Source organism: Acinetobacter sp. YH12151, assembly GCF_013418355.1.
Lineage (GTDB): Bacteria > Pseudomonadota > Gammaproteobacteria > Pseudomonadales > Moraxellaceae > Acinetobacter > Acinetobacter pseudolwoffii.
In genome coordinates this window covers 1-57671 of record NZ_VPCG01000010.1, presented here as the reverse complement: position 1 = coordinate 57671, position 57671 = coordinate 1, and the positions used below count along the sequence as shown (strand labels likewise).

Genomic DNA, 57671 nt, shown 5'->3' with positions numbered 1-57671 from the left:
GCAGCCTGAACAGCGATATCCATGTTCTTGTGCAAAATACCGATACCACCGTTTTGCGCCATTGCAATTGCCATACGGGACTCAGTCACCGTATCCATCGCTGCAGACACAAGAGGAATATTCAGGTTAATGCCACGGGTCAGGCGTGTCTTTAGAGAGACATCTTTTGGGAGAACAGTAGAATAGGCAGGGAGTAATAGGACATCATCGAAGGTTAACGCGTCTTGAACGATGGTCAACATAACAGTCTCACTGGTAATTTCCGTGCACTATTATAAACAAATATCGACTTAAATTTCATTGCAATTGCAAAATTATTTTTGCATTAAAATAGTTTTGAGGGCTGGATTTTTTCCAGTGAATCAATTTGAGAACTACGACATCAGAAAAGAACTGACCACAGTAGCCTGATGCTTGAACTCAATCCCGATACTTTGAAAAGCTAAAAAGCAGAGCCTAAACTCTGCTTTGGGTCGATTTAGCTGACGTATTCAAAACTGTCATCATTGTCAGCTTCATCATTTTCAATCTGAATAAAAGGCAACATATTATGTGCCAAACGGGCTTTATTGCATTGATCATCGGCGATCTGTACTTCTTTGCAGGATGAACTGCGCAGCTCATACATACCGCAACTGACCTGCTGGCCGATGGTGCCATCCAGTGCAATACAGCGTGGATTTTTTTGATTGGTTCCAGCCATACATGAATAAACTGCTGTTACAGGTTCCGTATAATGCTCAGGCATATGAATCCCTTCTGCCCAGTAAAACGAAACCCTGAAATAGGCGCAGCACGCCCCGCAGCTTAAACATGCATCTGGTGTTGGAACTTGAGATAACATTTCTTATAAGTTCTCATGATCAAAAAAAAGTTTTTTGGAGAAGAAATATAAAAAATGTTGTTTTTCTACACAAGAAAAATTTTATTTTTCTGTGAACTATTCAGGACAGGTAAAAACAGTTTCGTCCATCAGGTCGGTGCCACATTGCAGCGTTTCAATCCAGTCCAGAAACTGGGTGATCTGCTCTTTACCCATAAAAGGCGTGCCATGCTGCGGCACAATCATCTCGATATCCATGCCCCGCACCATGTTCACCCAAAGACGAATCACCTTGTTATTGCACATATAACGCTGATGAAAGCTTTTCATTTTTGGGATATGCGCAGCAAAGTTTTCCAATGGTTTGGCAGCATCATCGACCATCGATGCACCCATATCTCCCGAAAACAGGATCTTGGCAATCGGATCATAAAACTGGAAATTGCCGACTGAATGCAGAAAATGCGCTGGTACCGCCACAATATTGGCATTACCCAGAGGAATGATCTGACCATGATCCGGGAGCTCGACCAGCCGATCTAGCCAGTTGCCTTTCATCCGGTCACTCATAAAAGCCGAGTTTAAATGTGGCAAGAAACGCGCCCAGAGCTTGGAAGCCACCACTTTGGCATCGGTATATACCAGCCAGCGTGGCATCGAAGTAATGATGTCAGGATCCTGATGCGAAGCCATGACATAATCCAGATTGGTCAACCGGGTGTATTTATTCAGTTCCATGGTTAGCGGAACATAGGTGAGATCACCACCCGGATCGAGTACCGCCGCCCGCTCGTTATCAATGATTAAAAACTGGTTTGCCTGAACGCCTTCACCTTTGACCAGACTGGTAAAACTGATGCATTTATGTGTCCCGTCATCAAACAGGACCTGCGATGTGGTGCGTTCAAAAACCATGTATATATTCCCCGATTTAAATTTAAAAGTGCTGTTTTATACCCATATAACATATAAGTATTTAGTTGAACTTACAATCAATAAAACTGGCCATATCACACTACTTATCAAAGTTTTAAGCTTATTTTAGGCATAAAAAATCCTGAGTTTTTAGCTCAGGATTCATGCAATTATTACTGTATTTTTAAAATAAATAATATTGAAGCAGAGTGGCGACACCAATCACCAGGAAAATGGCCGCGCCAATTTTATGAATCAGGCTGATCGGCAGCCTGTTCGCCAGTTTATCTCCTAGAAATACCGCAGGTGCATTGGCCAGCATCATCCCCAAAGTGGTACCGAGCATCACCCAGAATATACTATCGAAACGTGCTGCCAGCGCGACTGTGGCAATCTGGGTTTTATCGCCAATTTCTGCCAGAAAGAACAAAATGAAGGTCGCAGCAAATACCCCGAATTTTTGCCATTTATTGATACTGGCATTTTCATCTCCGAGTTCATCCGGAATCAGCATCCAGGCCGCCATCGCAATAAAACCAATCGACACAATCCACAGCAACACTTCCGGCCCAATCACCGTGGTGATCCATTGTCCCAATACCGCAGAAAGGCCATGGTTAATCAGCGTCGCCAATAAAATAGCAACTAAAATAGGAACGGGTTTGCGAAAACGTGCGGCAAGCAGCAAAGCCAGCAGTTGGGTTTTGTCACCCATTTCAGCCAGTGCCACGATTGCGGTCGACAGTAAGAATTCATACATGAGGTCTTTCTCTGGCTAGCATCCAATACCAATGACTCACCGCTCCTGCTAGCCAAAATCTGCAGAGTGGTAAATCAAAGGTCTTGCCAACAAAAGAAAGCTTCGAGAAGCTCATTTGGTTCTTTGCTATGATGACCATGTCCGGTTCAGGACAAATATGTTGACCATCACCCTTCTGCTTTGCGCAAAAGGCGGCTACTCCCCAATGAAGTGCGCCAAGTATAGAATCAAATCCATTATTTTTCAATGTGGCAAAAATAAACCCCGCCGAAGCAAGGTTTATGATTGAAATGATCTGATCAGATTAGATCAATAAAGTACGAATATCTTTAAGCAGCTGGGTCAGCTTGTTGGTGAAACGCGCAGCATCTGCACCATTAATCACACGGTGATCGTATGACAAAGACAACGGTAGCATCAAGCGTGGATCAAAACCTTCACCATTCCAGACCGGTTGCATGGTGGCAGGTGAAATTCCCAGAATTGCCACTTGCGGCCAGTTCACCAGCGGCGTAAATGCAGTACCACCAATTGAGCCCAGGCTGGTAATGGTAAAGTTCGCCCCTTGCAGATCTTTTGGCGACAATTTCTTGTCACGCGCTTTTTGACCCAAGCTTCCCAGCTCAGTGGCAATCTGTTTAATCGACTTCTGATCGGGATGACGCAATACCGGAACCGTTAAACCATCTGGCGTTGCCACCGCGATCCCCATATGGATCTCGTTACGTAGCAGGACTGACTTGCCATCATCGGCCAAGTGACCAGCAAACTCGCGCTCTTCTTTTAACAAGTGCGCAACTGCTTTGATGATGAAGGCCATAATGGTCAGGCTCAGGCCTTCTTTCTTGAAGTTGCCTTTCAGCTCATTACGCCACGCTTCCAGTTCAGTAATATCGGCTGCATCAAACTGGGTCACTTGCGGAATGAAATTATTCAGCGACAACTGCGGAATAGACACTTGTTGCAAACGCGTTAAGGCTTTCTCTTCCACACCACCAAAAGCACTAAAGTCTGGCAATTTTGGTAGACCTGCGGCTTGAACAGCAGCGGCTACAGGAGCAGCCTGCGGCGCAGTCAGGCGCGCTTTGACATAAGCCTTCAGATCTTCTTTCATCACCCGGGCATTGGAACCTGAAGCCTGAACTTCTGACAATACTACGCCCAGTTCACGCGCCAGTTTACGTACAGCAGGGCCGGCATAGACTTTCGAGTTGGCGACATTCTGCTCTTTCGTCAGCTTGTCGGCATTGTCAGAGGTCGCCACCGCTGGAGTAGAAGATGCCGCAGGTGCTGCTTTGGTGGTCTCTACTGGTGCAACAGCTGCTTTCGGTGCTTCCGCTTTAGCCGCAACAGGTGCAGCCTCTGCTTGCGCTTCAGCTTGAATTGTCATCAGTGCAATGCCTTCAGAGACATTTTGTCCCAGCTCAACATGAATCGCCTTGATCACCCCAGCAGTTGTGCTTGGCACTTCAACCGTGGCTTTGTCTGATTCCACCACAATGATGCTCTGGTCTTTTTCAACCGTATCACCGACAGAAACCAGAATTTCAGCCACAGCTGCTTTGTCTACCCCGAGGTCAGGCACCATCACTTCAACCTCACCCGCAGGTGCTGCTGCAGCTTGAGCCACTGGCTCCGCTTTAGCATCTTGAACTGGCGCAGCTTCAGCTTTTGGCGCTTCTGCTGCAACAGTCGGGGTCGATCCTGAAGTTTTCACTTTTAGAATCACCACACCTTCTTTAATCGTGTCGCCTTCTTTAATGTCGATGGATTCCACCGTACCTGCAACCGTACTTGGCACTTCAACAGTCGCCTTGTCCGATTCCACCACCACGATGCTTTGATCCACCTCGATTTCATCACCGACAGAGACCAGAATTTCACCGACAGTGGCTTTCTCTACACCAATATCGGGGACTTGAACATCGACCACTTGTGAACTTGCTTGAGCCTCAGGCGCAGCAGAAACTTTTGGCTGATGTGATGCCAGTTCTTGCATGATTTCCTGATCAGGCAAAGACGTAGGTGTATTTTCTGAGGTTTTTTGTGAGGCATCTGCTTGCTGTGGCTCGACCACATCCGTACTGCCATCTTCAGCTTGCAGTTCAATCAGTACCGCGCCTTCAGTCACTTCATCACCCTGACTGACCAGAATGCTTTTCACCACCCCTGCTGAAGTGCTGGGCACTTCAACAGAGGCTTTATCGGATTCAAGCAACACGATGCTGTCATCAATCGCAATCGTATCACCGACTTTGACCAGAATTTCGGCCACGGTTGCCTGATCTACACCAATATCGGGAGTCGTAATTTGCATGCTTAGTTCTCCTCTTTGTAGTCAGCAACAGCATGTACAGATGGGGTGTCTTGCGGTGCCCAAGCCACCGGACGATCGGTATCCAGCTCAAACGTCGAGATCGCGTCTTTCACCAGGCGCGGATCAACTTCACCTTCATCTGCCAGTTTTTTCAGAGTTGCCACCACAATATGGGCAGCATCGACACCGAAGTAGCTACGTAAATTACCACGTGTATCTGAACGGCCATAACCATCGGTACCGAGTGCCACAAATGGGCGGCCATCTGGAAGATAGGCACGAATCTGTTCGCTATAGGCACGCATATGATCAGTTGCAGACACCACAATACCTTCGGTACCGCGTAGCTGTTTCGATATCCATGCTTCTTTCACATCCTCAGCAAGTGGATGCAGGCGGTTGTATTCTTCACATGCCATACCATCACGTGCCAGTTCATTGAAGCTGGTGACACTGTAGACATTTGAGTGAATTTGATATTCCTCACGCAGAATCTTCGCCGCCTTGATCACTTCACGCAGGATCACACCCGAGCCCAGTAACTGAACCGTGGCTTTTTCATCTTCTTCCAGTAAGTACATACCACGCTTGATGCCTTCTTCAACACCTTTTGGCATTTCCGGATGCTCGTAGTTTTCGTTCATCACGGTCAGGTAATAGAACACACGTTCCTGATTCACATACATACGTTGTAAACCGTCATGCACGATCACTGCCAGTTCATAACCAAAACATGGGTCATAAGAGACACAGTTTGGAATGGTATTGGCCAGAATATGGGAATGACCATCCTGATGCTGCAAGCCTTCGCCGTTTAGTGTAGTACGACCTGCAGTTGCACCGAGCAAGAAACCTTGTGCCTGTGCATCACCGGCTGCCCATGCAATATCACCGATACGCTGGAAACCGAACATCGAGTAGTACATGTACATCGGGATCATTGGCAGGTTATTGGTTGAATAACTGGTGCCTAACGCGGCCCAGGCACTCATGGCGCCGGCTTCGTTAATTCCTTCTTGCAACATGTGTCCGTCTTTGGCTTCACGATAATGCATCAACTGTTCTTGGTCTTCAGGCGTATATTTCTGACCATGCGCAGCATAGATACCGAGCTGGCGGAACATGCCCTCCAAACCAAAAGTACGTGCTTCATCTGGCACAATCGGAACAACACGGTCTTTAATTGCTTTCTCTTTAAGAAGCGCAGAGATTAAACGTACCATCACCATCGTGGTCGATTGTTCTTTACCATTTGAACCGGCCAAGACCGAATCAAATACTGAAAGTCCAGGAATCGCCAGCTGTTCGCTTTCCTTACGACGTGCCGGCAGATAACCACCCAATGCTTCACGACGCGCCTTCATATATTTGATTTCAGGCGAATTTTCACTTGGACGGTAGAATGGTACTTCTTCCAGCTGTTCATCGGTGAACGGAAGATTGAAACGGTCACGCACGTATTTCAAAGAATTGATTTGCATCTTCTTGATTTGGTGAGTTTTGTTGACTGCTTCGATTTCCTCGGACAAACCATAACCTTTGACGGTTTTCGCCAGAATCACGGTCGGCTGACCTTTGGCCGTACATGCTTCGGCATAAGCCGCAAAGACTTTGTACGGGTCGTGGCCACCGCGGTTCAGATTATCAATATCTTCGTCGCTTAAATCCTTGACCAGCTCTTTGGCTTCTGGGTATTTACCGAAGAACTTTTCACGTGCGTAAGCACCACCTTTGACCTGGTAACGCTGGAAATCGCCATCGACGGCTTCTTCCATCACTGCTTTCAGTGCACCGGATTTATCTTTATCCAGTAGTGGATCCCAATGACGGCCCCACACCACTTTAATCACACGCCAGCCTGCGCCGCGGAATAGTGACTCAAGTTCCTGAATGATCTTGCCATTACCACGTACCGGACCATCCAGACGTTGCAAGTTACAGTTCACCACCCAGATCAGGTTATCGAGCTTTTCGCGACCTGCCAGAGAAATTGCACCCAGGCTTTCCGGCTCGTCCATCTCGCCATCACCCAAATACGCCCAAACCTTACGATCTTCTTCTTTGATCAGGCCACGGTTCATCAGGTACTTTTGAATATGTGCCTGATAAATCGACATGATTGGGCCCAGACCCATCGATACGGTTGGGAACTGCCAGTAGTCCGGCATCAAATAAGGATGCGGATAAGATGGCAGACCTTTACCGCCTACTTCACGACGGAAATTATTCAGATGCTCTTCAGTCAAACGTCCTTCTAAAAATGAACGCGCATAGATACCAGGTGCACAGTGACCCTGGTAATAGATCATGTCGCCGCCGAAGCTGTCGCTATTGGCGCGGAAGAAGTGGTTAAAGCCCACATCATAAAGGGTTGCGGAAGAAGCAAAACTCGCCAGGTGACCACCGAGATCATCACCGGTTTTATTCGCGCGTAATACCATTGCCAAGGCATTCCAGCGAACCAGCGCACGAATCCGGCGTTCCATATCCTGGTCGCCCGGCATTGCCGGTTGTTCTTCAACGGAAATCGTATTTAAGTAGGGAGTATTTAAACGCTGAATAGGAACATGCTTTGCAATTGCGCGTTGATAAAGTTTTTCTAATAAAAATGCTGCACGCTCGGTACCCATGTGTTGCAAAACAGAGTCAAATGCATCTTGCCATTCTTGGGTTTCTTGCGCGTCTGTATCGCCATAAAACGCCATAATCTACAGTTCCTAAAAGCCTAATTTAATGTCTTATATGTACCATATTTGAGACCTCAGCAGGTATGGCTCTGGCTGAATGCGATTTGGCAGTACTATTTAGGAACTAAATGATTGGTGACGTTTAATTACACAACATAACAAAAAATAGTCAATATAGGAGATTTATTATACATTCATTATAATAGTTGGTGATAATATCAGACTTAAAAGCGATTATCTGAAGAACCCTTCAATGTGGGTTGAAGAGCCTTAGCTTAATCGCTTTGAAATGCTTATTGGAGAGATGCTTATGTATAAAGAGCCTAATAGAAATTCAGGTCTATACTTAAGGTAACATAGCCAAATAAGTAGATGGGTTTTTACGTTGACCGTCTTTTACTACTTCATAATGCAAGTGTGGACCGGTACAGCGGCCAGTACAGCCAACGTTGGCAATATGATCACCTGCCTGTACCTGCTCTCCCACACGTGCAATAAGACGTGAAGCATGAGCATAACGTGTTAAATAGCCATTGCCATGATTGATTTCAACATATTGACCATAACCCGTACCCCAACCTGATTTGGTTACAATACCTGGGCCTGTGGCATAAATTGGTGTACCACTTGGCGCTGCAAGATCAAGACCTGAGTGATTTTCAGCACGGCCACCCATGGTACGACCACCGTAATTTGAACTTACGCGAGAATTGGGTAAGGGATGAGCGATCAGCCAGGAATAAGCACTATTTGCAGCAGCTCGATTAGATGAGGTATTTGCATACTTCTGTGCCAGCGTGCGATTGTTAAGCTCAACTGGCTTTTCACGTAGCTGGACATTCAATTTGGTTTGCGCCGGAATATCGATATCATCTGGATGAGTATATGCACCCTGTGCCAGAGTACGCGTCAATTGCTCGATACGATCTGTTGAACCATTTTCTTGATTTAGATTGACTAAATCTGCAAAGGCTACCGAAGCAGCTGAAACTGATAAAGAAAATGCCAACAAAATACGTCGCATATGCATAAAAAACCTCTCTAAACTGCTTTAATCGAGTTCCTTGAAGATCTCTATCCTTGATATCCACTAAAAGAAGCGCATAAGATTAAGACATAAACATGTAGGAATTATGTATGTCAGAACCTGTCAACGTTTTTCAACAAACCAGAAAACAGATAAAAACAGGAAACTTTTCGTTTCTCTCATCACAAGTTGCTGCCTGGCAGAAACTTACGAAACTCGTACAACCGCTATTGCCCCAACCGGAACGCTGGCAAGTTGTGTGCTATCAAAATGGTGTGTTAACGATTACCGGTGAAAACCAGGCCATGATCAGTCAATTGGCCTATCTTCAAAAGCAATACATTTCACAACTCTCTCAAATAAATGAATTAACAGATCTTACAAAACTTCAAGTTTGCTTGCGGAATCCTTCACAAACGCAACCTGTTGCAGCAACACCTGAAAGAGCCTTAAATGCAGAAACACAGGAATTACTTCGTGGTGCAGCTGACTTTATAAGCGACTCTAAGCTTAGCCAAGCTTTGCTACGTTTGGCAAGCAATAAAAAGTAACATAGCAATCAAATGTAATAAATTAGAAAAGCAGTATTATGCGACACATGTCACACTATTGACGCAATAACTAAAACATAAAGACACAAACACAATGACTTATGTCACATTCACATACATGATTGGACAATTGGCCTCGTCATCAAATGTTACAATTTCATAGCAGCTTGGATCACTTTTCACATTGCGCAACAGCTGATTATTTAAAGCGTGTCCAGATTTATAACCATCAAATTTGGCAATGATCTGATGTCCAAGCAGATACAAATCCCCGACTGCATCCAAAATTTTATGGCGTACAAATTCATCAGAGAATCTTAGACCCTCTTCATTCACCACTCCGGTTTCATCCACACCAATGGCATTCTCCAAACTGGCTCCCAGTGCCAGATTATTGGCTTTGAGATAATCCAGATCTTTCATAAAACCAAAGGTACGCGCTTCACTAACTTCATAAACAAAAGTTTCAGTCGAGAAATCGATACTGGCGGACTGATGTTCTTTTTTAAAAGCAGGATGATCAAAATCAATGGTGAAATTCAGCTGGAAGCCATGGTGCGGACTAAAAATGGCACGCTTATCATCAATCAGTGCTTCAACCGGTTTAATAATCTTGACGAATTTTTTCGCAGCATCCAGTTCTTGCAGACCACCTTGCATGAGCAGATAGATAAACGGGCCTGCACTGCCATCCATAATCGGCACTTCAGAGGCAGAGACTTCGATAATCAGGTTATCAATTCCTAAACCGGCAATCGCACTCATGACATGTTCAATCGTACCGACTTTGGCATTTTCCTGAACCAGATTCGAGCACATGAAAGCTTCCTGAATCAGCATCGCATCGGCAGGAATGTCGACCGGCGGATTCAGGTCAATACGACGAAACACAATTCCCCCATCGGCATGGTGCGGCACAAAGTTAATCATGACTTTTTGCCCACTGTGAAGACCGATTCCGCTCGCTTTCACGATACGTTTCAGGGTACGTTGTTTCAACATGCTTCTTTCATCTGTTCATCAATAAAACCGCTATACGTTAGCATATTTGGCCATTGAGAAAAAACAAAAAGGTGGCTTAAAAGCCACCTTTCCTGTGTAATCATGGTAAACACATGATGTTACATGTTATTTACGCTGTTGATTCTTAAGATAATCCTGAATACTCATTGGTGTTGGACGCGGGCTTGAAACTGATGCTGAAACATTCGCTGGCGTAGCGGTTTCATGCTGTTGGCGCTGAATCGCTGGTACATCATCATCTTCTACCACAGCCTGTGAAGCTGCTGCTGGGCGCGTTGCCTGTACATTGGTACGTTTGGTCGGTTCAACCGAATCCGCTGCATGACGGGTTAAACCCGTTGCAATCACGGTCACACTGATTTCATCACGTGCATCCGGATCAAATACCGTACCGTAGAACACCTGACCTTCATCCAAATCGACAATCTGGTTAACAACATCGGTGATTTCTTCAATTTCACCAAAAGTGACATCATCGCCACCCGTTACGTTAATCAGAATACCTTTGGCATTCATGATGGTTACGTTATCGAGTAATGGGCTACGAATAGCCTGTTCAGCAGCCTGACGGGCACGGTTTTCACCACGGCCTAAACCAACACCCATCATGGCATAACCACGAGTACTCATCGCTGTTTTCAAATCGGCGAAGTCAAGGTTGATATGACCCGGACGTACCACCAGATCAAAAATACTGCGTACCGCATTCAGTAGCACATCATCCGCTTTTTTATAGGCATCTTTCATTGAAATATCACGGAAGACTTTCAATAAACGCTGATTTGGAATGATGATCAATGAGTCGACATGCTGCTCAAGCGCTTCAATGCCTTTTTCCGCAGATTGTAAACGGCGCTTGCCCTCAAAGTTGAATGGCGTCGTCACCACACCAACCGTCAGGATACCCATTTCTTTGGCAATTTCAGCAACCACTGGCGCAGCACCCGTTCCGGTACCACCGCCCATACCCGCAGTGACAAAGACCATATCGGTCCCTTCAAGCTGCTGGCGGATCAGTTCACGGCTTTCTTCTGCTGCAGTCTGACCCACTTGCGGATTGGCACCTGCACCCAGACCACGGGTACTTTGCTCACCCAGCTGAATTTTAAATTCGGCTTCCATGCGATCGAGTGCCTGCTTGTCCGTATTGGCACAAACAAACTTTACGCCCTGGATATCGGACTGCAACATGTGTTGTACAGCATTACCACCCGCACCGCCTACACCAAACACAGTGAAACGGGCTTGACCATTGCTATCGCTATGATCGTCTTCGAAAAATTCAAATGAGGCCATGACCTATAAAATTCCTAATTCATAATTGGCAGTCACTAAGCCCGTACACTGCCTTAATCTTAATAAAATTGTTTTTAAGAATGCTGCTCATGCGTTAACTTGTCAAGTACAAGCCCGATTAACTACATCTTCTCAACAATATTCACAATAAAAATCGACTTAAAAGATTGATTTCAAGGTGTCATTAAAGCCAGACCAAGCCCGCTTGACGCGCTGAGTTAACGATAATCGCTCTACATCATCCTGTTCTACAATCGTGTCTTGAGTATCACTCTGACTAAACATCAGCAAACCCGCGACCGTACTATATTGCGAACGGCGTAGCGCCGCCTGATGCTGTTCATCGGCATACACCTGCGTTGGTGGATTACCCAAATGAGCTGACACACCCAAGGTACGGCGTACAAAACTCACCATACCTTCAATATGACTGGCATCACCGGTCAGGACCACACCATGATACAAGCCCTGGATCGCGCCATTTTTCACCAGTTCATCACGCACCAATCCAAGAATCTCGTCATAACGCGCCATGATAATTTCGGTCAGCTCAATCCGGCTGATGGTTTGTGGCCCATCAATCCCCTGGAACTGAATCATATGGTCAGGCTTAACCACTTTCAGGTCTACGCAGCCATACAGCAGTTTCAGGCGTTCAGCTTCTTCGGTCGTGGTCTGTAACACCGCCGCAATATCACGGGTCACATGCTCGCCACCACGCTGGAAGGTATGGGTTAAGGCCAGACGACCATCCACATATACCGCCACATTGGTGGTGCCGGCACCGATATCGACCAGACAGACGCCATATTCTTTTTCATCTTTGAGCAGGCTGGCTTCGGCAGTGGCCAGGCTCGACACCACCATTTTTTCCACGCCAATATTGGCACCTTTCAGGGCACGGTCAATATTCTGCATGGTACTGATTGGCAGCATCATCAGATGATAATGCCCGGTCATGCTATGTGCCGACATACGAATCGGGTTTAGCACCCATTCCGGTGAATCATCCAGCTCAAAACCCAGAGGCACAGCACTGACCAGATAATGATCTGAAGTCAAATGACTGGCTTTGGCCAATTCCAGTGCACGCACCACTTCACTGGTGGTAATCGCATGTTCGCTATTGTCAATCGAGGTACGACCTGAAGCATAAAAGCTTTTTAATTCGGCACTTGGAATAGAAACCCAGGCAGAATGTACACGACATTCCGCCATATCTTCTGCTTCTTGAACGGCATTTTTAATTGCAGTAATAACTTTATCGAGACTGACAATTTTCCCTTTACTCATGCCTCGGTTACGAGCGGTGGCCATACCAATCACTTGGATATTGTCTGGCGCGTGTACCTTGCCAATCAAAACTGAAACTTTGTGTGTCCCAATGTCAATCGCCACAACCGAGGGAACAGCTTCACTCATTATTCACTACTACCATTACGTGTTTGTTAGATTTATGGCTTTAAATGCCTCTATTTTTTAAAGCCGATCATTATGGCTTTACTGTTACCTTATTCTCAACGCCCGTGTCATCAATGGTTACAATAAAATGTCCATTTACAATTTTAGGCGGAATTGAATTTTTCCACTGTATCGACAATCCATTGCGATAACGCAGGTCGATGGCCGAAATTTTAGACCAGACCGGCTTTAAGTCGCTTTGAGACAGATGGCTCAAGCGCTGTAATTTGCTCATGGTCTGATCTTTATCAACAATTATTCTTAAACCCGAATCAAACTGCATAAACCAGGTCATTCGCTCGGTGAGATAGAGTTCTTTTAGACGAATGCCGTGTGGCAAAAATAACTGATTAATTTCATTATAACGACGCATCATGGTTTCTGCATGGCTCGCTGGCCCATGTAGTAACGGTAATGCCTCATAATTCTTGGGTGTGACTTCGGTGAAAATGACACCACTGTCACTCAATAAACGTCCTGTGCCCCAACGTGCAATCGCATGATGTGGCATGATCCGTACCCGAATGCCATTTGGCCAGGCTCGGGAAACCACCACCCGATCCACCCAGGACAGCTCCAAGGTACGATCTCGGATCGCTTCCAGATCCGAAGTAAAATAGTTTTCGGTCACAACCGGTGACACATATTGCATGACCTGACGCTGTTCAGCAGCCGAGCGGGTACCTAACACGCCCAGCTCTGCCACTTCGGTATTGGTCATGACTTTATATAAGCCCAATATTCCAAAGGCCAGCACCAGCACTGCAATACACAACAATAACCAGCCACCAAAATTGGACAGCTTTTCTTTGCGTGTCGGCGGCTTGTCGTGAATTGAGGTAATCGCAGCACGTTTACGGCGCATGGAAACAGGAAGTTGAGCCATATTTAGTGTGCCGACCCGGTCAGGGTCTGTTCCAGAATCGCAACACACAGGTCATCAAAACTATAACCGACTGCAGCTGCCGCTTTTGGCACCAAAGAATGACTGGTCATGCCCGGTACGGTATTCACTTCCAGCAGCCAGAAGTTGCCCTGTTCATCCTGCATGGCATCAATCCGGCCCCAACCGCTGGCACCGACTGCCTGAAATGCACGCAGACTCAGGGCTTTTAACTGTTGCTCTTCAGCTTCGGTCAAACCACATGGAATGCCATATTGCACATCATTACGGTTATATTTGGCTTCATAATCATAGAAAGCAACATCTTGAGGTGGTTCAAGACGAATCACAGGCAGCGCCTGACCATTTAAAACCACAATGGTGAATTCACGGCCGGTAATCCATTGTTCTGCCATCACCACGGCATCATGTTCAGTTGCCTTGGCAATTGCTTCTGCAAAGTCTTCAATTTTTTCAACCTTGCTCATGCCGATACTGGAACCTTCATGTACCGGTTTGATAATCAAAGGCAGGCCTAAAGAATTGACGATATCAGCTGCATCGGAATCTTTGGTAACAATACGATAAGGCGCTGTCGGCAATTCCGAACCCTGCCAGACCTGCTTGGTCTTGACCTTGTCCATGCCGATTGCAGAGCCTTGTACCCCCGTACCGGTATAGGGCACATTTAGCCATTCCAGTACACCCTGAATCTGACCGTCTTCACCACCACGACCATGCAATACAATGAAAGCACGGTCATAATTTACCAGTTCTGTGACACTACGTTGCTGCGGGTCAAAAGCTTCCGCATTGACCCCTGAACGCACTAATGCCTCAAGTACCGCCGTACCACTGTCTAGAGAAACCTCACGCTCTGCAGATTTACCACCAAGCAACACGGCAACTTTTCCGAATTTTGAAGCATTTGACACGTTTATATCCTTAAACTTTTTTCAATCTGGTCAATTCAATTCAGTCATGCAAGATGACTATTTTATATATAAGTGATTTTGCGCAAGTTCGACTGAGATTGCTCCAACATTACCTGCGCCTTGGGTTAATAACAAGTCATTTGCTTGCAATACTTTTCTCATGATCTGATTCAGATTACCGTCCACCGCATCGACCAGAATTGGCTCAACTTCGCCACGTAAACGAATGCTGCGGGCTAAAGTACGGCTGTCCGCCCCTACAATCGGTTTTTCACCGGCAGGATAAACATCCAATAACAATAACTGGTCTACAGTAGAAAGTACTTCCACAAAATCATCAAAACAGTCACGGGTACGGCTATAACGGTGTGGCTGGAACATCATCACCAGGCGACGATCCGGATGACTCTGACGCGCGGCTTTAATGGTGGCTTCGACTTCTTTTGGATGATGACCATAGTCATCCACCAGTTTCACGTCACCACCCTCAATCGCAAACTCACCCTGAACTTCAAAGCGGCGACCCACACCACTGAAACCTTCCAGTGCACGGCAGATTGAAGCATCAGACACGCCTTCATCGGTTGCTATACCAATCGCGGCCAAGGCATTCAGCACATTATGCAAGCCTGGCTGGTTGACCGTTACACGCAATGGCTCACGCTCTTTACGCAATACGGTAAAGTGGGTTTGCATACCATCCTGATCAACATCTACTGCGCGGATGTCATTGTCTTCATTGAAACCATAAGTCAGTAACGGACGTGCAATCCGCGGCATGATTTCACGGATATTGGCATCATCACCACAGACTACGGCCAAGCCGTAAAATGGCAGTTTTTGCAGGAACTGGATAAAGGTATCTTTTAGGACATCGAAGCTACCGCCATAGGTATCCATATGATCGGCATCAATATTGGTCACCACGGCAGCCATCGGTTCCAGGTGCAGGAAAGAAGCATCTGACTCATCGGCTTCGGCCACGATATAACGGCTGGCGCCCAAGGCTGCGTTCATACCGGTACGGTTCAGCAAACCACCGATCACATAGGTTGGATCCATGTTTTCTTCTGCCAGCATACAGGTGATCAGACTGGTGGTTGTGGTTTTGCCATGCGTGCCGGCAACCGCAATACCATGACGGTAACGCATCAGCTCACCCAGCATTTCTGCACGGCGAACCACAGGAATACGACTTTCAATCGCGGTTTTAATTTCCGGGTTTTCCTTGTCAATCGCAGTAGACACCACGATCACATTGGCCCCTTTAATATTATTTGCAGTGTGCCCGATATAAACCTTGATCCCATTTTCTTCCAGCTGCGCCGTGGTATTGGATGCCTTGATATCTGAACCGGAAACTTTATAGCCCTGATTTTTCAATACTTCGGCAATACCACACATGCCTGCACCGCCAATGCCCACAAAATGAATGTGTTTGATACGGCGCATTTCCGGCACTTTAATTAATTTTTTCGCTTGTTCAGCGGGGGTTACTGGAGACATAGTTTACTCGAATGATAATTCTTGAATTAAACGGACCACATGTTGAGTCGCATCGGGTTGAGCCTGTCGACGTGCTTTTACCGCCATTTCCATTAATAGCTGGCGATTCAGCATCGGCTCTAATAAGGTTTTTAAACTTTCCGGGGTCATGCTGGCCTGTGGGCAGATTTTTGCCGCATTAATCTTGGCCAGAAAACCGGCATTGGCAGTCTGGTGATCATCCACCGCACTTGGAAGCGGTACAAAAATCGCAGCCACACCTGCCGTCGCAATTTCGGTCACCGTCAATGCGCCAGCACGACAGATCACCACATCGGCATCACTATAGGCTTTGGCCATATCTTCAATAAAAGGCTGGACTTCGACGTGCAGATTTGCCGGAGCATTGGCATAACGTGCACGCGTCGCCTCAGCATGGTTTTGACCACACTGATGATAGACATTTAAAGGCACATTGAACTGTTTTAAGGCTTCAGGCACCCGTTCATTTAAGGCCTGCGCCCCCAAAGATCCGCCCACGATTAAAATGCGTAAGGGTAATCCTGCTTTTTCACGCTCCTGATAACGCCAGGACGGATTTAAAATGTCACTAATTTCTTGGCGCACCGGATTGCCCGTGGTCACGATTTTATCCTGTGCGGGAAAGGTGTCCGGAAACGCCTGACACACCGTCTTGGCAACACGCGACAATTGGCTATTGGTAAAACCGGCCACCGCATTCTGCTCATGAACCAGCACCGGAATGCCTAGAATACGCGCAGCCAGACCACCCGGCCCTGCCACATAACCACCAAAGCCGGCTACGGCATCGACTTTTAGCTGCTTCATGTATTTCATGGCACTAAAAGTCGCTTTCATGATTTTAAAAGGGGCCAAGGCCTTACGTACAAAACCATTACCACGCACACCCTGAATATCAATTTGATAAATAGGAATATTCTGATTTTTTAATAAACGATTTTCCATGCCTGCAGGCGTAGCCAGCCAAGACACTTCAATCCCTTGTTGTTGTAAGTTTTTTGCAACGGCTAACGCTGGAAACACATGTCCACCCGTACCTGCGGCCATCATCATGACATGTTTAGGCTGTTTTTGCTGAGCGTCGGTCACGGTCTAATTCTTCAATTTAAAAAATGGAACAGGAAATCTGATTTAAGTGGTCAATTGTAATCACAATTGTAGGGCCTTGAAAGTTTATTTACTTTATTTCAACAAGGCATTAATTGTTTTTTTCATACGATTTTAAAGTTTAAACTAGTTTTGTTATCAGGCAGGCATTTTTCCTTAGACTTAAGTGACATATAAACACAATTTTAACCCTCTTTCATTTAATCTTTCCCTCACTGTATTTGTTAGATCTATTTGTTTTTCGGGATTTTCTCAGCAATTTCTATTCATTCACCAGTTTAATTGCTCTATTAACTTATGCCTAAATCATATAAATCTTAATAAAATTTTATGTTATCCATATCGCTATATACTTTTTTAGCTGTATTAGCACATTGATTGAATGGATTAAATCATTATAAATGTCAAAAATATCAATTCGTGACCTATGGATTATTTTGGCCGGCTATTTGGCGGCTATTCATGTCGGGAAACTTTCTGCGGTTCTTCCCATTTTACAACAGGATTTAGGTCTCAGCTTTACGCAAGCCGGTTTTTCCCTATCTCTGGTTCAAGGCGCGGGGATGCTGTTTGCCTTGTGTATTGGTGCATTGTCAGAAAAAGTCGGTTTAAAACGCTGTCTGATCTTGGCATTGATCATTTTAGGCCTCAGCAGTATGGCAGGCCTCTGGATTCAGCATGTCGCGGCGTTGTATTTCTTCCGTTTTACTGAAGGGATCGGATTTTTAACTATCTCCTTATGTGCCCCTGCCATTCTCAAACGTATCAGCCGAGCTGAAACACTCAATTTTAAAATGGGACTCTGGAGTTCCTATATGGGGGTTGGTGTCAGTCTTGCTGTCTTTACCATTCCCATGTTGCTTGAATACCTGAGCTGGCAAAGCATTTGGGCCATTTTAGGGAGTCTCTGTCTGCTCATTGCAGTGATGATTAAACGGTATTTATATCTTGAAGCGGTCACACCGGTACAGCCGAATCACCCGCAAGCCGGCACAGAAAATACCTCCTTCTGGCAAATTATTAAAGTGACCCTGACTCACCCACCGATTTTGTGTTTGGCCATTATTTTTGCCTGTTATACCAGTCAGTGGATAACCGTGACTGGATTCTTGCCTACCCTGTATGTCGAACATGGGATTGATTTAAAAGTCGCAGGGGCTCTGGTCTCGATGGTGGTGCTTGCTAATTTAGGCGGTACCTTTGGCGCAGGTATGTTGCTGCAAGGTGGCTGGAAACCCAAAACCCTGTTAAGCACAGGATTTATCGCCATGCTGTGCAGCAGCTTGCTGACTTTTGCGGCAAGCTCTTGGCTGTCATTTGAATTACAGTTTGTGAGTGCCGTACTGTTTTCACTCATTGGCGGGATGATTCCGACCACGATCTTTGCGATTACCCTGCGCTATGCACCGCGTGCCAATGCCGCAGCCGCCAGTGTCGGTCTGGTTTTACAGGTTTCAGCCTGTGCGCAATTCTTTGTACCTCCTCTGAGTGCGGCACTGGTATCCACGACACAACAATGGGCCCATATCGCGACAGTCACAGCCTGTCTTTCTATCTTAGGAATATTGATGACGCTGCTTTTATTTAAGCGTTATGCTCAATAAAAAAGAGCCTCAGATGAGTAATGCCAGTCAGTTAAGAAATTGACTAGAATTTTCTTTTTTAAATTCATGATCATATTTGACAAGTAGAAAAGTCATCCGCAACTGTTTGAGGCAGGACTAGATTTAAAAATGATTGTTTCTGCGACAAATTTACTAGTCGATGGAGGCTGACGAGTTTTGCGGTGAGGAGTGTTGCTCCGCAAGATGCCTTCCTTGCGAAGCTTCGCTTCTCATTTGGGCGAAACCAAAGTAACAAATAATTTACAAGAATTTGATTTATAACATTAATACTCCGCATTGAATGACTAAAAAATTAAAGAGTCTATTTCTAAACTCCTTAACTGATCAGCATTACCTCAGATGAGGCTCTTTTTCTGTCTGGTTTAAACCTGCTGCGAACGGCCTGCCTCTAATACAGCAAACAGATCATCGGCAATTGAGGTTCCAAACTGGTCATCAATTTCACGAATACAGGTTGGGCTGGTTACATTAATTTCAGTGACATAATTACCAATCACATCCAGTCCTACAAAAACCAGACCTTTTTCTCTAAGATAAGGGCCTACTTTTGCCGCAATGGCGCGGTCATTTTCAGTCAGTGGACGTGCTTCTCCCAGACCGCCTGCCGCCAGATTGCCGCGCACTTCACCATTTTGTGGAATACGGGCCAAGCAATATGGTACTGGCTCGCCATTAATCATCAGGATACGTTTATCGCCTTCGACAATTTCAGGAATATAACGCTGTGCCATAATCGGCTGGGTACCGTTATTGGTCAGCATTTCAATGGTTGAACCAATATTGATGCCATCCTGATACAGGCGGAAAATTCCAGTACCCCCCATGCCATCCAGCGGTTTCACAATCACATCGACCTGTTCTTTGAGAAACTCACGAATCAGGCTTTGCTGCGAAGTCACCAGTGTCGGAACTTGCAGATGCGGGAACTGGGTCGCAAACAGTTTTTCATTACAGTCACGCAGGCTTTGTGGCTTGTTAACAATCCATGCACCTTCGCGTTCTGCCTGCTCCAGAATATAAGTGGTGTAGACAAAATTCATATCAAAAGGTGGATCTTTACGCATCAACACCACATCATAAGCAGCGATGGATTCTTTCTTTTTTTCACCGAGTTCATAATAGTGATCATAGTCTTCAAACACCTGTAGCGGCACTATCAAACCAAAAGCTTTGCCCTGCTCAATATATAAATCTTGTTGTAATGCATAACCAAGCTCATGCCCACGGCGTGCTGCTGCCCAAAGCATGGCCATGGTCGAGTCTTTCTTCAGGTTTACATTTTCGATGGGATCCATCACAACAAGTACGCGCATGTGTCTCTGCTCTTTTTCAAAAAATGACTTAGCAAGGAGTATAGCTTGTGTGGATTCTTTTGTTTATGGTGATTTTGCATGACTTGTTCTGTATAGATTTTTAGATAAGTACTGAGGCAGATTGAGCTCAAAAGGAGGTTTGCCATGCAACAGGCAATTATCGGTTTTCATTTGGATGAAGAACAGCATTGGGTTGCAGAGCTGGCCTGCGGACATGGCCAGCATGTACGGCATACCCCGCCGTGGCAAAATCGGCCCTGGGTGATGACCGAGCAAGGTCGCAAAGAAAAGCTTGGCATGCTGCTGGACTGTAAAAAATGTGAAAAGTGCGAAACTGAAACCTGAACCTATAAAAGTGTGATGTAGCTGACTAAAAATAATCTCGCACAGGATTTGCTAATTGCAGTCACTGCGTTTATGCTTTTATTGCTCAAACATGCAGCGTTTTTTTCAGGGTGGACTTTGCTCACACGGCTCGTCAAACAGATCTGGTTGGTGATGCTTATGGTTTTTGCCATAGGCTGGAGCAGTGTGTCTGTTGCTTCTGCAACAACCATGCATTTGGTCATGTCGTCTGAACAGATGAGCAGCCATTGTCTGGACATGGTAAAAGCCTCCACCTCTCATGCTATGCATGAATCTGCGCATAACTCAGATCAAGACCTGACACAGGCTGACTGTTTTCCGGATATGCCACAGCACTCACAAGACTGTCTGGATTGCAGTACGATGGCCTGTCAAAGCCAGATGAGCGGCTTGCAAATTTCGGCCCCTGAACTGACAGTATTCGACCATCATTCTCTAGAAAGAACCCTCCTCCCAACTTATCATGCCAAACACCTTGCCGGTTATTGGCAGGAAATCCTGCGCCCACCCAAAACTTAATCCTGAATATTCAATTTTTTATTAATTAAGGATTAAGTGATGTTAATTAAAATTCCCCAATGCCTATGTCTGGGCATTTGCCTGATGTCATCGTCTGCAGTTTTTGCAGCTGTTAAAGAATATCATCTGGTTATTGATGAAAGTCCGCTCAATCTCACCGGAAAGACGGTCAAACGGATTACCGTAAACGGAAAATTCCCTGCCCCCTTGCTGGAATTCGAAGAAGGTGATGATGCGGTGATTCATGTGCAAAATAACCTGAAGAATCAAGATACCTCGCTGCACTGGCATGGCCTGCTCCTGCCCGGCCTAATGGATGGTGTCCCTGGATTTAATGGTTTTCAGGGTATCAAACCGAAGCAGTCTTTTACTTATCGTTTCAAGGTTCGTCAAAACGGTACCTATTGGTATCATGCGCATTCCAAAGGCCAGGAACAGGACGGCTTATATGGTGCCTTGGTGATTTATCCTAAAGCACAAACACCGATGCCTGAGCATGAAAAAACCGAGCGGGATTATGTGGTGATGCTGTCGGATTTTCATGAACAGGACAGCCAGCAGATTCAGAATAATTTAAAAAAATCGGCTGAATATTATCAGAATCAGCGTGAAACCGTGGGCGATGTACTCCAGCAGGTAAAACGTGACGGTCTCAAGGCCACCTGGTCAGATCGCAAAATGTGGAACCAGATGCGCATGTTGAAAACCGACCTGTCTGATGTCAGCGGTTATACCTTTTTAATCAATGGCAAAACCCCGCAACAGAACTGGAGCGGCCAATTTAAACCGAATGAAAAGGTTCGTCTGCGATTCATTAATGCCTCGGCCATGTCGTTTTTCGATGTACGTATTCCCCAGCTTAAAATGACCGTGGTTAGCGCCGATGGACAAGCTGTACAGCCGGTCGCTGTAGATGAATTCCGTATCGGAACTGCTGAAACGTATGATGTGATTGTGGAACCAACTGCACCTCATTACCAGATTGAAGCCGAATCGATCGACCGTTCAGGCTTTGCCATTGGCAGCTTGCACAATGAGGCTGATCCAGCGACACATCCGATTCAATTACCGACGCCACGTCCACGTGCCTTATTGACCATGGAAGATATGGGACATGGCGAACCGCATGACATGTCTCATACCGCACACAGCAGTCAGACCACGAAATCTGCAACAGATACGCCTAAACATGATGAGCATGCCCAGCACGACATGCACGCAGGTCACAGTGCTATACCCAAGACAAATCCGTCTCATCCACCGGTTGAGGGTTGGGTCAATATGTCTACACCTGCAGGGCATAAAGCATTGCAATATCAAGACCTCAAAGCCCTGACGCCACAAACCGATACCCGAGCCGCAGAACGTGAACTGGTGATTCGTCTGGGTGGAACCATGGAACGTTATATCTGGACCATCAATGGTAAAAAATTCAGTGATGCCGAACCATTGCAGGTGCAATATGGCGAACGGATCCGTTTGAAATTTATCAATGACAGCATGATGGCGCATCCGATGCATTTACATGGCATGTTTATGCAGTTGGAAAATGGTCAATCTGCTGCACAGATGCCAAATAAACACACCGTGATTGTGCCACCTGGAAAAACGCTCACAACCTTATTAACGGCAGATGAACTGGGAGAATGGGCGATTCACTGCCATCTGCTCTATCACATGAGTGCCGGCATGATGAATAAGCTGATTGTGGCACATGTGAATGACGATCAAGCTTCTCATGCTTCGCCGCAACAAATGCCGTCAAAGCCAGCAGTGGATCAAGGAGAAAGCCATGCACATCACTAAGCTCTTTTTAAAATCGGTATTAAGCAGTGCACTGCTCGTGGCGAGTTTCAGTATATTGGCAGCGGATCATCAGGATCATCAGGATCATCAGGATCATCAGGATCATCAGGATCATCAGGATCATCAGGATCATCAGGATCATCAGGATCATCAGGATCATCATCCTAGCAAAACCGCAGTACATCATAGCGCTCCTATTGCAGTGCCGGATCTACGCTCACATACCCAACAAGCTCGATCTTTATCTGATCAAGAATCTGTAGGGCACGAAAAACCTGTTGGCGCTACTGCGGAGCATGACCATCGGAAAGAACATGGTGCACAGATTTATAGCCAAGTCATTCTGGACCAGAAATGGCAAATCAATTCAGCTGGAAATGGCGCTTTTAAATCAGAGAATGAAGCCAGAATTGGTACTGATGAAAACAAGGTTTTTCTCAAGCTGCAGGCAGATAAATCTGAATCGAGTCAGGCTGACTATGCGGCCGAAATCCTGTATAGCCGTAATATTTCCGATTTCTGGGATGTACAAACCGGTTTGCGCTACCGTCAGGAAAATATAAGCCAGCATACAGCTTCCCTACAAAATGAACGTTTCGATGCAGTGCTTGGACTGCATGGCCTGGCCCCTTATTTTTTTGAAACCGATGCCTATCTCTATGTCGGTGAAGATGATTTTGTCGGATTCAAACTGGAAACAGAACGTGACCTGTTGCTGACTCAGAAACTGATTATGCAGCCCTTTATTGAACTGGATATCATTTTCAATGATCAAGCTGCGAGTGCGAAAAAATCTGGTCTGAGTCATGCGACATTAGGACTAGAAACCCGTTATGAGATCAGTAAAAAAGTCATGCCTTATCTGCAGGTTGGCTATGAATATAGCAAAGGAAACAAACAGACTGCCTGGCAGCAGGCATCCGGCTCTGACCAGGGCTGGATCTATGCTTTAGGACTTAAAATGATGTTTTAAGGACGGATTATCATTTTTAAGATAAAAGGTAAGACCACGACGAAGTATGAAAAATCCATTCATACTTCGTCGGCTGTTATTAAATTGACTCAAGAGAAGGAGGCTGTGTATTGTCCAGAGAAAGCATTGCTACTGCCTGCTCTCTGTTTCTATTCCTCACTCTGTTTATCATTACTTTTGGCAATCAAGGTGCCTAACATAATCATAAAGGTGATTACCCCACCAATCACCAGACTCATCAGCCCAATTTCAAGCATAAAGTCAAGATTCCCGACTTCCCGGTGACCCCAAAGGAAATGCAGACTCTTTCCAAAGATAAAGTTGATGGCATAGATAATCAAAAAACTCATTATGGTCGAAATCAGTAAAGTGACGATCAGGTTTTTCCAGATTTTACAGCCGACCAGCAGGATAATAATCGTTAGGCCTACAACTGCAATAATGGAGATTAATAAAACACAATTCCAGTAATCCATGAGACTCACTCTTATTCTGGTTTTAAATTAAAATTAAGAAATTCTTATAGTTAATTTTTCCATGTGTTTTTAATATAGGGGCCTTTGAATAGCTGAACAATGACCAGAACTATCTTAAACAAGCCAGCTACAAATTTACCCAATGTTATAAAATACATTCACTTAGAAAAATCTTTCCGCGTACTGGTTCAGTTTTATTAACATAAAGTAACGTAAGTAAAATGTATGTTTGTTGTTTTGCTTGAGTAAATCTTTATACAGTCAGTCATACTAAAAAAATTGACCAGCACATATTTAAAAAAGAAAGATCCACCCATATTTATAAGAAAAATAAATAATAAATATAAAAAACTTGAATATTTGCTGATTTAGGTTATACTGTACTCAACTAGAAAAAAGTGTTGTTTAGTTAAACTTCTTTAAGTACCGCAGTGTTATTTTATAATCCTCAGTTTTTTCAGATCTTTATTTCAATTCTTGTTGTTTTTCAAAGTTATCCATAGTCATTTCAATGGCTAAAATTATTAAAAATTTGATAGGTTATATTATGTCTACTACAGTTACCGGTACAGTGAAATGGTTTAACGAAACTAAAGGTTTTGGTTTTATTCAACAAGAATCAGGTCCTGACGTTTTTGCTCATTTTAAAGAAATTAGCAGTTCTGGCTTCAAAACATTGTTTGAAGGCCAACGCGTTTCTTTCAGCGTAGTTGAAGGTCAAAAAGGCCCGAACGCGATCAATATCGTTGCGCTATAATTTAGCCCAGCAATAAAAAAAGCACCTTAAGGTGCTTTTTTTGGCTCTAAAGATTAACAATCTTCAAAAGCGATCGGTTGGTGATGCTTTTTAAACCTATTCCAGTCATTTAAACCAGTAAATCATCTTATTTATTCTCCCCGCGTCTAAGCCTGCTACATCTGGGCCTGCATGAATCGCTAAAAATGAAAAACCCCCAGCATCCTGCCGGGGGATTTTCGTGTTGGTTCGCTGGGTATGATTCCTGTCTTACCTTACTTTCCTTGTATTTATCTCTTGTTATTCTTTTATGGAACATCCTGTTCCTGATGAATTCATCATAGGCAATGCAGCACAGCGCGTATAGACGCAAACGGCTTGAACTCACGTAAGCAAATGCGTACAGAATCACTGAATATTATTGTCAATTTCCAGTATTTTAAACTGTATTCATCTACATCAAGATTGAAAGTCTTTAATATTAAAAATCTTTGAATTACAGAACTTTGACTTAGTTTTTTAAGTATTCACCCTGTATTTGAATGCTTAATTTCTACATCAATTGAACTTTAAAACAAAAAAGGAAGCTGTAGCTTCCTTTACGATAAGGATCACCGCTTAGATCCCGTATTTAACTCGATAATCTTCCATTTTAGCTAAAGCTTCTTGATCGCCCTTGGTTTCCAGATAGTCCATCAAATCTTTCATGGTAATCAAGGCATGTACAGGAATCTCGAGCTCTTGCTGCACTTCCTGAATGGCAGATAAATCGCCCTGACCTTTTTCCTGACGGTCAAGTGCAACCAAAACACCTGCGATTTGTGCACCGGCATTTTTCAAGATTGTCACGACTTCACGAATCGCTGTTCCTGCCGTGATCACGTCATCAATGATCCAGACTTTTTTACCTGCTACAGAAGCACCCACCAGTACGCCACCCTCGCCATGATCTTTGGCTTCTTTGCGGTTAAAACCCCAAGGCACACTCACCCCATGATTTTGTGATAGCGCCACAGCGGTCGCTGCCACAAAAGGAATACCTTTATATGCAGGACCAAAAACCACTTCCACATGGTCACATACCGTTAATTTTGCTGCATAGCCAGAAGCCAGCAATGTCAAGGCTTCACCATCATTCAGCAGACCCGCATTAAAAAAATAGGGACTCACACGTCCCGATTTTAAAGTAAACTCACCAAATTTAAGCACACCGCGTGATAATGCGAGTTCGATAAAAGCTTGCGGGTTAAACTGAGCTGGCGTTGGCATGAGGTGCTCCTAAATCCATTAATTAAGGTAAGACTTGCGCATGATACCAAAGAGTAGCTATCCAGGTGATCAAAAAATTCTTCGTGTCGTTTCAATTAATGTCAACGGTTTACGCTCATCGGTGAGCAAAGGCCTATTGGAATGGATGGAACAGTCGGATGCCGATGTGATCTGTATGCAGGAAAGCCGGATCACCCATGTGCAGTGGACCGATAAATTTAAACCGGAAGGCTGGTATACTCATCTATTCCCTGCCGAACGTCCAGGTTATGCCGGTACCGCGATTTATAGCCGCCTGCCCTTCGTCTCTTTAACCGATGGTCTGGGCTTTGAACTGGCAGATTCGCAAGGCCGTTTTATTGCAGCCGAATTTGATTTAGGTTTGGAGCAAACGGCCCATATCTGTTCATTGTATCTACCTTCCGGCTCATCAGGCGATGAAGCACAAGCGCGTAAAGATCACTTTCTGGAAGAATATGCCAAAATCCTGAAACAATGGCGCGATGAAAATAAATCGGTGATTGTCTGCGGTGATTACAACATCGTGCATAAACGGATTGATATTAAAAACTGGTCCGGCAACCAGAAATCTTCCGGCTGTTTACCACATGAGCGCGCCTGGCTAGATCATATCTATGATGAACTCGGTTATGTCGATACGTTCCGCGAAGTACGCAAAGAAGCTGAACTGTATTCCTGGTGGTCAAACCGCGGACAAGCCCGAGCCAAGAACGTCGGTTGGCGGATTGATTATCAGGCCTGCTCACCAGACTGGAAAGAGCGTACCGTCAATGCCTGGGTGTATAAGGAACAATGGTTTAGCGATCATGCCCCAGTGATCATCGACTACAAACTATAAAAGATACCTATCAATTGAGTGCACACCTGTTCACTCAATTAAGGCTTATTGCTTACATGACATGACGTATTTTTTGGGTTTATCTCGATGTCATAACAGAGCATTATAGCCTCACGGCACAGGGACATGTCAGGATGACAATATAAGGACAGGACGCCGTAGGAAGAAAATAAAACAAACTAGAACATTTAGCTTGTTTTTCATGGATGTGACAATGGACGTTGAATTGAGACCCGCATGATCAGGATGATTAAATGCGGGTTTTCTATTTCCACTGCCTAAAATTATTATTTTTTTTATTGTTGTTTTTCTTGCTGGTCATTTTAAAGCGCATTGATGTCATTTTGATGACGATTCTGCCTCCCTATTTTAAATTGTTTTCTAATCATTCTATTTTGCATGGTCGACTGCTGCGAATTTGGTTAAGCTAGGCCATGATTTAAGATGTGTTAGATGGCGAATATGTTAAAAATTTACGGGATTAAAAACTGCAATTCGATGAAAAAAGCTTTTGACCTACTGACTGAGCTGGGGTTGAGCTATGAATTTCATGACTATAAGAAACAGGGCATCGATGCTGATACCATTAAAGTCTGGCTGAATGCGCTGGGTCAGGATGTGGTATTAAATAAAAAAGGAACCACATGGCGCAAACTGACTGAAGAACAGCAGCAAACGGCGCTGTCCAGTGAAGATGCTTTAATTGCCGCATTAAGCACTCATACCAGTTTAATTAAACGTCCGATCTTGGCCACGCCCACAGGTTTTATTGCCGGTTTTGATGACGCGGCTTATCGCACCCTAAGTAATTAATTATTATCCTAAATAATTCATACAAAAAAGCCTGACAGCAGTCAGGCTTTTATCTTTCTATCGAACTGGATTAGTTTGCACGAACCCAAGTCTGGTTACGGCCTAATGCTGCCACACCAATAAAGCCACGAAGCTCAAGTTTCTTGCCACCATCTGCCAGTTGGCCTTTCAGTTTGTAAGTTTTACCAGATTGCGGATCCAGAATTGAACCACTGTCATAGCTGGTACCACCTGAATTCTTAAGACCTTTCACAATGGTCAAGCCTTTGAGTGACTTGTTCTTGTACGGACCTTCACACTTGGTACAGGCATTTTCTTCACCTGGTGTTAACACAGATTGAATACTTGCTGACAACGTACCGTTCTTTTGTTCAGTAAATTTAACCATGGCCTTAGGCTGCTTGGTTTTATCATCAATGGTTTTCCAAACCGTGCCATTTAAAGGATCTGCGGCATTTGCCAGTACAGATAAGCCTAGTAGTCCTAACATAAGCGCTATTTTTTTCATTTTTCTTCATTTCCTTAGTCTGAAAATAGACCTCTGTAGTATTAAAAAGTCACAACAATTTTTCAATTTTTAGCTGTGACTATTTAGTGTAACCTTGTAAATATGGTTGGTAAATAATCTACATGATCAATAAAAGCACAAAAAGATGGAAGGAAAATGAAGATAAGCCCGTTAACAAAACAATTAATTACAGAAAGCATCTTAAAGACAGTCATTCGTGCCCCGAGCAGATTCAATCTTCCACCGAGTTCAATGCGCATTGCACTGGAGCAGATGTGCAAACTCTTTCCACAAGACAAAACCGTACAGATTCGTTCGCTACGTTTGGCGGGTCTGCGCGCAGAGGAAATTAAGCCGCAGCAAGAGTCGACTCAGCTGATTTTTCATATTCATGGCGGGGCATTTTATTTAGGCTCTTTAAATACCCATCGTGCCTTTATGACTCAAATTGCGGCTCGAACCCAGATGCAGGTACTGCATGTAGATTATCCGCTGTCACCGGAATCTGCCTATCCAGAGGCCTTGGAAGCCTTGTTTGATGTGTATAACTTATTGCTCGATCAAGGCGTTCAGGCCAAAGATATCATCCTGTCCGGTGATTCTTGTGGGGCCAATCTGGCGCTGGCCTTGGCGCTCAAATTACAAAAAGAAAACCTCCCACAAGTGAGTGGTTTGATTCTGTTGTCTCCTTTGCTGGATTTGACCCTGACCAGTGAATCGTTGCGCTATAACCAGAAACATGATGCCCTGCTGTCTCCGGAAACAGTTGAAACTGGCATTGAATATTATGTCCCGCGTGCCATCGATCGGGGTGATCCGGAAGTTTCGCCCTTTTTCGCCGATTTAAGCGGCTTGCCCCCAACTCATATTCAGGTCGGTTCCAAGGAAATTCTACTGGATGATGCCAGTCGTTTTAAGGAAAAAGCCGAACAGGCGGGTGTCGATGTGGAATTTAAACTGTATACCGGCATGTGGCATAACTTTCAGATGTTCAGTGCCTGGTTTGAGGAAGCCCAACAGGCGCTGAGCGATCTGGCAGCCTTCGCGCACCGTCTGGATCGAGATTAATCACTGTTTACCCATATAAAAAAGGCCAGCATAGGCTGACCTTTTGAGTTGTTTTTGGATATTTAGATGGCTTGAACCTGCTGCAATGCCGTCTCTAAGGCTTGTGCCTTGATCGTTTCGCCCATGTTCACGCCTTCCGCACGAATCACTTCAATATCGGTTACGCCGGTAAAGTTAAACACGGTTTTCAAAAAAGCTTCCTGAAAATCGGCAGGACTTTGCTCCCCATAAACTCCGCCACGGCTGCTGGCAATATATACTTTTTTATTGCCAGCCAGACCGACAGGGCCCTGTTCGGTATATTTAAACGTACGTCCCGCCACACAGATCCGGTCAATCCAGGCTTTTAAGGTCGATGGCAAACCGAAGTTATACATGGCCGCGCCAATCACCACGATATCTGCCTGTAAATACTGCTGCAGGATGTCTTCGCCTAATGCAGTCTGTTCTGCATTCTGACCCATTAAAATTTCAGCCGTGAGATGTGGAATCGGCTGTGCAGCAAGATCGAGATATTCAAGCTCGATGGCCTGAGCATGTTTTTGTTGTAACTGACTCACCAACGCCTGAGTCAGCTGACGCGAAATAGAGGCATCGCCTAAAATACTGGAATCAATCTGTAAAACTTTCATGGCTTCGCTCTCATCTATGGGGCTATCTAACTAATGCAGCCATTTTAAGGCTTAGGTTGCATGAAATAATTAGCACAGATAAAACACATCATTCTGAATTTAGAACAAAACCAGCTTTAATATTAGAAATTCCTATTTTGCAGACGCCTTAAATATTGTGGTTTATCAAGCGTTAAAACTTATGTTATCTTATGTAAATAAAGCTATAAATAGTCAATAAATCTTAAAAAGTTGCCATAATAATTTAAGTCAGACCGACAACATGAAGCGAATATCGCCTGTATTACAAAAAATAATCAAACACAGAATCACGAAATATCTGGTCGAAGATGAAGTCGTGATGAACTGGAGTATTCTCAAAAAGTGCATCCTGATGCTGGCTTTGGGCTGCGGCGTACATCTGACCTGGCTCGGTTGGGATATCTTTGTTTTATTCAATCCAGAGTATTGGCAATATGTTCAGTTAGAACGGGTTCATACCCAAGTTATCCTGAACAGCAGCTTTTTAGCGATTTTATTGGCACTGATTTATCCCTGTTATAAATTTCAGAGCAATCCTCTGGTGGAACGTTATCTGCCCTACATGGCAGTGGGTACTTTTGTGATTTCGCTGTGCCGTGATGCCTATGTCGTGGGGGTGATCAGCCCTGTGGCCACGACCTCCTATGTCTGTTTAATTATGGTGGGACTGGTGCTGTTCCATCGCACACTGGTCTATAGCATGCTGATTCCAGCATCCATTTTCCTAGGCGGATGTGCCTATTTAAGTTTCAGCCATCAATTGCCTTATTCACCGCTATTTAATCTCGATGGCGAGCTTTTCTATAATGGTTTCTGGCTGTTATCGATGCTGTATTTCATTTTGCCAATTCTGGCCGTCTGCATGGTGTTATTCGAGATTCTGCTCAGTCAGTGGCGGCATCGCGAGCAGCTGATCAAACAGCTGAGCCAGATCGATCCGCTCACCAACCTGTTTAACCGGCGCAGTATCAATCAATGTCTGGATCAGCTCAATGCTACGGCTGTACCCCATTACGCCCTGGTTCTCTTAGATCTGGATCACTTTAAGAAAATTAATGATCTGTATGGTCATCATAAGGGCGATGAAACCTTGGTTGAAGTCAGTGCTGTATTAAGCCAACAGTTACGCGAAAGTGATGTAGTGGGCCGCTTTGGCGGTGAAGAGTTCATTTTGGTGCTGAAAAATACCAGTCTGGAAAAAGCCAAACAAGTAGCAGAACGCTGCCGCAGCGCGATTCAGCAATTACAGATGATGAGTGATGAAGGTGAGCCGATTCCGGTGACTGCCAGTTTCGGAATTGCTATTTCCAAAGCCGAGTTACGCCCACAACAGCTACTCAGTCAGGCCGATCAGGCGCTTTATCAGGCCAAAGCCGGTGGACGTAATCGGGTCAAAGCCTATGCTGAACCGGTGACTGCACAGATGCAGGTTTCTTAAACGGGTTCAGCTTTTTCGATGATTATGAAGATTATGGAGTTGAGCTTTGAGCCAGACGTTGCAGCTGGGCCAGCAATTCTGCTTCGCTAAAAGCACCGGTCAAACGTAAACCGCGAATTTCCTGTTGCTGCTCATTCAGAAATAAATAGGTTGGTGGTCCCAGAATTTCCCATTGATTTAACAGCATTTGATGCGAGGCATTGTATTGGCTTAAATCCAGCTTGATCAGGAAATAAGGTGCCAGAGCCTGCTGTACCTGTGCAGATTTTAAAATACGATGTTCAATCGGCTGACAAGCGACACACCAGTCGGCATAGACATCAATCACGATCTTTTGCCCTTGCGGTGCTATATTCAAAATCTGCTGAAATTCTGCTGCGCTGCGTGCCACATGCCACTGGGCTTCTGTACTGGACTGCTCAACAAAAAACCGCTGACTATGCTGATATTGACTATAGCTGATATAAGGCAGCGCTATCACCAGACACAGGATATACAACCACCTCAGACTGGTACGATGCCAGAAAATCCGGAACAGTACATAGGTCACAAAGACCATGCCCAAGCCTAAGGATAACCACTGTAAAGTCGCTTCTGAAATCAGTGGGCGAATAAAATACAGTGCCAGCGCCAGCATGATAAAGGCAAAGAGCACTTTGATCTGATTCATCCAGTGCCCGGCTTTAGGTAGTACCCGTGCACCCAAAATACTGGCCAACAGTAAAGGTGTGCCCATGCCAAAACCGAGGGTAAATAGCAGCAAGGCACCTTGCCACTGGCTTTGGGTCTGGGAAATAAACAAGAGTGCACCCGCCAACGGTGCGGTCATGCATGGCCCGACCAGCAGCGCCGAGATCATGCCCATGACTCCAGCACTGACCAAACTACCACCCTGCTGCATGGCCTGAGCCCGATCCAGACGCTGAACCAGACGTTGTGGCAGTTTGATTTCAAACAGTCCAAACAGATTCAGGGCAAACAGGACAAACAACACACTAAACGCAATCAGGGTACCGGGTTGCTGCAACCAACGCTGGAAATTCAGGCCGGCCGAAGACGCAATTAAACCCAGCACCGCATAGACCGCGGCCATACTGCTGACAAAAGTCAGGGCGATCATCCAGGCTTTGACACCTTTGCTGTCCCGTACAATCAGCGAGGTCAGGATCGGCAGCATCGGCAAGGAACATGGGGTAAAAGCCAGCAAGATTCCTAAGCCAAAGAACAGTAACAGTCCATAACCCAAAGAGCGTTCAAGCAATTGAGCTGACCATTTTTGGTCTTGTGCCGCACCGACTGCGGGTTGCCCGCTAGAGGTTGCAGAAAATGCATCCGCTGTAGATTCTGAGGAAGCCGCTGTATTAAACAGGGTATTGTGTTGTAGTGATGACCCGTTTAGATCAAGTAAGCGCTTGCTTCCTGGGCCGGCAGCTTCAAATTGCACCAGACCTGACAGATCTGTCTTGAACTGAATACTTTGCGGCGGATAACAGATTCGGTCTTTGGCACAGCCCTGCCAGCTCACCTGATAGGACTGGTTGGCCTGCGTCGGAATCTGAAACTTTAACTGCTGATAATACACCTGGGTATGCCCATAGTTGTCATCATACAGATCTTTAGCAGGCGGTAATTCAAGCAATACAGGCTGATTGCCCTGCCGCACTTCTATTTTATGCTGATACAGATAATAGTTGTCCGGAATCTGCCAGCTCAGTTCAGCCTGCTGTTGACTGGTTGAGATCACACTCACAGGAAAAGCCTGATCGGCAGACAACAATGCAGTTTCCGCCTGAGCAGGACTGCTGAACAAGGTGCTTCCCAAAATAACCGGGGCAAGCATTTTCCCCCAGGTCGGGAACTGCGAGTATTTCATCATCTGTGAGTTGAATAACTTAGAACAGCACAGAGAAACCTAGGCCTGAGAAGTAACTTCGATCTGCACCATCCAGATCCACACCGACATTCGCATCTAATTGGACACGATCATTTAAGGCATACATGACCCCAGTGCCAAGCGCGTATTCATTGTCGATGCTTTCAGCTTTACGGTAAATCAGTTCCGAATAGCCTGACCAGCGATCGGTGATCTGGTAGCCGATCGATGGAATCGCAGCTATGGCCCAATTGCTGTCCTGCCATTCATAACGCATAGTCAATGCGGTACTGACCAAGTCATTATATTGGTACGATACGACAGAACCCAGGCTGTAAATATCTTCTTCATTACTGAAACCGGCATTGCCTGTCGCAATAACTGCTTCGGCCAGCAAGGCCAGACTCAGTTTGTCATCATCCAGATCAATGGCTTTTTTCAGACCAATACTGACATCGCCCAGACCATCATTTTCATTCGTCTGACCATTGGATTTGACTTGTGACCAGACAGGGCCTTCCCAGCCCAGACGCAACTCCAGACCATCACTAAGTCCGGTACGTAACAACATATCTGCACTGAGTGTGGTCGCGGTCTGATCGCCTGACTTGCTATAACGCGCTGTAGGCAAGCCTTGCTCCCAAGCGACATTTCCGACTGGAGTAATTCCAGTACTGAGACCTTCACCTGGTCGATCAAATTCAAAATCTGCTGCGAAAAGTGATGCACTGCAACCAGTCAGTGCAATTAAACCCAAAGTTTTTAATATTGTCATCTTGGTGCTCTTTATTAAAATTTAACCCAGTTCTTTGCTCATTTTTGCGCCATGACTACGCAGGAGTTCTAGCGTCTGTTTTTCTTCATCCAAGGCTTCTGACCAGTTAATTTCATCAAAATCACAATCGAAGAACAGGTCACTAATCGAAGATAAAATGGTCATGCCATCTTCATCTTTGCTATTTGGATCAACTTTTTCATCGAGTAAACGCTGCACGGCAGGTGCACATGCGGCACTTGCAGCATCCCATAATGGGCCATAAATTTCTTCTGCATCCCAGAGATGCAAATTCACTTTGGCCTGGATCAATTCTTCCAGAATTTGTAAATGTACAGCCAATCTTGCCTGTTTTTCTTCAGCTGAAAGTGGGGTGCCGGCTTCATATAACTCGCATACCTCTTCCCACCATTTAAATAAACCATCTGACCAGACCGAAATTACCGGGCCTTTGTCATGATCAATAAAATTTGGATTGAGTCCATCTGCCAAAAGCTGCTTTACCTGATCCAGATTTAATTCTTCGAGTGCTTGCACAAAAAGCTGTTGTTGCGCAGTTAACATGATGGAGCTCACTTTCATTCGTTTTCGACTATTATGCCGAATAACGTGCGGCTTTGTTGCGCTTCTCACTATTATATTTTTATTTCATACAAAAAAAGCCCCGCAGGGCTTTTTAAAATCGGTCAGCATTACTCGTCAATCTCTGCTGCAGTATCTGTATCTGCCAGTGCTAAGGCACCAGGACGAACATTGTCTTTTTTCTCAATCACATGTTCCAGACTGCGTTTTAGCCGGTCAATCGCACCACGAATGGCAGTATCCACATTGTGAGCGCGATGATTGACGACCACGGGTTTTAACCCTGCAGGACGCGCTTCTATCATGCAGCGAATATCATCATCACCGCCTTTGGCGCCATTTTCATCACTGAGATGGACTGAAAAATGAGTAATACGCTCACTATGGCGCTGGAATTCTTGATTTAATTCTTCACGTACATAATCAATTAAACGCTCGCTATTCTGAATGTGTTTATCTGTACGAAGTTCAATATTCATAAATTACCATCCTCAATCTTTGTAACTTTTTGAGTGCAAAAATTTTTATCTTGGCACGTTTGTAGCTTGCTGTTTCGCATCGCATTTCACTTCTTCAAATGATTGGAATTACACCCTCCACTTTGAATGATGAACACATTTTTGAGTCTGCAGAATCGTGTCCTTATATCTTGAATATCGGCTGTATCTGGGAAATATGCAAGTGATATTTTGGTTTTTTAGCAAAAGAATAATCCATTGTGACAACTGCTTACTCAGCTCAAAAATGCAGGATTTTTCAACTGGTAATTTCAAAACCTTTCACACGATTTAATTCGAAATAATTTTTTAGCCAGACCGATAAATCGCTTAAATAACACTCGACCAGAAAACCTAAAAAAGAGGAATTAAAAGTATTTTTTATCGAAATTAGCTCACTTTTATCTAATAATTTTTCTTATAAGATCTGCATCTAGTAAGCCTTACAGTCCTGAATAGATCATATGCTTTATCCTTATTTAGTTACTTTTGCAGAATCAGGAAAAATACCCCTTCGTCATTCTAAAATAACAACCTGCAAAAATGATTTTCAATTGAAATATAAGACCGTTCAATCTTACTTGAAGGGGCTGAGAACAGGCTTATAAAACGACGGTCATTTGAGATTTTAAAACTAATCTCATTACACAAACTGAACAAAGCTGTTCAGCCTCAGCCTAAAATTAATTGCCAAATAATCTGTACATTCCTTCTATACTTGTTTTTTAAGTTAATCATCCTGAATTGAAGTGATTTTATATTTTTAGTTATACATTCAGTCTTTTAAGGCGCTACATATTCAACTTTATTTAAAAAATAATGCTTTAGAAAAACATCAGCGAAAAACAATGAAAACTGAGGAAGATGATCGTCTGCATTCAACTCATGAGGACTGAAATATATTTAGGTCAGCGATCAATTTTAACTTTATTTTTACGCATTAATCTGTATGCTTACTCTGCTTTCTTGGGGGAGAGATTTAAATGAAATTGACACAACTCGCGGCACTTTGTGCATTGGCTACCACTGCAACATTTACCCAGGCAAAACCAATCTGGCAAGACTTTAGCCTGACCGGCCTTTATGGTGAAAACTATAAAGTACCTTCAACTCAAGATGAAAAAATTGAGCAAAGCACAGTTACTGCTGAATATGCCGCTGGTTTTAAATATGGCGATTTCTTTGCCTTTGCGGATCGTACCAACAATGATCCAAATGGTAACGAAACCTATTTTGAAGTTGCACCACGTTTAAGCCTTGGCGCGGTAACTGGCCAGAAACTTGAACTAGGCCCTATCACAGACATATTGATTGCAACGACTTGGGAAGGCAACAGTGCCAAGGGTAGTGATTTTAACAACTACCTATATGGTGTTGGTTTTAATTTAGCGATCCCTTATACCAACTATGCAACCATCAACTTCTATAAAGCCGACAATGATGGCAGTGAAGATGATTATCAAATGACGATCACTTACGCAGTCCCATTTAAAATTGGCGGTGAAGAGTTCTTGGCTGATGCATTCTTAGACTGGTCAACAGCTGAAAAGAATGGTCACGCAAGTGAGTTAAACTGGACATCTCAGTACAAATGGAATGTAGGCAAACACATTTCTCCAGAAACAAAATTGTATGTGGGTATTGAACATTCAGTTTGGAACAATAAATATGCCATTAAAGGCTTAGATCAAAATGATGTTAGTGCATTGGTTAAATACCATTTCTAATTGATGTATGATCAAAAGCAGAACTCCGGTTCTGCTTTTTTTTAAACTGTGATTTCAGATCAACCTTACCAGAACAAGAATATGCCTGATTTTGACATTCGACCTGCGACCGAACATGATCTTGAAACCATCCTCGAGATTTATAATCAAGAAGTGCTACATGGCACTGCGACCTGGAACAGAACAGCCTTTGATTTGAACTATTTTAAAATCTGGTTTAAGCAGTTGAAGAATCAAAATTTCCCGGTTTTTGTGGTTGAAGATAGACGAGATCAGCGTGTTGTTGGCTATGCCTGCTATGACCAGTTTCGTAGTATTCAAGGCTTTCAACACACGGTAGAACATTCAGTTTTTCTAAATCCGGATTATGCAGGACAAGGTCTGGGTTCTAGCTTATTAAAGCATTTAATTGAAGAGGCTCAAGCACAGCAATTGCATATCATGGTCGCAGCGATTGATTCAGAAAATATCTCGTCGATTCGCCTGCATGAAAAACTGGGCTTTGTGCAAAGTGCTTATATGCAGCAAGTTGGACAAAAGTTTGGTCAATGGCGCGATCTGGTGCTATTACAACTGAATTTGGAGCAGGCTGAAGTAACGGCTCTTTAAATCTCCTGTTATTTAGACCGGCTTCTCTTTTTTTAAACTGGTATCGAAACAGACACTCTATTTACTTCCAAAGCTGGCTATGTTTTATTCAGATCAAAGCCGTCCAGAGTAAAACAATGTATAAATCTCTATGTTGTATTGGTATTTTAACTTTAAGTACACTAACTTTTGCCGATTCAGATTTTGAAAAAGAACTTCGTACAAGCTGCAGCAAAGTGAAGAGCTACGCCAATAATGGCAAAAAATTCTATGATCAAAAACACTATCAACAGGCCATAGCACAATTTAAGCAACAAGCTGCCTGGTCATCTTTTTGTGAAATGAACCGGGATGAAGCTAAAACCTCTTTCTCTGAACAAGCCATTACAACAGCATTTAATAATGTGGGTTTAAGCTATAGCAAACTTGGCAAGCCTCAATGGGCACGTGCCTGGTTCTCCGTTTACCCCGATGCTAAAAGTAGTCAGTTTAATTTAAAACAGCTTCCTCCGCCTAAAAAGGACACTCAACTTGCAGGTACTTATGTACAGCATGCCGGTTTTGGTGCCTGGAGTACGCTGAAAATTGTCAAACAGCAGCAACATTATGCGATCGAATATGAAGGTCTCTATATGGGCTTACGCAGTTTGATTTATGGACCAAATCTAGGTGGATTTAATACCACGATGCCACTGAATAAAACACAGGCACAATATCGCTCTGAAGACTGCAAAATCGATATCTCTTTCGGCTTTGATGCCAAACTCGGAAGTCGTGCAGTGCTTAAGCAGAATAGTGGTGATTCAGGTTGTGGCTTTGGGCATAATGTTTCAGCGGCAGGAGTTTTCTTAAAAGTAGAGAATTAATCGGTTTCAGATATAAAAATGTCAGTGCTCAGATCGAAAAAATAGGGCTTAGATTCAAGCCAGCAAAAAGCCCGCAGTTGCGGGCTCTTGATCTAAAAAAGAGAGCTATTACACGATAATATCTGCCAGATTGCCTTTTTGCTCTAACCATTCCTTACGGTCACTGGCACGTTTTTTCGCAAGTAACTTGTCCAGTAAACCTGCGGTAAAATGACTATCATCCAAATCCAGCTGCACCAAACGGCGTGTATTTGGATCTAAGGTCGTTTCACGTAACTGGCTGGCATTCATCTCGCCCAGACCTTTGAATCGGGTAATTTGCGGATTTTTGCTTTTGCATTTTTTCAAAATACCATTGAGCTCGTCATCATCCAGGGCATAGTGCACGTCTTTGTTGTCATCAATCCGATACAAGGGCGGCATGGCAACGAATAAATGCCCTTCTTCCACCAAGGTCGGGAAATGCTTGACGAACAGGGCACAGAGCAAAGTTGCAATATGCAGACCGTCGGAATCGGCATCGGCCAGAATACAGATTTTGCCATAACGTAGCTCGGACAGGTCATCTGAACCCGGATCGACACCGATCGCAATCGCGATGTTATGTACTTCTTGCGATGCCAAAACTTCATCCGAAGAGACTTCCCAAGTGTTTAGAATTTTACCGCGAATGGGCATGATCGCCTGGAAGTTTTTATCACGCGCCTGTTTGGCAGAACCACCCGCAGAATCGCCTTCCACAATAAACAGTTCCGACTGATCCAGATCATGTCCAACACAGTCGGATAATTTACCCGGCAAGGTTGGACCGGCCACAATTTTTTTACGTTCTACTTTTTTCGCGGCTTTTAAACGGCGACCCGCTTTGGAAATGGCCATTTCAGCCAGTTGCATCGCGATATCAGAATTCTGGTTTAGCCAGAGTGCAAATGCATCTTTGGCAATATTCTGCACCGTACCTGAGGCTTCACGACTCGACAGACGCTCTTTGGTTTGTCCCGAGAACTGCGGCTCCTGGAATTTCAGCGACAGAATATAGTTGACACCATCCCAGACATCTTCCGCAGAGAGTTTCATATTACGCGGTAACAGATTACGCAGCTCACAGAATTCACGCATGGCATCGGTCACGCCTGAACGTAAACCATTGACATGGGTACCGCCCTGCGCGGTCGGAATCAGGTTGACATAGGACTCCTGAATGCTATCGCCGCCTTCTACATTCCAGCAAATCGCAAACTCGGCACTGGCACGCTCAGCGTCACCTGTTGCAACAAAAGCCGGTGCAGGAATGATTTCACGATCCTCAAGCTCATCCATCAAATAGTCGACCAGACCATTTTCAAACTGCCAGCTGATCTTTTCGTCATTGATCTGGTCAACATAATTGATCTGTAAGCCCGCAGCCAAAACCGCTTTGGCTTTGAGATTATGCTTTAAAGCTTTTAAGGCAAATTTGGGTGAATCGAAGTATTTGGTTTCAGGCCAGAAATGTACCGTAGTTCCCGAGGCACGTTTAGGCGCCTTGCCTGCCAGCACTTCAAGTGGAGCCGTCGGCTCACCATTTTCAAAGGCCATTTTATACAGGTTGCCCTGACGCTGAACTTCAACTTCTACACGGGTCGAAAGCGCATTGACGACTGAAATCCCCACGCCATGCAAACCACCGGAAAACTGGTAGTTATCGGTGCTGAACTTACCACCGGCATGCAGTTTGGTCATGATGATTTCAATACCACTTTGACCATATTCGGGATGAATATCGACTGGCATACCACGACCGTTATCTTCGACAGATAATGAACCATCTTTACAGACCGTGACGGTAATCTTGTTGGCATGTCCGGCCAAGGCCTCATCGACAGCATTATCAATCACTTCCTGCGCCAGATGGTTCGGACGAGAGGTATCGGTATACATGCCCGGACGACGACGTACCGGATCCAGACCAGATAAAACTTCAAGAGATTGAGCCGTATATTGAGACACGTTATTCGGTTTCCTTTTTTATGCAGTCCAACAAAAACTGTAAGAGCAGCGGAATTTTCTCCGCAAAATCATCCATCCCGTGACTGCCATTCGCTTCGGTCATCAGCATTGCAGGGGGACGCGCAGCACTATAATAACGATGTGCTTCACGATAATCCAAAACTTCATCGCCTTGTTGCAGTAGAACCAGTATTTTGTCTGCATCTTGTGCAACTGGCAGGGCCAATTGTTGCAGTTGTCGAAGATCTGCATCATCCAGACACCAGTTCGGATGCACCTGCAAAGGCAGTTGCTCGTCAAACAGTTCACGAAACAGTTGCCATGGTCGCATTGCCGGATTAATCAGTACAGCAGGCACAGCATGCTGTGCGACCAGATATGTCGCATAGAATCCGCCAAGACTGCTGCCCACCAGCGCCACATCTTGCATTGACTGAATCTGCTCGGAAAGCTGCTGAATCGCAGCCAGTGGCGACATATTTAAATCAGGCAAATGCACCTGAACCCCGGAGTATTTTGCACAGTAGTGTTGCAGCAATGTCCCCTTGATCGAGTGGGCATTACTTTTAAAGCCATGCAAATAAATAATATTCATGAACTACCAACAAAAAACCCATTCATCATCAAAATTTAATTTAAAAAATGTGAAGTACACTACAATATCAGACCCGTTAATTACTTAAATTGTCTGACAAAAAAGCCAGAAGTATTCTGTAATTCTCGCTATTTTAGAATGAAGGCCTCAATATCTGGAAACTCGACAAGAAAAAGAATTTATACCGCGAAGTTCTTTAAAAAGAAAGATGACAAATCATGCGGCTCATTGAAAGGACAGCATCAGATGCCAAGTTTGACACCGTTACATGAAACCTATTGTCGCTGGGACCGAACCCCACCGAGTCAGGCCGATGTACTGGAAGGTCTGGCGCAGCTGGTGACGACGCGCTTTAACGACGTGATTCAGGAACTGATCAAGAGTATTCAACGTGAAATTTTAATGAGTATTTTTGGTTTAAGTGAAAATAATTCACAAAAAATTCAGAATATTCCATCGATTGCCCGGCTCTATCAAATGTCCTATGACATGCTGTTTCATTATGGCAACACCCTGATTGCGCCCGGGCTACGCCAGATTATTGAGCGTTTTCCCAAACTGCATAATAAGCCGCTGACACCTTCCTTGCATTTTCTGGTCAGTGCCCTGAATGGCATTATCGGGGATTATCTGCTGAAATATCAGAATCCTCTGGCGCTGCCGATGGTGATCTATGACCACTATGGTTCATTGCAAAATGGCGAGTTAAGCGGGCGGATTACCCTATTCGTGCATGGCTTATGTATGAACCATCTCGACTGGTCAAATCGCAAATATGAAGGAATCGGGGAAAAATTACTGGCACAGCGCGACCGCAATACCATGCTGTATCTAAACTACAACACCGGACGGCGGATTTCTGCCAATGGTCGCAGCCTGGCCAATACCTTGCAGGATCTGGTCACTCGTAATCCGAGAATTACCAGTATTGACCTGATCGGGCATAGCATGGGCGGTCTGGTCTCGCGTAGTGCGCTGTTTTATGGTAAGCAGAATGTGTATGACTGGGTCAATATGGTAGAGAATCTGGTTTGTCTGGGTTCACCGCATCATGGTGCTGTACTGGAACGGTTTGGTTTTAGCTTGCAGGACAAACTCGGACATTTCCCCCTGATCCGGCTGATTGGCCATCTGGTCAATATTCGCAGTAACGGGATTCTGGATTTACGCCATGGCAGCGTCCGTGATGATGACTGGGAACATAATCCGCTTCGGATCGGCTTCATGGACGATAACCGTAAACCGGCCCCGATCCCGTCGCATATCGACACCTATCTGGTTGCAGGCACCATCGAATTTGAAAACCGTAAGAACAAGACCTTGCATGTGATTGGCGACTATCTGGTCAGTATCAAGAGTGCTTTGGGCGAGCATCCCAATCCGCGTTTCCAGCTCAAAGTGCCGGATGCCCACAAGGCTATTTTCTATGGCTTGAACCATTTCGAGATTCAATATCATCCGCTGGTCGCCGAACAGGTGGCACGCTGGTTCTATCCAAGTGTAGAAGATGAAGCCTTTGATCAAATTCGTGAATATACAATTGATCTGGAAAGTCTGGAAGGTATTGCCCTGACTTAACTTTCAGCGCATTAAAAAACCCTCAATTGAGGGCTTGTTAATGCGAACTTATTAATATTTATCTCTGAGCCGTTTAACCGGTGCAGTTTTATATTTGCGCAGCAGTTGCCATAGACTGACCAGCAATAAAATACTAAAGAAGATCAGAGACCAGACCGGCAAAGATTGCCCCAAGAAAGTCCAGTCAATGGTGGCACACTCGCCAGAACCATTGAGTACCTGTTGCAACACTGACTGCATTGGCAAGGTTTCCAGCCAGTATTCCAGGCCAGGACCACAACTCGGCACCTGATCCGGTGGCAGATTCTGTAACCAGACATGCCGGGCAGCAACGCCCACAGACCATAAAATACTCAGCGAACCTAGCAAGGCATAGAGCCCCTTCATGATATTGGATTTAGGGTTATGCAGACATGCGATGAGTGAGATGATCCCCAGTCCAATTAATCCCACACGCTGAAACACACAGAGTGGACAAGGCGCCAGGCCCTGTACATGCTCAAGATATAAGGCAAATGCCATTCCAATGACAGCAGCCAAAAATAACATACCACTCACGAAGCGATAACCCCATTGCATGGTGAATCCTCTTATTTTTTATCGATATTGGGCTAAATAATCAGCAAAACTGACGCTGCTATCTTGCTCGAGTTGCTGTTGTTGCTGCAATGACTTTTGTGACATTTCTTCAAAATAAGCCAGTGTTTCCGGGCTGAGCTGATGTGCTTCATAAACACTGCTATGTTGCTGAGCCAGATGCTGGCCAAAGTGCCACATACTGCCTTGAGTGCGTGTATCGCCCACCACCAGGGCAGATAAAGTCGCATCAACTTCATCAACCCGAATCTGCATCATTTTCATGGCATTGCTATACAGGTCGGTTGCATAGGTCTGATTGAGCAGCTCGGCCAGAGGCTGCATGCGTTGCAGATGTATGGCACACCAGTCTTCAATCGGATAGCATTGACCATCTGCCAGAATTGCAGCATTCGGCGCACGGCCACGATTTACCACTTCGGTCTGATTCTGCTCAATGATCTCCTGCTCCTCACTGAAAAGTGCTGGACTGTCCTGCAATAAACAATACAAGGCCACCACCTCCAGGAAGCCGGCGGTGTCTTCATTGATGCCAATCGGGCTATATGGATTGACATCGACTGCACGCAGCTCGACATAGGCAATCCCACGATTTTCAAGGGCTTGAGATGGGGTTTCACCCTCTTGTGGCACCTGCTTCGGACGTACCAGACTGTAATATTCATTTTCGATTTGCAGCACATGATCATTGATCTGAGTCGGCTGGCCATCTGCTGCATTCAGTCCAAGACGACTAAAGGGTTTATACGGCGTTTTGACTGCTTTTTGCAGTCCTTCTAGATAGTCTTGCAAGTTATTATAGTGAATGCCGAGCTGTTTCTGGGCTGAGTTCTGGTAGCCAAATCGTCCCATACGCAATGCTGTCGCATAAGGGGTATACAGGGTGCCTTTTACCAAGGGCAATAGATGATGATCACGACCGGTCATAAAGCACTGGCAGACTGCCGGACTGGCACCGACCAGGAACATCACCAGTGGGGTCAGACGAATAAAGTTACGGATCAGTCCCATATAGCGGTGGCTGCGATAATCCTGCAGGCTTAAGTCCTTGAGTGCTTCATCCTGCTCCTGCTGCTGTAAGGCTTCGAACAGATGATCCGGGAAAGACAGGTTATAATGCACCCCTGAAATGGTCTGCATACGGCGACCATAACGCACCCCCAAGCCATGACGATACAAGGTTTTAAATAAGCCGATATTCGAGCTGCCATACTGCGCCAACGGAATACTTTCATCGCGGCTATCCAGCATGCAGGGCATTGACATCGGCCAGAGTTTTTCCTCATTTTCCAGATGACGATGCACAATCGCGTGAATATCAGTGAGATAGTCCAAGGCTTTTTTGATCGTGTCCTGCGGCGGCGTAATAAACTCCATTAAGGCTTCAGAATAGTCTGTGGTGATATGTGGATGAGTCAAGGCTGAACCCAAGGCACGCGGATGCCCTGCCTGTGACAGGAAACCATCACTCTGCATACGTAAGCTTTCACGCTCAATACCACGCAGCATGCCTTTGATGAGTGACGACTCTACCCAGGTCGGTAACACATTTTGGGAAGTCGGTTCAGGTTGACTCATTACAATCTCGCTTAAAGGGGCTAAACTATTAAATTAAAATCATCAGTTTAATCAGTATACCGTGATTTCATGCCGGCACATGACAGGCCGCCTACTTTTCAGGCAAACTATTGATTTTTAATTTGGCAATTTTTTAACACAAACTTCCTCTATAAGACATGTGAAATTTGTGATTTTATAATTAAATGAGCAGAGGCAAACAATAAAGCATATGAATTATCAAGATTTTTTAGACTTCTGGTTTTCCCCGGCCGCAGAACCGAACTGGTTTGTTAAAAGCGCCGCCTTTGATGCCTTACTGGCTGAAAAGTTTAGTGTCTTGCATCGGCAGGCCGCACAAGGCGAATTATGGACCTGGCGAGAAACGCCAGCAGGCCGGGTGGCCGAAATCATTATCCTGGATCAGTTATCCCGTAATTTATATCGCAACGATCCACGTGCTTTTGCTCAAGATGGTATGGCTTTGGTCCTGGCGCAGGAAATGATCCAGCTAAAACTCGATCAAGCGCTTGATCCAGTCTACCGCCGTTTTTTATACATGCCCTTTATGCACAGTGAGTCAGCACGTATCCATGAAGTGGCATTGCAGCTGTTTGAAGCGCTGGATAATCCAACTGTATTGGACTATGAGCTAAGACATAAAGTGATTATTGACCGTTTCGGACGTTATCCGCATCGAAACCAGCTTTTAGGCCGGGAATCGACCGCGGAAGAATTAACTTTCCTGACCCAGCCAGACAGTAGTTTTTAAGAGTTTTTAAGCTCCGCTGTCTGGACTGGATCATTGCATCAGGAGATCGAACATGAAATATACCCTCTGCGGGCTGGGTCTCATTGCGGTAGTGGGTCTGAGTGGCTGTGCAACGACACCCTCAAAGCCTTTAAGCTTTGATCAGTTAGGTCAATATAGTACCACGCCCCTCAACAGCAGCACCTATCGCATCAGCTTTCAGGCTCGTCCCAATATGAGCTTTGGTACTGCTGAAGAAATCACCCTGCTCAAAGCCGCACAGACGACCGTACAAAATGGCTTTCAGTTTTTCAGGGTACTGAATGATCCAAGTAACCGCACCCAGCAACCACCACGGCAGGCCGTCGTCTATCCGGCACCGAGCTATTATCCCTATGGATATTACCGCCGTTATCCGGGATTCTGGCCAGATCCATTCTTTGATCGGCCTTATACGGTTACCCTCGATCCTGCACAGGTGGCCTATACCATTGAATGCTTCAAAGCCGGTCAGGCCCCGCAAGATGCCTTTGATGCCCGCTTGATTTTACAGTCACTTGGGGCTAAATATGGTCTAAGTCCATCCGGCGCAGTGCTGCAACCGCAACCGGCCAATCCCTCTTGACAGGATGATCTATGCAGACAGAGCCTATCTCACCGAGCTTACAACGCAGTAAACGTTTTGCGACCATCGCGCTGGTGGTCGCGGTACTGATCTGGTTGGCACTCATGCTTGCTGCCAAGCTGCTGCCCGAATATGTCTGGCTGATTCATATCCTGATGCTCTCTGCAGAAGCCGGTGTGGTCGGTGGTCTGGCTGACTGGTATGCGATTACCGTACTGTTCCGTAATCCTTTTGGCCGCTTGCCGATCCCGAAATTTTTACGTGACCATACCGAAATCATTCCCCGCAACAAGGCCCGTATTGCAGAGTCGATGGGCCGTTTTGTGCAGGAAAATTTTCTTTCTCCGCAAATTGTACAGCGCAGTCTGGCCAGTACCGACTTGAGTCTGGCCGCGGGGCGCTGGCTGGCCAATCCGCAGAATAATGCCCAGGTCACCCAGGTGATCCAGCAAACCGTGCCTAAAGTTTTTGAATTTGTCGGGCAGGAACAGATTGCCGGATTTATCCAGAATAATAGCGTGCAATGGGTCAAGAATACCCAGATCAATACCCTGGCCAGCGAGATGCTGCGCGCCGTACTCGAAAATGATTTCCATCAGGATGTACTGCAACGCGGCCTAGACGTGGTACATGCCTGGATGAGCTCACATCCTGAAGAAACCCGGGAACTGACCCGTAACCTGTTCAAGGAAATGGGAGTCTGGAAACTGGCCAAAGGCGCGAGCTGGATCGGGATTGATGTGCAGCAACGCAGCATTGATTCTGTCATTCAGAGGGTTGAAGCGATGCTGGCCGATCCGGATCATCCTTGGCGGCTTAAAATTGAGGAAACTGGACATCACTGGATGTTGCAACTGGCCGACAACCACAGTGAAGCCAGCCAGCGTCTGAATGAAACCAAGGATGCCTTGCTCGATAGCCCGCAGGTGCTGAATTTTATCAGTGGTGCCGTGGTGATTTTATGTGATGCCATTAAAGAGGATTTGCAAAAACCGTATTCCGGTATTGCCGAGAATCTCAGAATTGCGATTCAGCAGGTCGGAGAAAATATTATCTCGAATGCTTCGGTACGTGAGCTGCTGAATAAACGTCTTAGCGGGATCGCGGTGGATCTGAGTGATCAGTACAGTGAAAAAGTGATTCGTTTCATTAGCGAGCGCATTCACGAATGGGATTCGACCGAGATGATCGACAAGATTGAAAATGAAGTCGGTGGCGACCTGCATATGATCCGGGTCAATGGTGTCGTGGTCGGTGCCTGTATCGGTCTGGTGCTCGGGATTATCCGGGCGGCGGTGGAGCATCTGATTTAAAAACCATTTTCTCTTTGATACAGCTTGGCTCTTCAACAGATTCAGGCTGTTTGGGGACAGAATAAAATCAGCCCAACCTTAAAAATAAAACCTGCCTGCCCTATTTTTCACATCGGCATTTTTAAAAGGCTGAAACCCTTACTATTGTCAGAGTTGTTTTAATCAATCACTTCGGTGCTTGAGGGCCGGACATATCCACCAATAGTCCGGTAAATTTGCGGACAAAAGGTAATAAGGTCACCACGACTGGAAAGGCAATTGCCCAGGAAATCATCCAGTTGTGAAACCAAAGTGGCATGAATCCATCAATCCAGCCTAAATTGCGCAGCATATTGATCATGGAAATGATGCCACTCATCAGACCAGACAAGATAAACGGCACAATAATCAGTGCCCATTTCGCCGGAAGTTTAGGAATATTGCCAATAATGGTCGGATGTTGTTGCGAATCCACGGACTGCTCTTTTTCTATATTTTAAGATCACTAATATAAGCCAAATTTTATACTTCTGAAGGTGCATTTTTATTAAAATTGATGTTATTTTCACCCGATTGATCACATTCTCCCAAAGACCAGATTGTAAAAAATCTGTGGAGTGATCGTATAATTTTTATTCCCTAGAAATGCTTTTACCTAAAGAGCATGAAATTTGCTATATTTGCTGTTTTTCTGCGACATTTATTTTCGACTGATTATGAACACGGCAATCCAAGCAGCTCTAGAACATGCAGTGCAATCCCTTCAAGCTGAAGGTGTCCTCCCATCTGACTGGAAAAACAGCAGTAGTTTGACGCGTACCAAAGACCGAACACACGGTGATTTCGCCTCAAATATCGCGATGATTGCCTCTAAAGCTGCGGGTATGAAGCCGCGTGATTTAGCAGAAAAAATGCTTGCTGTTCTTCCTGAAGTGGCAGATATCAGCAAAGCGGAAATCGCAGGTCCTGGTTTTATTAACTTCTTCCTCAATGCAGACCAGCGCTTTGTGGTACTCGATCAAATTCAAGCACAGCAAGATGCTTATGGTCGCACCCAGGTCAATGCGGACAAACGCATTCAGGTTGAATTTGTCTCTGCCAATCCGACCTCTAGCCTGCACGTGGGTCATGGTCGTGGTGCCGCGTATGGCATGACCGTTGCTAATCTTTTAGAGGCGACTGGTGCCAAAGTAGATCGCGAATACTATGTCAATGATGCTGGCCGTCAAATGGACATTCTGGCCACTTCAACTTACCTGCGTTATTTAGAGTTAAATGGTCAGGAACTGGTCTTCCCGAAAAATGCTTACCAAGGCGACTATGTCAAAGAAATCGCGCAAAGCATTATTGACCAGAATGGCGATGCTTATGTCCGCCCTGTAGCGGATGTGTATAAAGATGTACCGGAAGATGTGCAATTCGCTGCTGAACTGGATGCAGATGGCAACAAAGTGGTGGTGTCTGGCGACAAAGAAAAGCACATTGATGGTTTGATCTTTAATTCTCAGGCGTTGATTGGTACAGGCTATCGTGTCTTCCTACAGGCAGCACTCAAAGCGATTCTGGATGATATTAAAGATGACCTGGGCGAATTTGGTGTCACTTTCAACCAATGGTTTAGCGAAGAATCATTAACCGACAAAATTGAAGAAGCCTTACAAACCTTAGATCAACGTGGTTTCCTGTACGAAAAAGATGGCAATATCTGGTTCAAGTCGACTGAATTTGGTGATGAAAAAGACCGTGTGGTGAAACGCCGTAATGGCCAGACCACCTACTTTGCCTCTGACATTGCCTATCACCTGAATAAATTACAACGTGGCTATACCGATATTATTGATATCTGGGGTTCCGATCACCACGGTTATATCGCACGTGTGAAAGCAGCGATTGATGCGATGGGCTATGACTCGAAGAAATTAACGGTGCTTCTGGTTCAGTTTGTCAGCCTGTGGCGCGGTGGCGAGATGGTACAAATGTCATCTCGTTCAGGTCAGTTCGTGACCTTGCGTGATCTGCGCAAAGAAGTCGGCAACGATGCTGCACGTTTCTACTATGTGATGCGTAAATCTGAACAACACATCGATTTCGATCTAGACTTAGCGGTGTCGCAAAGCAAAGACAACGCTGTATATTACATCCAGTATGCGCATGCCCGAATCTGCCGTATGTTAGAAAAAGCGGCCTCTACAGGCGTGAATTTTGACGCTGCGGCAGCGCGTACTCTGGCGGCCCGACTTGAGCTGGATGCTGAAACTGAAGTTCTGGCTAAACTGGCTGCCTATCCAGAAATTCTGGTGCGTGCTGCAAACAGCCATGAGCCACATCAAATCGGCAACTACCTGAAAGAGCTGGCAGCCTTGTTCCACGGCTGGTACAACGACAATAAAGTACTCGGTGATGATGCTGAACTGACTCAGGCGCGTTTACTGTTATCAGTGAACGTACGTCAGGTATTGCGTAATGGCTTAGAACTTTTAGGTGTGTCTGCGCCTGAGAGCATGTAAGCAAAGCACCGCTTTGCATGCTCGCAAGGCGAAAGCTTCGCTTGAGTAAGCATGTATAGATTGTTTTGCATGCTCGCAAGACAAAAGCTCTACTCGAAGCCACAACGAAAACTGTTGTTTTAGCTGTTCAGAAAATACCTGGCTAGATTCTGCCAGCTATTTGAAAAAATAGCTCAAGTATAAATCTGGTGTGCAGTTTGATCTAAATAATGACATTTGGATCTTAATCACATAGGATGAAATAATAGTCAGGCATAACCACTGTTATGCCTTTTCTATGAGGCAACCCCATATAGAGGAAATCCCAAGTGTTTGGAAAAACGCAACGCGGTGTATCTGAAAGACCGAATAAGCCTAAAAAGCCACTGATTCCGACCTGGCTCGGCACACTCGTGATCATTTTAATCGTGTTGAGTTTTTTAATGGCACTGATGTTGTGGAAGCCATGGGAACCGGTTAAGCCTAAAACTCAAACGACTACAGCATCTGTCCAGGAAGAAGACACCAATAAGGATTACCGTTTTTACGATTTGTTGCCACAACAACAAGTAACTCCGATTCCTGAACAGGCGGTACCTGAAGCTAAAAGACAGGATACTGTGGTGATTGTAGAAGCACCTCGACCTGAAGTTCCTGAAGCTGCAGCAAGCACCGAACCTGGCTTAGAAGTCAGCGAAGCACCAGTTACAGCTCCGGTCAGCTATATTCTGCAAGTACGCAGCTTTGATGATCCGGATCAGGCCGATGCCCGCCGTGCGGAAATTATTCTGAATGGCCTGTCTGCTGATGTGGTCAGAAGCGTAGAAAATGGCAAAGTCTGGTATCGTGTGGTCTCAGGCCCTTATGACTCGGCTGATGCGGCACTGATTGCCCAGCAGACCTTGCAACACAGTGGCATTGATTCGATTGTGGTGAAACGCTAAAGATTTAAATGAGAAAAAGCGCCTGATGGCGCTTTTTTTGTATCCTCCCCCTTTGAAAAAGGGGGAGGATACAATAGGCTAAAATCTTTAAACCGTATGCCCCAATGCTTCACCCATATTCACCAAAGAATTGGCCTTGAAAGCGGCATCCCACTGCATTTTATGTTCTTCAAATAAAATCACTGCAGTTGAACCGAGGTAGAACCGGCCCAGTTCCGCACCTTTTTCCAGGAACAGATCATGCTGGTTTAACTCGATCCGACCAGAAGGTTTGACCTTGCCAGTAGCCACCGTTTCAATACCAGCCACAATCATTGCACCCACCAAGACCACGGCCATACGGCCAATTTCAGTATCAAACAGGCAGACCATGCGTTCATTGCGGGCAAACAGGCCCGGAATGTTTTCTGCCGTGACCTGATTGACCGAGAACAGTTCCCCCGGTACATATAAAGTTTCAGTCAAAGTCCCTGCAAATGGCATATGCACACGGTGATAATCACGTGGTGACAAATATACTGTCGCAAATTCACCATTCTTGAAGGGTTCAGCCAGTTGCGGGTCAGCAATCAGCGCTTCTACAGTAAATTTTTGACCTTTGGCCTGAAACACATCGCCATTTTCAATTTTACCCAGCTGGGAAATCGCCCCATCCGCAGGTGAAACAATGCTGCTGGCATCTGGATCAACTGCACGAATCCCTTGTTTCAGGGCACGGGTAAAGAATTCATTAAATGATTTGAATTTCAAGGCATTGGCCTGTTCAGCAATCGACATATCAATGCCGTACTGTGCCTTAAAGGCAGTAATTACAGCCGTTTTGATAATCGGGTTTTCGCTGGCAGCAATTTTGCCGACCACACGAGACAGGCGATGTTGCGGTACTAATCGTTGAGCTTTAATAAAAAACTGTTGTTTTAAACGTGATGTGATGCTCAAGATGGCACCTCCCCTGTAGCGATTGGACTATTGAGGCGATTGCCCCATTCACTCCACGCACCATCATAGGCTCGAATTTTCCAGCCCAGTAAACGGCCCAGAATATAGGCCAAACCTGAGCGATGATGGGACTGGCAGTACACCACAACCGGCTGAGTCAAATCAAAGCCCAGTTGTTCCAGACGCTGCTGAGTACGTGGTAAAGGCTGCAATTTTAAATGATTTTGCCGGTTAAGGGCAGTACTCCATTCAAAATGACGTGCTCCCGGAATATGACCACCGCGGCGCGCTGCCAGACGCAGGCCAGTATATTCATCTTCAGTGCGGCAATCCCACAGTTGAACTTGTTCATTTTCAATGAGCTGGTGTAATTCATCATAGCCAATCTGAAACTCTGATTTTTGCTCGAGATTGACAGGGACTAAATGACTCACCGGGCTAAATATTTCCTGATCGGACGAGGTTGGCAAACCTGCACCTAGCCAGGCATGAATCCCGCCATTCAATAGACTGGTATTTTCAAAACCCAGACAATGCAGATTCCAGAGTAAACGCCCGGCCCACGCCCCGCCCTCATCATCATAGGCCACCACATGATGCTCAGGCGAAATATTCAGATAAGCAATGAGGGCCTGCAAGCCTTCTACATCCGGCAATAGCCCCATCGTATGATCTTCCTGACGAACCAGCAGCTTGGGTTGTAAATGCAGGGCATGTGGAATATGCAACTGCTCATACACAGAAGCCCGGCTGAGGTCGACAATACGAAGTTTTTCATGGCCCAAATAGGGAACTAAATCTTCTGCCTCGATCAGCAGACCAAAATTAAAAGCTGAAGCTGTCATCGTTATCATGGCTATGATGGGTCAAATTGTTTTGATCTTAGCACAGCTCATTTTTACACTTATGCGGTTTCTTTTAAGATGATTAGCAGGATTTTAGATAAGTCATGCTAAAAATCCATCTCGTATAAAAAAACCGCCCCTGTAGCGAAGCGGTTTTTAAAATTGCTCATGTCTAAAATGTGCTTAAGCAGGTTCAGTGATCTCGAAAACCTGACGCAAATAAGCCAGGAAAGTATCATTATCAGTCATGGTTTTGCCTGGACTGTCCGAAATTTTCGCCACCGACTGACGGTTACATTCCACCAGTTTCAATACGATATTTAAGGGGGTTTGGCCCATGTCGTTGGTCAGGTTGGTGCCAATCCCGAAACTGACCTGAAAACGGTCTTTAAAGTATTGATGCAGTTTCCAGGCTTTTTCCAGATTCAGACCATCACTGAAAGTCAGCATTTTGGTTTTGCTGTCAATTTTCAGTTTTTTATAATGTGCATAGGCCTTGTCACCCCAAACATAGGGATCACCACTGTCATGACGCAGGCCGTCAAACAGTTTGGCAAAATACAGGTCAAAATCACGCAGGAAAGCATCCATACCGACCACATCAGTCAGGGCAATACCTAAATCACCACGATATTCCTGTACCCAGGTTTCCAGCGCAGATTTCTGGAAATTACGCAGACGCACGTCAAGCGCCTGAAATGCTTGCAGGAATTCATGCGCCATGGTGCCAATCGGGGTAATTCCCAATTCTTTCGCCAATAACACATTACTGGTACCACGGAAGACATGTGGTGCAGCCTTGTTGAATTCTTCTACCACATGCTTTTGCCATTCGAAACTATAACGGCGACGTGTCCCAAAATCCGACACTAAAAATGGCGGATCATGTGGATGTTGCGATGCATCGTATTCTTTTAATAATTGTATTTTCGCCTGTAAACGGCGCTCACCTTCAGCCAGCACTTCAGGACTACGGATCCGGCTAAAATACAGTTCATTGACAATTGCCAGTACGAAGATTTCAAACATCATTGCCTGAACCATCGGGCCTTCAATGGTGATATCTAAACGACCTTCGCTATCGATACTGGCCTGAATAAAACGGCGTTTCAGTTGAAACAGTTCCAGATAATCGACGAAATCGCTCTTGATAAAACGCAGACTTCTTAAATATTGCAACTCGTCTTCTTTGAAGTTGAGCTGACACAACAGATCAAGTTGATGATTGAGATCATCCAGAATATCCGTCAGTGGATAGACTGTATCTTCCAGATTACGACAACGGAAATGGTAGACACTATGCGTTTGCGGAAACTTGTGTAATACCACTTGTAACATGGTGAATTTGTACAAGTCAGTATCTAACAGGGAACGGATAATTGGAGCCATAACTAAGGAAATATCGCTGTGCTTATCTCAACATTAAAGCATAAAATTTTATGTAATATTGCAGGATTTACGTACAGCTAGCTGAATTCGCGACAAAAGTATCAGAGTATAATGGGTTTTATTTTGACAACTGGCCTTGGGTTTTCCCCTGTTCCTGAATGATTTTCTGCAGCTGTTTTTCCTGACCAATCACCTTGGCAAATTCGGCTGTGGTCTTTTGCCCGGTCTGCTTGGCTTGGGCATCACAGTCGACCTGACGCAGCTGTTTGGCAATCGCAAATTCCATTTTAAACAGTGCCCCCATCAATGCGGTATTGCCTTTATTGTCGCGGGCGCAGCGATCAGCACCATGATTGAGCAAGGTCGTCACAATAGTTTGATGGCCATAATAGGTCGCCATCATCAGTGGGGTAAAACCGGCACTATTGCGTACATCAACCGGAAAACCATACTTGAGAAATTCATGAATCACTTCGTCATTGCCGGTTTTGGCTGCGGCAAAAAACAATGCAACTAATTCCTGTTGTGAGCTCATCTGAATATTGTCCACAGTTTTAGCAGGGGAGATCTCCTTGGCGGTGGCCACGTTTGCGAATATGGAACCTATCGCGAGAATACTGGCTAAAACTGCATGCTGCATAGCTTTCATGATGAACTCCAACAGAAATCAAATAGAGACATGAATCGAAAATGATTCTATTCAGATTAGATAAGATGAGTAAAACGTAGTGCCTGTAGAACTCCCCCTAGGGTGCAGGAAAGGTTTGGAGTTCTACAGGACTTTGCGGAGGTGAATTCTTAAACCCTAGTCACCAATCCTGATCGACCAATCAAAATCAGTCTTTGAGTTGTGCTGCTTTGGCTTTGACCGTTGCGATGTTGCCCTTCACCGCTTTGGTCATACGTGTACCGTAGTCGGTATCTGCCTTGTAGAAATAAGACAACATGATGTGCTTGGTTTCTGAATCTTTTACTGCACCTAAGTCCGCAGCCAGGTTCATAATCAAGTCATCTTTCTCTTTGGCAGTATACGAACGGTACAGCTCACCTGCCTGCTTGAAGTTCTGCTCTTTCACACCGATTTGCTGTACATGACCCGATAATGGTGTTTGTACCGCACGTGCTTTTGCAGTTGCAGCTTTTGGCTCTTTGCGGCTTGGCTCATAGTTCACATCCGAGTCACGCTCAGACACGTTCATATAACCTTCCTGGTTGTTGTTATTTACAGCAACCACTGGACGGTTCACCGGAATTTGCTGGTGATTCACACCCAGACGGTACATTTGCGTATCTGAGTAAGAGAAGATACGGCCTTGTAGCAGACGGTCTTCCGATGGCTCAATACCCGGAACTAGATTACCTGGTGCAAATGCCGACTGTTCAGTCTCATTGAAGAAGTTCTTTGGCATGCGGTTCAGGGTCAATGTCCCCACTTTCACTTCTGGAACTAAGTCAGTTGGCCAGATCTTGGTGGGATCAAGTGGATCAAAATCAAACTTGCCGAGATCTTTTGGATCCTGTACCTGGATATGCAGATCCCATTTCGGGAAGTTGCCGGCATAAATGTTGTTATAAAGATCATTGGTCAAGTGATTGAAGTCTTTGCCCTGTTGCACGGCAGCTTCTTTCACATTCAGCCCCTTCACGCCTTGTTGCGAGCGGAAGTTGAATTTCACATATTTGTATTCGCCCTTGTCGTTATATAGCTTGTAAGCATGTACACCGAAACCGTCCTGTTCGCGGTAGCTGGTGGGCACACCTTGTTTGCCGTACACATAAGTCAGCATGTTGGTAGCCCATGGCTGGCTCGACAGGAAGTCAAACACACGGTTGGCATCTTGTACGTTTGTCACCGGGCTTGGCTTCATTGCATGAATGAAGTCCGGGAATTTGATCGCATCACGGATGAAGAATACCGGTGTCTGGTTACCGACCAGATCCCAATTCCCTTCTTGAGTATAGAACTTGATCGCGAAACCGTGTGGGTCACGCAGGGTTTCCGGTGAACCTTTACCATGAATTACCGTAGACATACGGACAAAAACTGGAGTTTTAGTACCGGTCTTGAATAGAGAAGCAATTGTTAAATCAGACAGGTCTTTAGTTGCAACGAATTCACCATACGCCCCTGTACCACGCGCATGTACCACACGCTCCGGAATACGCTCACGACCAAAACGTTGTAGTTTTTGTACCAATTGAACGTCTTGAAGCAAGACTGAACCATTTGGGCCTGCTGTGATTGAGTTCTGGTTATCACCGACTGGCGCGCCATTGTCTTTAGTTAGAGGAGCAGCTTGTGTGGCTGTGACAGTTGCAAGCATTGCAACCAGTAATGAACGCTTAAACATTTCTAAATCTCTCAATTTATTACCTTTCCTGCAGGTGCTAAGATATATAAAAACTAAAAATTGTTAAAACAGATTATTTTTATCACTTCAATCGTTTTAATGAATTTATAAAAATTAATCAATTGATTTTCAAATATTTAAAACTCATAAAAATTAGCATCTGATACTGCTTCAGGTTTTATTCTTGTTACAATCACGCCCATCTATCGTTATCAGTCAATATGTAAAATGCGTGCCTTATTACAAAGAGTTTTAGAAGCTAAAGTCGTGGTCGAGGGTGAAACCACTGGCGAAATAAATAAAGGAATTCTGGTTTTTCTGGGTCTGAGCAAGGACGACAATCTGGAAAAAGGTAAAAAGCTGATTGATAAAATATTGAAATACCGATTCTTTGATGATGAACAAGGCAAAATGGGCTGGAATGTCGGTCAGGCCGGAGGTGGTTTACTGCTGGTTTCGCAATTTACCCTGATGGCGCAAACCCAAAAAGGTTTACGTCCAGATTTTGGCCCTGCCATGCCACCTGCTGCTGCAAAAGAGCTGTATGAGCAACTGGTTGACTATGCAAAGTCACAATTTGAACATGTACAAACTGGTATTTTTGCAGCGGATATGAAAGTACATTTGGTCAATGATGGGCCGGTGACCTTTAATTTAGAAGTTGAATAGCGACATTATTTTCCACATTAAAAAGCCCTCAGATTCAGTAATCGAGATCAGGCAGGAAACTGTCTGGTTTTTTATTATTGTTATTCATAATGATATGGGGTAGCTGGAAACCTCATCCCCAACGGTCTGGGGCATCAGGTGTATTGTACCGCAAGATTAGAAAATAATTGTTTCTGCAAAAGATTTAAAAAATTAAGGAGCTTAGATCTAAACTCCCTAACTGACTGGCATTACCCAGATTGAAACTGGTTGAATCCTGCCCTCAGCCCTCCTTGAAAAAGGAGTGATTGATAGTAAATAATTATATTGACAAATATAGTCAAACATATACAATTTAGGTATTAAATTTTAAAAAAACTTGCAATGAAATACTTGACTGAAAGCTTAAAGAAAGTAGAGCAAGACCTTGCTTATTTTGTATC

The 57671-nt window shown here is 45.0% G+C and carries 54 protein-coding genes and 1 riboswitch (1 of these 55 running past the window's edge); of the genes, 21 read left to right on the top strand and 33 right to left on the bottom strand.

The window, feature by feature from the left end; genetic code table 11:
* From guaB to FTU82_RS05615, 7 genes are all read right to left on the bottom strand, one after another.
* A protein-coding gene (gene guaB / locus FTU82_RS05645) for an IMP dehydrogenase (protein WP_005095051.1) crosses the window boundary here: on the bottom strand, window positions 1–242 show its 5' portion. The gene continues 1225 nt to the left of window position 1, outside the view; only the first 242 of its 1467 coding nucleotides appear in the window; it begins with the start codon at window positions 240–242; its stop codon lies off the left edge, out of view.
* Between the two features lie 236 nt (window positions 243–478).
* Window positions 479–844, bottom strand: a complete 366-nt coding sequence (locus FTU82_RS05640; protein ID WP_074383866.1) for a YkgJ family cysteine cluster protein — start codon at window positions 842–844, stop codon at window positions 479–481.
* A 96-nt stretch (window positions 845–940) separates the two neighbouring features.
* Window positions 941–1738: an MBL fold metallo-hydrolase gene (locus FTU82_RS05635; protein WP_005095047.1), complete on the bottom strand. Its 798-nt coding sequence runs from the start codon at window positions 1736–1738 to the stop codon at window positions 941–943.
* 184 nt (window positions 1739–1922) lie between these two features.
* The gene (locus FTU82_RS05630) at window positions 1923–2498 is read right to left on the bottom strand and encodes a TMEM165/GDT1 family protein (protein ID WP_005173234.1); all 576 of its coding nucleotides are present in this window, start codon (window positions 2496–2498) and stop codon (window positions 1923–1925) included.
* Window positions 2499–2571: 73 nt separating this feature from the next.
* A riboswitch (yybP-ykoY riboswitch) is annotated at window positions 2572–2714 on the bottom strand.
* 88 nt (window positions 2715–2802) lie between these two features.
* Window positions 2803–4815: a 2-oxo acid dehydrogenase subunit E2 gene (locus tag FTU82_RS05625; protein ID WP_180001014.1), complete on the bottom strand. Its 2013-nt coding sequence runs from the start codon at window positions 4813–4815 to the stop codon at window positions 2803–2805.
* 2 nt (window positions 4816–4817) lie between these two features.
* On the bottom strand, window positions 4818–7520 hold the full coding sequence (gene aceE / locus FTU82_RS05620) for a pyruvate dehydrogenase (acetyl-transferring), homodimeric type (protein WP_100354934.1): 2703 nt from the start codon (window positions 7518–7520) through the stop codon (window positions 4818–4820).
* A gap of 328 nt (window positions 7521–7848) precedes the next feature.
* Entirely contained in the window at window positions 7849–8532 is a 684-nt protein-coding gene (locus FTU82_RS05615; protein ID WP_005173245.1) for a M23 family metallopeptidase, read from the bottom strand.
* A 107-nt stretch (window positions 8533–8639) separates the two neighbouring features.
* Here FTU82_RS05615 and FTU82_RS05610 point away from each other — a divergent pair, with 107 nt between their 5' ends.
* Window positions 8640–9080, top strand: a complete 441-nt coding sequence (locus tag FTU82_RS05610; protein WP_180001016.1) for a DciA family protein — start codon at window positions 8640–8642, stop codon at window positions 9078–9080.
* Between the two features lie 99 nt (window positions 9081–9179).
* Here FTU82_RS05610 and lpxC read toward each other — a convergent pair whose 3' ends face one another.
* The 7 genes from lpxC to murG form a co-directional block, all read right to left on the bottom strand.
* Window positions 9180–10082, bottom strand: a complete 903-nt coding sequence (gene lpxC / locus FTU82_RS05605) for a UDP-3-O-acyl-N-acetylglucosamine deacetylase (protein WP_005095032.1) — start codon at window positions 10080–10082, stop codon at window positions 9180–9182.
* Between the two features lie 126 nt (window positions 10083–10208).
* Window positions 10209–11399, bottom strand: coding sequence for a cell division protein FtsZ (gene ftsZ, locus FTU82_RS05600; protein WP_074383861.1), 1191 nt, complete (start codon window positions 11397–11399; stop codon window positions 10209–10211).
* A gap of 159 nt (window positions 11400–11558) precedes the next feature.
* Entirely contained in the window at window positions 11559–12821 is a 1263-nt protein-coding gene (gene ftsA / locus FTU82_RS05595; RefSeq protein ID WP_100354935.1) for a cell division protein FtsA, read from the bottom strand.
* 70 nt (window positions 12822–12891) lie between these two features.
* On the bottom strand, window positions 12892–13746 hold the full coding sequence (locus FTU82_RS05590; protein ID WP_180001017.1) for a cell division protein FtsQ/DivIB: 855 nt from the start codon (window positions 13744–13746) through the stop codon (window positions 12892–12894).
* Window positions 13747–13748: 2 nt separating this feature from the next.
* Window positions 13749–14678: a D-alanine--D-alanine ligase gene (locus FTU82_RS05585; RefSeq protein ID WP_005173261.1), complete on the bottom strand. Its 930-nt coding sequence runs from the start codon at window positions 14676–14678 to the stop codon at window positions 13749–13751.
* Between the two features lie 57 nt (window positions 14679–14735).
* Window positions 14736–16184 carry a UDP-N-acetylmuramate--L-alanine ligase gene (murC, locus tag FTU82_RS05580; protein ID WP_180001018.1) on the bottom strand — a complete coding sequence of 483 codons (1449 nt, stop codon included), beginning with the start codon at window positions 16182–16184 and terminating at the stop codon, window positions 14736–14738.
* Between the two features lie 3 nt (window positions 16185–16187).
* On the bottom strand, window positions 16188–17294 hold the full coding sequence (gene murG, locus FTU82_RS05575; RefSeq protein ID WP_100356984.1) for an undecaprenyldiphospho-muramoylpentapeptide beta-N-acetylglucosaminyltransferase: 1107 nt from the start codon (window positions 17292–17294) through the stop codon (window positions 16188–16190).
* Between the two features lie 419 nt (window positions 17295–17713).
* Between murG and FTU82_RS05570 the strand changes: the two genes are divergently transcribed.
* Window positions 17714–18916: a CynX/NimT family MFS transporter gene (locus FTU82_RS05570; RefSeq protein ID WP_180001019.1), complete on the top strand. Its 1203-nt coding sequence runs from the start codon at window positions 17714–17716 to the stop codon at window positions 18914–18916.
* A gap of 383 nt (window positions 18917–19299) precedes the next feature.
* On the opposite strand, the gene gshB is transcribed toward FTU82_RS05570, so the two are convergent.
* A complete protein-coding gene (gene gshB, locus FTU82_RS05565) occupies window positions 19300–20250 on the bottom strand; it encodes a glutathione synthase (RefSeq protein ID WP_180001020.1) in 951 nt (316 codons plus the stop codon).
* Window positions 20251–20394: 144 nt separating this feature from the next.
* Here gshB and FTU82_RS05560 point away from each other — a divergent pair, with 144 nt between their 5' ends.
* The 4 genes from FTU82_RS05560 to FTU82_RS05545 all read left to right on the top strand — a co-directional run bounded on the left by FTU82_RS05560 (window position 20395) and on the right by FTU82_RS05545 (window position 23914).
* On the top strand, window positions 20395–20595 hold the full coding sequence (locus FTU82_RS05560) for a DUF3565 domain-containing protein (RefSeq protein ID WP_004281307.1): 201 nt from the start codon (window positions 20395–20397) through the stop codon (window positions 20593–20595).
* Between the two features lie 159 nt (window positions 20596–20754).
* Window positions 20755–21135 carry a hypothetical protein gene (locus FTU82_RS05555; RefSeq protein ID WP_227523614.1) on the top strand — a complete coding sequence of 127 codons (381 nt, stop codon included), beginning with the start codon at window positions 20755–20757 and terminating at the stop codon, window positions 21133–21135.
* Window positions 21136–21174: 39 nt separating this feature from the next.
* Window positions 21175–22941, top strand: a complete 1767-nt coding sequence (locus tag FTU82_RS05550) for a copper resistance system multicopper oxidase (RefSeq protein WP_100356986.1) — start codon at window positions 21175–21177, stop codon at window positions 22939–22941.
* Window positions 22928–23914 carry a copper resistance protein B gene (locus FTU82_RS05545; RefSeq protein ID WP_180101123.1) on the top strand — a complete coding sequence of 329 codons (987 nt, stop codon included), beginning with the start codon at window positions 22928–22930 and terminating at the stop codon, window positions 23912–23914. Before FTU82_RS05550 ends, FTU82_RS05545 begins: the two co-directional genes overlap by 14 nt.
* Before the next feature lie 149 nt (window positions 23915–24063).
* Here the strand turns inward: FTU82_RS05545 and FTU82_RS05540 are convergent, their stop codons facing one another.
* Window positions 24064–24390 (bottom strand): hypothetical protein, encoded by a 327-nt coding sequence (locus FTU82_RS05540; protein ID WP_005095001.1) that lies wholly within the window; start codon window positions 24388–24390, stop codon window positions 24064–24066.
* A 547-nt stretch (window positions 24391–24937) separates the two neighbouring features.
* Here FTU82_RS05540 and FTU82_RS05535 point away from each other — a divergent pair.
* The gene (locus FTU82_RS05535; protein WP_005094999.1) at window positions 24938–25147 is read left to right on the top strand and encodes a cold-shock protein; all 210 of its coding nucleotides are present in this window, start codon (window positions 24938–24940) and stop codon (window positions 25145–25147) included.
* A gap of 597 nt (window positions 25148–25744) precedes the next feature.
* Here FTU82_RS05535 and pyrE read toward each other — a convergent pair.
* Window positions 25745–26395 (bottom strand): orotate phosphoribosyltransferase, encoded by a 651-nt coding sequence (gene pyrE / locus FTU82_RS05530; RefSeq protein ID WP_180001022.1) that lies wholly within the window; start codon window positions 26393–26395, stop codon window positions 25745–25747.
* A gap of 40 nt (window positions 26396–26435) precedes the next feature.
* On the opposite strand from pyrE, the gene FTU82_RS05525 reads away from it, so the two are divergent.
* Both FTU82_RS05525 and FTU82_RS05520 read left to right on the top strand, forming a co-directional pair.
* Window positions 26436–27254: an exodeoxyribonuclease III gene (locus FTU82_RS05525; protein WP_180001023.1), complete on the top strand. Its 819-nt coding sequence runs from the start codon at window positions 26436–26438 to the stop codon at window positions 27252–27254.
* Window positions 27255–27716: 462 nt separating this feature from the next.
* Entirely contained in the window at window positions 27717–28067 is a 351-nt protein-coding gene (locus tag FTU82_RS05520) for a Spx/MgsR family RNA polymerase-binding regulatory protein (RefSeq protein ID WP_034609159.1), read from the top strand.
* Between the two features lie 70 nt (window positions 28068–28137).
* Here FTU82_RS05520 and FTU82_RS05515 read toward each other — a convergent pair whose 3' ends face one another.
* On the bottom strand, window positions 28138–28575 hold the full coding sequence (locus FTU82_RS05515; RefSeq protein WP_005173279.1) for a DUF2147 domain-containing protein: 438 nt from the start codon (window positions 28573–28575) through the stop codon (window positions 28138–28140).
* Between the two features lie 156 nt (window positions 28576–28731).
* On the opposite strand from FTU82_RS05515, the gene FTU82_RS05510 reads away from it, so the two are divergent.
* Window positions 28732–29643: an alpha/beta hydrolase gene (locus FTU82_RS05510; RefSeq protein ID WP_180001024.1), complete on the top strand. Its 912-nt coding sequence runs from the start codon at window positions 28732–28734 to the stop codon at window positions 29641–29643.
* A 62-nt stretch (window positions 29644–29705) separates the two neighbouring features.
* Here the strand turns inward: FTU82_RS05510 and FTU82_RS05505 are convergent, their stop codons facing one another.
* Window positions 29706–30275: an FMN-dependent NADH-azoreductase gene (locus tag FTU82_RS05505; protein WP_005094985.1), complete on the bottom strand. Its 570-nt coding sequence runs from the start codon at window positions 30273–30275 to the stop codon at window positions 29706–29708.
* Window positions 30276–30537: 262 nt separating this feature from the next.
* On the opposite strand from FTU82_RS05505, the gene FTU82_RS05500 reads away from it, so the two are divergent.
* Window positions 30538–31734 (top strand): GGDEF domain-containing protein, encoded by a 1197-nt coding sequence (locus FTU82_RS05500; protein ID WP_180001025.1) that lies wholly within the window; start codon window positions 30538–30540, stop codon window positions 31732–31734.
* 31 nt (window positions 31735–31765) lie between these two features.
* On the opposite strand, the gene dsbD is transcribed toward FTU82_RS05500, so the two are convergent.
* The 4 genes from dsbD to FTU82_RS05480 all read right to left on the bottom strand — a co-directional run bounded on the left by dsbD (window position 31766) and on the right by FTU82_RS05480 (window position 35443).
* Window positions 31766–33607 carry a protein-disulfide reductase DsbD gene (gene dsbD / locus FTU82_RS05495; RefSeq protein ID WP_100329564.1) on the bottom strand — a complete coding sequence of 614 codons (1842 nt, stop codon included), beginning with the start codon at window positions 33605–33607 and terminating at the stop codon, window positions 31766–31768.
* A gap of 19 nt (window positions 33608–33626) precedes the next feature.
* The gene (locus tag FTU82_RS05490; protein ID WP_180001026.1) at window positions 33627–34382 is read right to left on the bottom strand and encodes a transporter; all 756 of its coding nucleotides are present in this window, start codon (window positions 34380–34382) and stop codon (window positions 33627–33629) included.
* Window positions 34383–34403: 21 nt separating this feature from the next.
* Window positions 34404–34946: a hypothetical protein gene (locus FTU82_RS05485; RefSeq protein ID WP_005094976.1), complete on the bottom strand. Its 543-nt coding sequence runs from the start codon at window positions 34944–34946 to the stop codon at window positions 34404–34406.
* Between the two features lie 128 nt (window positions 34947–35074).
* A complete protein-coding gene (locus FTU82_RS05480) occupies window positions 35075–35443 on the bottom strand; it encodes an HPF/RaiA family ribosome-associated protein (RefSeq protein ID WP_005094974.1) in 369 nt (122 codons plus the stop codon).
* Between the two features lie 1001 nt (window positions 35444–36444).
* Between FTU82_RS05480 and FTU82_RS05475 the strand changes: the two genes are divergently transcribed.
* The 3 genes from FTU82_RS05475 to FTU82_RS05465 all read left to right on the top strand — a co-directional run bounded on the left by FTU82_RS05475 (window position 36445) and on the right by FTU82_RS05465 (window position 38642).
* Complete coding sequence (locus FTU82_RS05475; protein ID WP_180001027.1) at window positions 36445–37188, top strand: outer membrane protein OmpK; 744 nt, start codon at window positions 36445–36447, stop codon at window positions 37186–37188.
* An 81-nt stretch (window positions 37189–37269) separates the two neighbouring features.
* The gene (locus FTU82_RS05470; protein WP_180001028.1) at window positions 37270–37797 is read left to right on the top strand and encodes a GNAT family N-acetyltransferase; all 528 of its coding nucleotides are present in this window, start codon (window positions 37270–37272) and stop codon (window positions 37795–37797) included.
* 116 nt (window positions 37798–37913) lie between these two features.
* Window positions 37914–38642, top strand: coding sequence for a hypothetical protein (locus FTU82_RS05465; RefSeq protein ID WP_100356993.1), 729 nt, complete (start codon window positions 37914–37916; stop codon window positions 38640–38642).
* A 108-nt stretch (window positions 38643–38750) separates the two neighbouring features.
* On the opposite strand, the gene parE is transcribed toward FTU82_RS05465, so the two are convergent.
* On the bottom strand, window positions 38751–40631 hold the full coding sequence (gene parE, locus FTU82_RS05460; RefSeq protein ID WP_100534542.1) for a DNA topoisomerase IV subunit B: 1881 nt from the start codon (window positions 40629–40631) through the stop codon (window positions 38751–38753).
* 1 nt (window position 40632) lies between these two features.
* Complete coding sequence (locus FTU82_RS05455) at window positions 40633–41226, bottom strand: YqiA/YcfP family alpha/beta fold hydrolase (RefSeq protein WP_180101122.1); 594 nt, start codon at window positions 41224–41226, stop codon at window positions 40633–40635.
* Between the two features lie 246 nt (window positions 41227–41472).
* Between FTU82_RS05455 and FTU82_RS05450 the strand changes: the two genes are divergently transcribed.
* Window positions 41473–42804, top strand: a complete 1332-nt coding sequence (locus FTU82_RS05450; protein ID WP_180101121.1) for a hypothetical protein — start codon at window positions 41473–41475, stop codon at window positions 42802–42804.
* Between the two features lie 51 nt (window positions 42805–42855).
* Here FTU82_RS05450 and FTU82_RS05445 read toward each other — a convergent pair whose 3' ends face one another.
* Both FTU82_RS05445 and gshA read right to left on the bottom strand, forming a co-directional pair.
* Window positions 42856–43383 carry a disulfide bond formation protein B gene (locus tag FTU82_RS05445; RefSeq protein ID WP_180101120.1) on the bottom strand — a complete coding sequence of 176 codons (528 nt, stop codon included), beginning with the start codon at window positions 43381–43383 and terminating at the stop codon, window positions 42856–42858.
* Window positions 43384–43401: 18 nt separating this feature from the next.
* Entirely contained in the window at window positions 43402–44979 is a 1578-nt protein-coding gene (gene gshA / locus FTU82_RS05440; protein WP_100354953.1) for a glutamate--cysteine ligase, read from the bottom strand.
* Window positions 44980–45190: 211 nt separating this feature from the next.
* On the opposite strand from gshA, the gene FTU82_RS05435 reads away from it, so the two are divergent.
* Genes FTU82_RS05435 through FTU82_RS05425 form a run of 3 tightly spaced genes read left to right on the top strand, consistent with a single transcriptional unit; the run spans window position 45191 to window position 47647 of the window.
* The gene (locus tag FTU82_RS05435; protein ID WP_180040755.1) at window positions 45191–45730 is read left to right on the top strand and encodes a DUF924 family protein; all 540 of its coding nucleotides are present in this window, start codon (window positions 45191–45193) and stop codon (window positions 45728–45730) included.
* Between the two features lie 52 nt (window positions 45731–45782).
* Window positions 45783–46334, top strand: coding sequence for a hypothetical protein (locus FTU82_RS05430; protein WP_180101119.1), 552 nt, complete (start codon window positions 45783–45785; stop codon window positions 46332–46334).
* Window positions 46335–46345: 11 nt separating this feature from the next.
* A complete protein-coding gene (locus tag FTU82_RS05425; protein ID WP_100354954.1) occupies window positions 46346–47647 on the top strand; it encodes a DUF445 domain-containing protein in 1302 nt (433 codons plus the stop codon).
* Between the two features lie 166 nt (window positions 47648–47813).
* Here FTU82_RS05425 and FTU82_RS05420 read toward each other — a convergent pair whose 3' ends face one another.
* The gene (locus FTU82_RS05420; protein ID WP_005173318.1) at window positions 47814–48101 is read right to left on the bottom strand and encodes a DUF2798 domain-containing protein; all 288 of its coding nucleotides are present in this window, start codon (window positions 48099–48101) and stop codon (window positions 47814–47816) included.
* 241 nt (window positions 48102–48342) lie between these two features.
* Here FTU82_RS05420 and argS point away from each other — a divergent pair, with 241 nt between their 5' ends.
* Together argS and FTU82_RS05410 are read left to right on the top strand one after the other, a co-directional pair.
* A complete protein-coding gene (argS, locus tag FTU82_RS05415; protein WP_100356999.1) occupies window positions 48343–50133 on the top strand; it encodes an arginine--tRNA ligase in 1791 nt (596 codons plus the stop codon).
* Window positions 50134–50441: 308 nt separating this feature from the next.
* Window positions 50442–51056, top strand: a complete 615-nt coding sequence (locus FTU82_RS05410; protein WP_180050764.1) for an SPOR domain-containing protein — start codon at window positions 50442–50444, stop codon at window positions 51054–51056.
* 87 nt (window positions 51057–51143) lie between these two features.
* Here the strand turns inward: FTU82_RS05410 and asd are convergent, their stop codons facing one another.
* The 5 genes from asd to FTU82_RS05385 form a co-directional block, all read right to left on the bottom strand.
* Window positions 51144–51995, bottom strand: coding sequence for an archaetidylserine decarboxylase (gene asd / locus FTU82_RS05405; RefSeq protein WP_005173321.1), 852 nt, complete (start codon window positions 51993–51995; stop codon window positions 51144–51146).
* Entirely contained in the window at window positions 51992–52840 is an 849-nt protein-coding gene (locus tag FTU82_RS05400) for a sulfurtransferase (RefSeq protein ID WP_180101118.1), read from the bottom strand. Before FTU82_RS05400 ends, asd begins: the two co-directional genes overlap by 4 nt.
* A 183-nt stretch (window positions 52841–53023) precedes the next feature.
* Complete coding sequence (pncB, locus tag FTU82_RS05395) at window positions 53024–54229, bottom strand: nicotinate phosphoribosyltransferase (RefSeq protein ID WP_100357001.1); 1206 nt, start codon at window positions 54227–54229, stop codon at window positions 53024–53026.
* A 118-nt stretch (window positions 54230–54347) separates the two neighbouring features.
* Entirely contained in the window at window positions 54348–54878 is a 531-nt protein-coding gene (locus tag FTU82_RS05390) for an ankyrin repeat domain-containing protein (RefSeq protein WP_180040745.1), read from the bottom strand.
* Between the two features lie 187 nt (window positions 54879–55065).
* Window positions 55066–56580: a catalase gene (locus FTU82_RS05385; RefSeq protein ID WP_180101117.1), complete on the bottom strand. Its 1515-nt coding sequence runs from the start codon at window positions 56578–56580 to the stop codon at window positions 55066–55068.
* Between the two features lie 228 nt (window positions 56581–56808).
* Between FTU82_RS05385 and dtd the strand changes: the two genes are divergently transcribed.
* Window positions 56809–57249, top strand: a complete 441-nt coding sequence (gene dtd, locus FTU82_RS05380; RefSeq protein ID WP_074383830.1) for a D-aminoacyl-tRNA deacylase — start codon at window positions 56809–56811, stop codon at window positions 57247–57249.
* The last annotated feature ends 422 nt before the right edge of the window (window positions 57250–57671 follow it).

Coding starts and splice junctions, on each gene's coding strand:
- FTU82_RS05640 (WP_074383866.1), bottom strand. CDS start 844: ATGTTATCTCAAGTTCCAACACCAGATGCATGTTTAAGCTGCGGGGCG.
- FTU82_RS05635 (WP_005095047.1), bottom strand. CDS start 1,738: ATGGTTTTTGAACGCACCACATCGCAGGTCCTGTTTGATGACGGGACA.
- FTU82_RS05630 (WP_005173234.1), bottom strand. CDS start 2,498: ATGTATGAATTCTTACTGTCGACCGCAATCGTGGCACTGGCTGAAATG.
- FTU82_RS05625 (WP_180001014.1), bottom strand. CDS start 4,815: ATGCAAATTACGACTCCCGATATTGGTGTAGATCAGGCAACCGTGGCC.
- aceE (WP_100354934.1), bottom strand. CDS start 7,520: ATGGCGTTTTATGGCGATACAGACGCGCAAGAAACCCAAGAATGGCAA.
- FTU82_RS05615 (WP_005173245.1), bottom strand. CDS start 8,532: ATGCATATGCGACGTATTTTGTTGGCATTTTCTTTATCAGTTTCAGCT.
- FTU82_RS05610 (WP_180001016.1), top strand. CDS start 8,640: ATGTCAGAACCTGTCAACGTTTTTCAACAAACCAGAAAACAGATAAAA.
- lpxC (WP_005095032.1), bottom strand. CDS start 10,082: ATGTTGAAACAACGTACCCTGAAACGTATCGTGAAAGCGAGCGGAATC.
- ftsZ (WP_074383861.1), bottom strand. CDS start 11,399: ATGGCCTCATTTGAATTTTTCGAAGACGATCATAGCGATAGCAATGGT.
- ftsA (WP_100354935.1), bottom strand. CDS start 12,821: ATGAGTGAAGCTGTTCCCTCGGTTGTGGCGATTGACATTGGGACACAC.
- FTU82_RS05590 (WP_180001017.1), bottom strand. CDS start 13,746: ATGGCTCAACTTCCTGTTTCCATGCGCCGTAAACGTGCTGCGATTACC.
- murC (WP_180001018.1), bottom strand. CDS start 16,184: ATGTCTCCAGTAACCCCCGCTGAACAAGCGAAAAAATTAATTAAAGTG.
- FTU82_RS05570 (WP_180001019.1), top strand. CDS start 17,714: ATGTCAAAAATATCAATTCGTGACCTATGGATTATTTTGGCCGGCTAT.
- gshB (WP_180001020.1), bottom strand. CDS start 20,250: ATGCGCGTACTTGTTGTGATGGATCCCATCGAAAATGTAAACCTGAAG.
- FTU82_RS05560 (WP_004281307.1), top strand. CDS start 20,395: ATGCAACAGGCAATTATCGGTTTTCATTTGGATGAAGAACAGCATTGG.
- FTU82_RS05555 (WP_227523614.1), top strand. CDS start 20,755: ATGGTTTTTGCCATAGGCTGGAGCAGTGTGTCTGTTGCTTCTGCAACA.
- FTU82_RS05550 (WP_100356986.1), top strand. CDS start 21,175: ATGTTAATTAAAATTCCCCAATGCCTATGTCTGGGCATTTGCCTGATG.
- FTU82_RS05545 (WP_180101123.1), top strand. CDS start 22,928: ATGCACATCACTAAGCTCTTTTTAAAATCGGTATTAAGCAGTGCACTG.
- FTU82_RS05540 (WP_005095001.1), bottom strand. CDS start 24,390: ATGGATTACTGGAATTGTGTTTTATTAATCTCCATTATTGCAGTTGTA.
- FTU82_RS05535 (WP_005094999.1), top strand. CDS start 24,938: ATGTCTACTACAGTTACCGGTACAGTGAAATGGTTTAACGAAACTAAA.
- pyrE (WP_180001022.1), bottom strand. CDS start 26,395: ATGCCAACGCCAGCTCAGTTTAACCCGCAAGCTTTTATCGAACTCGCA.
- FTU82_RS05525 (WP_180001023.1), top strand. CDS start 26,436: ATGATACCAAAGAGTAGCTATCCAGGTGATCAAAAAATTCTTCGTGTC.
- FTU82_RS05520 (WP_034609159.1), top strand. CDS start 27,717: ATGTTAAAAATTTACGGGATTAAAAACTGCAATTCGATGAAAAAAGCT.
- FTU82_RS05515 (WP_005173279.1), bottom strand. CDS start 28,575: ATGAAAAAAATAGCGCTTATGTTAGGACTACTAGGCTTATCTGTACTG.
- FTU82_RS05510 (WP_180001024.1), top strand. CDS start 28,732: ATGAAGATAAGCCCGTTAACAAAACAATTAATTACAGAAAGCATCTTA.
- FTU82_RS05505 (WP_005094985.1), bottom strand. CDS start 30,275: ATGAAAGTTTTACAGATTGATTCCAGTATTTTAGGCGATGCCTCTATT.
- FTU82_RS05500 (WP_180001025.1), top strand. CDS start 30,538: ATGAAGCGAATATCGCCTGTATTACAAAAAATAATCAAACACAGAATC.
- dsbD (WP_100329564.1), bottom strand. CDS start 33,607: ATGAAATACTCGCAGTTCCCGACCTGGGGGAAAATGCTTGCCCCGGTT.
- FTU82_RS05490 (WP_180001026.1), bottom strand. CDS start 34,382: ATGACAATATTAAAAACTTTGGGTTTAATTGCACTGACTGGTTGCAGT.
- FTU82_RS05485 (WP_005094976.1), bottom strand. CDS start 34,946: ATGTTAACTGCGCAACAACAGCTTTTTGTGCAAGCACTCGAAGAATTA.
- FTU82_RS05480 (WP_005094974.1), bottom strand. CDS start 35,443: ATGAATATTGAACTTCGTACAGATAAACACATTCAGAATAGCGAGCGT.
- FTU82_RS05475 (WP_180001027.1), top strand. CDS start 36,445: ATGAAATTGACACAACTCGCGGCACTTTGTGCATTGGCTACCACTGCA.
- FTU82_RS05470 (WP_180001028.1), top strand. CDS start 37,270: ATGCCTGATTTTGACATTCGACCTGCGACCGAACATGATCTTGAAACC.
- FTU82_RS05465 (WP_100356993.1), top strand. CDS start 37,914: ATGTATAAATCTCTATGTTGTATTGGTATTTTAACTTTAAGTACACTA.
- FTU82_RS05455 (WP_180101122.1), bottom strand. CDS start 41,226: ATGAATATTATTTATTTGCATGGCTTTAAAAGTAATGCCCACTCGATC.
- FTU82_RS05450 (WP_180101121.1), top strand. CDS start 41,473: ATGCCAAGTTTGACACCGTTACATGAAACCTATTGTCGCTGGGACCGA.
- FTU82_RS05445 (WP_180101120.1), bottom strand. CDS start 43,383: ATGCAATGGGGTTATCGCTTCGTGAGTGGTATGTTATTTTTGGCTGCT.
- gshA (WP_100354953.1), bottom strand. CDS start 44,979: ATGAGTCAACCTGAACCGACTTCCCAAAATGTGTTACCGACCTGGGTA.
- FTU82_RS05435 (WP_180040755.1), top strand. CDS start 45,191: ATGAATTATCAAGATTTTTTAGACTTCTGGTTTTCCCCGGCCGCAGAA.
- FTU82_RS05430 (WP_180101119.1), top strand. CDS start 45,783: ATGAAATATACCCTCTGCGGGCTGGGTCTCATTGCGGTAGTGGGTCTG.
- FTU82_RS05425 (WP_100354954.1), top strand. CDS start 46,346: ATGCAGACAGAGCCTATCTCACCGAGCTTACAACGCAGTAAACGTTTT.
- argS (WP_100356999.1), top strand. CDS start 48,343: ATGAACACGGCAATCCAAGCAGCTCTAGAACATGCAGTGCAATCCCTT.
- FTU82_RS05400 (WP_180101118.1), bottom strand. CDS start 52,840: ATGACAGCTTCAGCTTTTAATTTTGGTCTGCTGATCGAGGCAGAAGAT.
- pncB (WP_100357001.1), bottom strand. CDS start 54,229: ATGGCTCCAATTATCCGTTCCCTGTTAGATACTGACTTGTACAAATTC.
- FTU82_RS05390 (WP_180040745.1), bottom strand. CDS start 54,878: ATGAAAGCTATGCAGCATGCAGTTTTAGCCAGTATTCTCGCGATAGGT.
- FTU82_RS05385 (WP_180101117.1), bottom strand. CDS start 56,580: ATGTTTAAGCGTTCATTACTGGTTGCAATGCTTGCAACTGTCACAGCC.
- dtd (WP_074383830.1), top strand. CDS start 56,809: ATGCGTGCCTTATTACAAAGAGTTTTAGAAGCTAAAGTCGTGGTCGAG.